Genomic DNA, 42,429 nt, shown 5'->3' on the forward strand with positions numbered 1-42,429 from the left:
GCCGCCGCCTCGGCGTGGCCGGCGTGCTGGCGGGGGCTCACGGGTTCGGTCTGCACCGCCTCGATCCGGATCGTGTCGATGCCGAAGCCCGCGTCGATCGCGTCGAGCTTCATCGCCAGCAGCGGGCGGATCCGCTCGGGCTCGGCCGAGGGGCGGGCAAGGCCGATCTCGACCGCCTGGAGCGTGCCGTCGGCGCGAAAGCACTGCATCCGCACCACCCGCGCGCCGCGCCCCTTCTTGGCCAGCTTCGCGCCGAGGGCCGGCAGCAGCCGGTCCAGCGCGGCCAGCAGATCGCTTTCCAGCCCGATCGGGTCGGGCAGGGACAGGCGCACGGCGAAGCGGTCGACCGGCGCGGCGGGTGACACCGGCTCGGGCTCGACCCCCAGCGCCTGGTCGAGGCGGCGCACCAGCATCCGCCCGAACCGCCGGGCCAGCGCGGCGCGGGGCTGGTTCGCCAGGTCCTCGATCCGGCGCAGTCCGAGGCGCGTCAGCTCGGCCACCGCGTCCTCCTCCAGCCTGAGCGCCGCGACGGGCAGGGGGGCGAGCGCCTGCCGCGTCTGCCCCGGCGGCGCGATGGGATGGACGCGGGGCAGCCCCGCGGGCACCAGCGGCGCCGCGCCGCCCCGTTCCCAGTGGCGCCGTTTCGCGGCGCGCGAGCGGGTGGCGTGGGCCTCCTGGTCGATGGCGTCGCCGCTGCGGGCCAGCGGGGCCGACTGCCCGGAGTAGCGCGCCAGCGCCCAGGCCCCGCCCACGGTGTCGGCGATGGCGGCGCGCAGGGTCAGCCCCAGATCGGCGCAATCCTCCTGCAGCTGGTCCATGAGCGCCGCCTCGCCGCCGAACAGATGCGCGCAGCCCGTGAGGTCGGCGACCAGCGCGTTGGTCCCCTGTTCGCCCACCCAGGGCGAGAACTTGCCGGCCCAGCGGCGCAGCACGGCCAGGAACGCCGCCTCGGCCTGCGGCACCTGCACCCGCGTGACCAGATCGGGACAGATCGCCATGGCGTCGCGCAGGGGCTGGCCCTGCCGCAGCCCCGCCGCCTCGGCCGCTTCCGAGAGGCTGGACAGCACCTGCGCCCCGCCCCGATCCGCGACCACGGCGAAGGGCGTGCCGAGAACGGCCGCAAGACCGCCCCGGTCGCGGCGCAGCAGACGTTCGGCCCCCATCCGGGGAAACCAGAGGGACAAGATACGGCGGTTGATCATCGGGTGGCAGCCTGATGAGTTCCTGATTTGTTCTCATACCAGTCTGCCCCCGCGGGAGTCGAGAACCGATCGGCGGTCCCTGTCACGCAAATTTGGCTGGATTTGCGCAGGCGGCCCTATACGGTCGCAGCTACACATTTCTGAGAGGATCTGCCTTCCATGAAGACGTTCACCCTGATCGCCCTGTCCGCCACGCTCGCCCTCGGCGCCGTGCTGGCCAACGCCGCCGCCCACGAGGACCCGGTGGAGGCCCGCCAGAAGCTGATGAAGTCCATCGGCGACCAGGTGAAGATCCTCGGCACCCAGGCCAAGGCCGGCGACGCCTACGATGCCGAGGCCGCCCATGCCGCCGCGATGACCCTGTCCGAGGCCTCGACGCAGATTCCCGCCGCTTTCGAGACCAACGTGATCGAGGGCGATTCGGAGGCGCTGCCGAAGATCTGGGAGAACTACGACGACTTCACCAAGAAGGCCGACGCCCTGCACACCGCCGCGATGACCGCGACCGAGGCGGGGGATGCCACCGCCATGGCCGCCGCGATGAAGGACATCGGCGGCGCCTGCAAGGCCTGCCACTCGGAATACCGTCAGGACAAGTGATCCGCTGGCGCCGCCCTTCCGCCGGGGACGGGCGGCGCCGACCGGCTCAGCCGCAGTAGACGCGCTGGATCACCCCGGCGTCGTCGATCTCGATGTTCAGCCGCGTTTCGCGGAAGTCCATCGTCACCGCGTCCCCCGGCCGGATCAGCCGCATGTCCCGGCCCCGGTCGGGCAGCGTGACGGCCGCGATGTTCGTCCCGACGAGCGACTCGTAACCCGAGGCACCGCAGCTTCCGCCTTCCGCGGCGGGCGGCTGGCCCGTCGGCGGCGGTGTCGTGCCGTTCTGCGCAACGCAGCCGCCCAGCAGGACAAGCCCCGCGGCCACGATGGATATCCCGTGCGTCGTTTGCATGCGGCCCTCCCGTTTGCAGCTCTGCCCGGCACAGCTATGCCTTGCGCCGCCGGATGCAACAAGGCAGCCCGTGGCGCGACGGCTTCCAATGCCGCCCGTTTCTGCTATGGCAGCGGACATGAAACAGAATGACCGCCCGCTTTACGCCGTCCTGATCGACGCCGACAACATCCCGGCCCGCTTCGCCGGGCCGATCCTGAAGGAGATCACCAGCTTCGGCGAACCGGCCCTGCGCCGGGTCTACGGCGACTGGTCCTCGGGGCAGCTCAGGAACTGGTCCGAGACGGTGCGCGCCCTCGGCCTTGTCGCCCACCAGGAGACGGCGAACACGAAGGGCAAGAACGCCTCCGACATCGGCCTTGTCATCGACGCCATGGACATCCTGCACACGGGCCGCTTCGACGGCTTCGTTCTGGTGTCGTCGGACAGCGACTTCACCGCGCTCGCCAACCGGATCCGCGAGCAGGGGCTGGACGTCATCGGCATCGGCGAGGCGAAGGCGCCGGAATCGCTCCGGAACGTCTGCAACCGCTTCATCCTGATCGAGAACATCGTCGACGAGATGCCCGCCGAGCCGAAGAAGGGCGAGTCGAACGAGCCCGCGCCGGTGGTTCAGGGCAAGCAGCCCCCGGTCAACGCCGTGCCGCTGATCCTGCGCGCCATGGACAAGATCGCCCAGGACGACGACTGGTATGCCCTCGGGCCCCTCGGCCAGTACATCGTCGCCGACAACCCGGACTTCGACGTGCGCACCTATGGCATGAAGAAGCTGACCGATCTGGTGATGGAGTTGAAGCGGTTCGAGACCCGCAAGATCGGCAACCAGTACTACGTCCGCCGGGTCGACTGAGCGGCGTCAGGTGCCGTAGCGCGCCATGAACATCTCGACCGCGCCGGTGATCACCGCCTCGACCTCGGCGTCGGTGAAGCGGTCCTGGATGCCGAAGATCAGCCGCGGGAACAGGTGCGCCTTGCAGAGCTCGGCGAACTGGTGCGCCGCCAGCACCTTGTCGTCGATCGCAAGCTCGCCCCGCGCGATGGCGAGGTCGAAATACTGGCCAAGCGCCCGTTCCACCGTGCCCGGCCCGCTGACGTAGAATTGCCGCCCAAGCTCGGGGAAACGGTCCGACTCGGCGACGCAGATGCGGAACACCTTCTGCCCGAGGTCGGACAGGAAGAAGCGGATCAGGTGCGAGCCGACATGGTGCAGCACCGCCGCCGGGGGCTTCGACATGTCCATCATCGCCATGGCGGCATCGGCCTGGCGGCAGCACTCGGACTTCGCCACCTCCATGAACAGCAGCCGCTTGTCGGGGAAATAGCTGTAGAGCGTCGCCTTCGACACCCCCGCCTCCTTCGCGATGGTGTCGACGCTGGCGCCCTCGAAGCCGTCCTTCAGGAACACGCCGCGCGCGCCTTCGAGAACCTGCTCGAACTTCCGCCCCTTCTTGATGCCGTCCGCCAGGTCGTTCATCCCGTATTCCTTTTTCACGATACTAGACCCCGCGGTTCAGTCAGGGCAAGGACCGGCTGTCATACAACCGAACGGCCCGGCGGAGCGTTCCGCCGGGCCGGTGCAATGATGTGGCCGGTCCTGGTAATGTGGCCGCCGCAGGCTTGCGGCAGGGGGCAGGATCAGCGGCCGGGCTGTGCCGTGCCTCGGGTCGGCAACTCGGGCCGGGGGTCGGGGTACTGGATGTTCGGCGGCAGGATGTCGAAGGCGCTGGCGGCGGTGCCGGTCAGCAGAAGGGCAGAGAGGGCGGCGGCGGCGAGGCGGGTCATCGGAGGAACTCCATTCTGAACTGTTGTGTTCATAAATCTAAACCGAATGGTTCAAAACGCAAGAGCGAACTGAACCGATCGTTTCATTTTTTGCGGTGAGGAGGCGCTTGCGGCGCCGCGGCATCCCGCTACATTGGAATCATTCTAAACTGTCGAGGTGCCCATGATCCCCGGAGTCTCCAGCCGCCGCCGCTTCTCGGACCTCAGCCAGCAGGAGGTCCTGGCGCTCGCCATCTCCTCGGAAGAGGACGACGCCCGCATCTACCGCACCTACGCCGAACGGCTGCGCGCGGAATATCCCGGCTCGGCCAAGGTCTTCGATGGCATGGCAGCGGAAGAGGACACCCACCGCCGCCGCCTGATCGACCTGCACGTGAAGCGTTTCGGCGAGGTGATTCCGCTGATCCGGCGCGAGCACGTCTCGGGCTTCTACGCCCGCCGTCCCGTCTGGCTGGTCGAGAACCTGGGGATCGAGCGGATCCGCGACGAGGCCGAGATGATGGAGAAGGACGCGCACGATTTCTACGTCCGCGCCGCGTCGAAGGCCACGGATGCCGAGACGCGCAAGCTGCTCGGCGATCTCGCCGCGGCCGAGGCGGGCCATTCCGAACTGGCCGACAGCCTGGCGGCCACGCACCTCGGCGACGGAGAAAGGGATGCCGAGGCGCGCACCGCCCACCGCCAGTTCGTGCTGACCTGGGTGCAGCCGGGCCTCGCGGGCCTGATGGACGGGTCCGTCTCGACCCTGGCGCCGATCTTCGCCGCCGCCTTCGCCACTGGCGACACTTGGCAGACCTTCCTCGTCGGCCTTGCCGCGTCCATCGGCGCGGGCATCTCCATGGGCTTCACCGAGGCGGCCAGCGACGACGGCGCCATCTCGGGCCGCGGCAGCCCGCTGAAGCGCGGTGTGGCGGCGGGTGTGATGACGGCGGTGGGCGGCCTTGGCCACGCGCTGCCCTACCTGATCCCCGACTTCTGGACCGCGACCACCATCGCCGGCATCGTCGTCTTCTGCGAACTCTGGGCCATCGCCTGGATCCAGAACCGCTACATGGAAACGCCGTTCTTCCGCGCCGCCTTCCAGGTCGTCCTCGGCGGCGCGCTGGTGCTGGCGGCCGGCATCCTGATCGGCTCGGGCTAGGGGCGGGCCGCCTCGGGCGGAAACTGTCCCTCCAGCGCGGCGAGGGTGACGGCAAGGCCCTGGCGCATGTGGTCGCTCAGGTGCGCCAGCATCGCCGGAAGATCGTCGCCCGAGGCGAGCGTCACGTACAGGTCGTGGGACTGGCGCTGCGGTCCCTTGCGGTCATGGGCGCGCTGGTGCAGCGAGAAGTAGAAGTGGACGTTGGGCTTCATCCCCTCCCAGGTCCTGGCCAGCAGGCCGTGGCCGCTGACCTCGTAGATCCAGCCGTGCAGGTGCAGCTCGTGCGCGATGGCGGCCTGCCCGTCGTCGCCCCGGTCGATGCAGCGCCGCAGCGTCTCGGCCCGCCGGGCGAGATCCTCCAGCGCCGCGGGGGTGCGCCGGTCCCAGCCCCGCTCGAACGCGAACCGCTCGAGCGCGGTGCGCAGGGAATAGAGCTCTTCCAGGTCGCGCCGCGTCATCGACCGGACATAGAGCCCCTTGTAGGGCACGCTGGTCAGAAGCCCGGTGTCCACCAGATCGCGGATCGCCTCGCGCAGCGGCCCCCGGCTGACCCCGAGCGAAGCGGCAAGCTGCTGCTCGGTCAGGCGCTGGCCGGGGGAGAGGCGGCCGCCGACGATGTGCTCGGTCAACCGCTGGGCGATGCGGCTGCGGACGGTCGTCTCGCCCAGGGGTTCGGGGGCGAACGGCGGAGTCTCGGGGTCGGGAAGAAGGGTCACGGGCGGCACCTCGGACATGGGGCGGCGCTGCGGGACGCGCCGAGGTCCAGTCTGCGCGGTTTCGGTCGGTCATGCAACGATCTCGTCGGATTGTTGACAATCATACAGGATGCCGTAACCTGCCCCCAAATCGCCGCCCCGCGGCCATCCAGCAGGAGAAGCGCCATGTCCCATTTCCGTCGCCTGAGCCTTGCCGCCGCCATCGGCCTCGCCGGTCTCACCGCAGCGCAGGCCGAGGAGTTCATCACCATCGGCACCGCGGGCCAGACCGGCGTCTACTACGTCGTCGGCCAGTCGGTCTGCCAGCTGGTGAACCGCAACACCGATCGTCACGGCCTGCGCTGCACCGCACCGGCCACCGGCGGGTCGATCGCCAACCTCAACGGGTTGCGTGCGGGGGACCTAAGCTTCGGCGTGGTGCAGTCCGACTGGCAGTACCACGCCCTGAACGGCACCAGCACCTTCGCCGATGCCGGACCCGACCCCAAGCTGCGCTCGGTGCTGTCGGCCCACGCCGATGTCGTCACCGTGCTGGCCCGCGCCGATGCCGGGATCGAGACGCTGCAGGACCTGAAGGGCAAGAAGGTGAACATCGGCAACCCCGGCTCGGGCTCGCGCGCCACGGCCGAGGTGCTGCTCGACACCATCGGGATCGAGGTTTCGGACCTCGCGCTGGCCTCCGAGCTGAAGTCGGCCGAACAGTCCGCCGCCCTCTGCGACGACAAGGTGGACGCGATCATGTTCTCGGCCGGTCATCCGGTTGGCAACATCACCGAGGCGACCGTCTCCTGCGATACCAGGTTCCTCCAGGTGAACGGCCCCGAGGTGCAGGCCCTGGTGGCCGAGACGCCCTATTACTCCCCCGCCGTGATCCCCGCGGGCACCTACCGCGGACAGCCCGAAGAGATCGAAAGCTTCGGCCCGCTGGCCACCCTCGTCACCTCGGCGGATACCGATGAAGAGGCTGTCTACGAAGTGGTGAAGGCGATCTTCGACAACTTCGACCGCTTCTGCGGCCTGCACCCCGCCTTCGCCAACCTGAAGCCCGAGGACATGATCTCGAACGGGATCATCGCGCCGCTGCACCCGGGCGCCGAGCGCTATTACCGCGAACAGGGCTGGATGTGATCCGGCCCAGATGCAGGAGCGCGCGATGACCGACCACGGCCACACGACCCACACCGCCGAAGACGACCTCCGCAACCGCGACATCAGGATCTACGTCAACGGCGAGATCGTGCACCGCGACGCGGCGAAGGTCTCGGTCTACGACGCGGGGTTCATGCTCGGCGACGGGATGTGGGAGGGGATGCGCCTCTACAACGGCACCTGGGCCTTCTTCGACGAGCACATGGACCGCTTCTTCGCTTCCTGCAAGGCGGTGTCGCTGGATGTGGGCAAGACCCGCCAAGAGCTGCTGGAGGCGCTGAACGCGACGGCGAGGGCGAACGGCATGACGACCGACGTGCATTGCCGCCTGATGCTGACCCGCGGGATCAAGGACAAGCCGTTCCAGCATCCGAAGCTCAGCACCACCGGGCCGACGCTGGTGATCATCCTCGAACATTCGAAGCCGGTGGAAAGCCTGTCGTCCAGGGGCATCCGCCTGGCGACGGTGCCCCAGGTCCGCGGCCTGCCCCATGCGCAGGATCCCAAGCTGAACAGCCATTCGAAGCTCAACTGCATCATCGCCTGTCTCCAGGCGGAAGCGGCGGACGCGGACGAGGCGCTGATGCTGGACCCCCACGGCTTCGTCAACACGACCAACGCCTGCAACTTCTTCATCGTCCGCAAGGGCGAGGTGTGGACCAGCACGGGCGACTACTGCATGAACGGCGTCACCCGCCAGAAGGTCATCGACCTCTGCCGCGCGAACGGAATCCCGGTGTTCGAGAAGAACTACTCGCTTTACGAGACCTACGGCGCCGACGAGGCCTTCCTCACCGGCACCTTCGGCGCCCAGACCCCGGTCGCCAGCATCGACGGCAAGCCCATCGGCACCGGCGAGCGCCCCGTGACCGCCCGCATCCGCGCGCTCTACAAGGAGCTGATCCGGCAGCACACGGGCGGCTGAGGCGCGTCCGGGGCGGGCGCGACACCCACCCCGCCGCCCGCGATCCGGCTTCAGTGCTCCATGCTCTCGGCCAGGCGCATCAGCTTCACCGCCTCGTGGCGATAGCCATAGGGGTCTTCGCCGGTCGCGCCCTGCGCCAGCGCGACGGCGTCGCCGAATCCCCAGTTGCCCAGGTAGGCGCTGCCGCGCAGCAGCTGGCCGAAGCCCGCGATGGCGGCGGCAAAGCGGGCGTCGTCGTCGGGGGCGGTCACCGTGTCGGGGATGGCGGTTTCGCTCAGGCGGCTCTCCGCGGTGCCGGGCGCCTTCCAGCGCAGCCGCAGGAAGGCGAGGTCGGTGCTGTCCGACGTCGCCGGGGCGGTGCCGAAATGCAGCGGATCGGTCAGGCGGGCGGGCGAGCCCTTGGGCGTCACCTCGTAAAGCGCCGTCACCTGGTGGCCCGCCCCGATCTCGCCCGCATCGACGCGGTCGTTGTTGAAGTCCTCGCGCAGCAGCGCCCGGGTCTCGTAGCCTATCAGGCGGTATTCGGCGACGGTGGCGGGGTTGAACTCCACCTGCACCTTCACGTCGTCGGCGATCGGGAACAGCGCGCCGGTCAGCTGGTCCACCAGCACCTTCTGCGCCTCGGACAGCGTGTCGATATAGGCGGCGGTGCCGTTGCCGTTCTGCGCCAGCGCCTGCATCGTGGCATCGTCGAGGTTGCCGCGCCCGAAGCCGAGCACCGAGAGATAGGTGCCGGACTCGCGCTTCCCGGCGACGTAATCCTTCAGCGCCTCGGGGTCCGACGGGCCGACGTTGAAGTCGCCATCGGTCGCCAGCAGGATCCGCGACACCTCGCCGTCCTTCGCCATCTCTTCCGCGGTGGCGTAGGCCTGCCTGAGCCCGTCCTGCCCGGCGGTGGAGCCGCCCGCCGTCAGCCCGTCCAGCGCGGCGAGGATCCTGCCGCGCTCGCCCGCCAGGGTCGGCGGCAGGACGAGGCCCGCGGAGCCTGCATAGGTGACGATGGCGACCTCGTCCTCGGGGCGCAGCTGCGACAGCATCAGGCGGAACGACTGAACCAGCAGGCCCAGCCGGTCGGGCCCCTGCATCGAGCCGGAGGTGTCGATCAGGAACACGAGGTTCAGCGGCGGCCGGTCGGCGACGGCGGGCAGGGCGCCCTGTAGGCCGATCCTCAGCAGCCGGGTCCCGGGGTTCCACGGTGTTTCGCTCAGGCTGACCACGGGCCGGAAGGCGGCGTCGGCCTCGGGTGCGGGGTAGGCATAGGGGAAGTAGTTCACCATCTCCTCGATCCTGACCGCGTCTTTCGGCGGCAGCGCCCCCGCCATGATGGACTGCCGGATGACGGCCCAGGAGGCGGTGTCGGTATCGATGGAGAAGGTCGAGACGGGATCCTCGGCCGCCACCTTGACCGGGTTCGGGTCGGCGTTGGCGAAGGCTTCGGTGTCCGCTTCCGGCAGCATCACGGGCGGTTCGGCGAGAAGGGCGGGCGGCTCGGCCATGACGACGCCGGGCATCGCCTTCGGTGCGGCAGCGCCGGGCGGCAGGGCAAGTCCGCGGGACATCCGCTCGGCCGACGGCGCGAGGCTCTGGGGCGCGGGTGCGGGCGGCGGTGCGGCGTCGACCATCGGGGCGGCTGCGTCATCGGCGGACGCGGGCATCGCCTCGGTCCCGTCCGGTACGCGCGGCGGGACCGGACCCGAGGTCGGGCCAAGGTTCAGCGACGGCAGCGCGACCAGCAGGACGCAGGCCGCAAGGGCGGTGGTGGCGGCAAGGGCGCCGCGGGAGGAGAGGGTGTTCAGCATCATTCCGGCTCCGTTCCTGATATCCGCCCATCTGCCGGGGCGGACAGGATTGGGACGCGGCCCGGGGCGCGACTCTTGGAGGCGGTCGAAACTTTCCTGCGCGCGGGCCAGCGTCTCGGCCCGGCGTGCGGAATCGGGGGCGGGGGTGGCGCGCCGCATGGCGTCGCGCAGGTCGTCCAGCGGATCGGTCATGGTGTCCCCTCCTTCGGGGCGAGCGCGCGCAGCAGGCGGCGCGCTTCGGACAGCCGCCAGCTGACGGTGCCGGGGGCGATTCCCAGAACCTCGGCGGCCTCGGCATGGGTCAGCTCCTCGCCCAGCGTCAGGGCGAGCGTGTCGCGCAACTCGTCTGGCAGGGCGGCCATGGTGGCGGCCAGCCAGTCGGCCTGCACCTTCGCCTCGGCCATCTCGGCCTGCCGCGCGATCTCCCAGTCGCCCCAGCCCGCGGCCGCCTTCGCATGGGTGGCGCGGCGGCGGCGCCGGTCGTGGGCGGCGTTCACCGCGACGCGGTAGAGCCAGGTGGTGAACCGCGCCCGCGATTCGTAGCGGGCGAGCTTGGCGGGCAGGGCAAGGCAGATGTCCTGGGTCAGATCCTCGGCCTCGGCCCGTGCGCCGGTCAGGCGGAAGCACAGGGCGAAGAGCGCGTCGTAACGCCTCTCGAGCAGGGCCGCGAAGGCCGCCCTGTCCCCCGATGCGGCCGCGGCCGCAAGATCCTCGTCCGATGTGTTCATGCGCATGACAGTGGGTGGGACGCGCGCGGGCGGTCAATCCTTGGGAGCGCGCGCGAACTTTTCCGTCCGCCGCGGTGCCTCGGGCCCGCCCGCACCCGTTGACCCTGCCGCGCCCGCCGCCATACTGGCGCCCAAAGGGAGTGCTGCCGATGGAATGCGTCTTCGTCCAGGTCCGCTGCGTGCCGGGGGAAACCTATCGCGTCGCCGAGGAGATCGTGCGCCGCGAACTCCATTCCGAGCTCTACTCCACCAGCGGCGACTTCGACCTGCTGGTGAAGATGTATATCCCGAAGGAAGAGGACATCGGCCTCTACATCAACGACAACCTGCGCACCATCAAGGGCGTGGAGCGCACGTTGACCACCCTGACCTTCAACGCCTTCTGAGCCGTCGCGCCCCCAGATAAGGCGGCGCATCACGGCAGGGCGCCCGAAGCCGGGCGTTGGGGGCGCGTCGCGGACCGCAATCGGGACGCGCGTTCCGTTTTCACCCCGCCTTCCGGACGTCCGTTCTCCGGCATCGGTTTGACTTTGCGGCAGCGCGAACGGATATGCCTCTTCGAATGTGAGCGAGGGGGTTTGCCATGCTTTTCGAGATGTTCGACGCTCTGCCCGACCCGCGGCTGGCGCAGCTGCTGTTCGGCCTGGCCATCGGCGCGCTGTTCGGCGTCGCCGCACAGGTCTCGCGCTTCTGCCTGCGCCGCGCCGTCGCGGGGGACGAGGCCGAGCGGGGTAGCGCCGGCGCGGTCTGGCTGACCGCGCTTGCGGTGGCGGTTGCGGCCTTCGCCGGGGCGGCAGCCTTCGGCTGGGTGGACCTGGCCGGACACCGCTATGTCACCGCCGACGTGCCGGTGCTGGCCATCGTGCTGGGCGGTCTGGCCTTCGGCGTCGGCATGGTGCTGACCCGCGGCTGCGTCTCGCGTCTGAGCGTGCTCGGCGCCACCGGCAACCTGCGCGCGCTGACCGTGGTGCTGCTGTTCGCCGTGGTGGCCCATGCGACGCTGAAGGGCGTCCTCAGCCCCCTGCGCACCGCGCTCGGCGCCCACACGGTGGAGATGCCCTTCGGCACCTTCGCCGCGCTGCCCGGCGCCGTGCCGGTGGCCGTCGTGGCGCTGCTGGCCGTGGCCGCCTTCCTGGTCCGCCGCTTCCGTCCCGCGCCGCTGCACGTCGTCATGGGCGCGCTGATCGGGCTCGTGCCGGTGCTGGGCTGGGCCGCGACCAGCGTGCTGCTCCAGGACGGGTTCGAGCCGCTGGAGGTGCAGTCCGCCGCCTTCACCCTGCCCTGGACCGACACGCTGTTCTGGATCATCGCCTCGACCGCCATTCCCGCGGGCTTCGGCACCGGCTTCATCGGCGGCGTGCTGGGCGGGGCCTTCCTCAGCGCCGCGCTGCGTGGGGAACTCGCCTGGCAGAGCTTCGAGAGCCCCGGCCAGACCCTGCGCTATGGCGCTGGCGCGGTCCTGATGGGCGTCGGCGGCGTGCTGGCGGGCGGCTGCACCGTGGGTGCGGGCCTTTCGGGCGTCTCGACGCTGGGCGTGTCGGCCGTCCTCGCGCTGGTCAGCATCGTCTCGGGCGGGATCGCCGCGGGGCAGGTCCTGGGCTGGCGCGCGCGCGGGCATTACGCCTGAGGCATCGAAACGGACATGAAAAAACCGGCGCGGGGCTGTCCCGCGCCGGTTTGCGTTTGTGGGCTGCGATGCCGGGTCAGACCGACATGCAGATGTACTTCACCTCGAGGTAGTCCTCGATACCGTACTTCGAGCCCTCGCGGCCCAGACCCGACTGCTTCACGCCGCCGAACGGCGCCACTTCGGTCGAGATGATGCCGGTGTTCACGCCGACGATGCCGTATTCCAGCGCCTCCGACACCTTGTAGACCCGGCTCAGATCCTTGGCGTAGAAATACGCGGCGAGGCCGAAGATGGTGTCGTTCGCCATCCCGATCACCTCGTCGACGGTGTCGAACCTGAACAGCGGGGCGAGGGGGCCGAAGGTCTCTTCCGTCGCCACGGCCATGTCCTGGGTCACGCCGGTGACGATGGTCGGCTGGAAGAAGGTGCCGCCCAGCTCGTGCTCGGACCCGCCGGTGACGATCTTGCCGCCCTTGTCCAGCGCGTCCTGGATGTGCGACTTCACCTTCTTCACCGCGTCGCTGTCGATCAGCGGCCCGAAATCGGTCCCGCTCTCCAGACCGTCGCCGACCTTCTTCTTGCCCAGGGCCGCCGCCAGCTTCTCGGCGAAGGCGTCATAGACGCCGGACTGGACGTAGATCCGGTTCGCGCAGACGCAGGTCTGGCCGTTGTTGCGGAACTTGCACATCATCGCGCCTTCCACCGCCGCGTCGAGGTCGGCGTCGTCGAAGACGATGAAGGGCGCGTTGCCGCCAAGCTCCATGGAACACTTCATCACCTGGTCCGCCGCCTGACCAAGCAGGATGCGCCCGACCTCGGTCGAGCCGGTGAAGGTCAGCTTGCGCACGACCGGGTTCTCGCAGAACTCCTTGCCGATGGCCGAGGAGGACGAGGACGGGATGATCGACAGGATCCCCTTCGGCAGCCCCGCCCGGTCTGCCAGCACGCCGAGCGCCAGCGCCGAAAGCGGCGTCAGCGAGGGCGGGCGCACCACCATGGAACAGCCCGCGGCCAGCGCCGGGCCGACCTTGCGGGTGATCATGGCGTTCGGGAAGTTCCAGGGGGTGATCGCCGCGCAGACGCCGATCGGCTGCTTGATGACGGTGATCCGCTTGTCGGGCTGGTGGCCCGGGATCACGTCGCCGTAGACGCGCTTGGCCTCTTCGGCGAACCACTCGATGAAGGACGCCCCGTAGAGGATCTCGCCCTTCGCCTCGGCCACCGGCTTGCCCTGCTCGGCGGTCAGGATCGTCGCGAGGTCGTCGGCGTTCTCGACCATCAGGTCGTACCACTTGCGCAGGATGTTGGCCCGCTCCTTGGCGGTCTTCGCGGCCCAGGCCTTCTGCGCGGTCTCGGCCTTGGCGATGGCGTCGGCACACATCGCGCGGTCGAGGTCGGCGACCTTGGCGATCACGTCGCCGCGGGCCGGGTTCGTCACGTCGAAGGTACGCCCGTCGGGACCGTCGACCCATTCGCCGGCGAGGTAGGCCTGGGCGACCAGAAGGCCCGGATCCTTCAGCAGGTCGGCAAGATTCGTTGTGCTGTCGAGCATGGTGGTTCTCCCGTGTGAGGCGGAGTGGAGGCGGATTTGCCCGTTCGGGGCAGACAAACCATGGGCCATCGGCCCTTGTCCAGCTATAACCGGCGCGTCCAAGAGGGGTTCCGACGTGTCCAACGATACCGCCTATGCCAATGCCGCCTTCATTCCCGGGGCCGAGTCCTATCCTCCCCGCTGGCTGGCCGCCGCCGAAGCCTTCCGCGCCGGGCGGGCCGCCGCGGGACTGGCGCGGCTCGACCTGCCCTATGGCGGGCGCGCGCGGCAGCGGTTCGACCTGTTCCTGCCCGACCCGGGCGTGGCAGCCGAAGGCGCCGGCGTCGTCGTCTTCGTGCACGGCGGCTACTGGCGGGCTTTCGACAACAGGACCTGGTCCCACCTCGCCGCCGGGGCGCTGGCGCGGGGCTGGGCGGTGGCGATGCCGGGCTACACGCTGGCCCCCGAAGCGACGATCCCCGAGATCACGCAGGAGATCGCGGCGGCCCTGTCGGCCATCTGCGCCGAGACGACCGGCCCGCTGGTGCTGACCGGCCATTCGGCGGGCGGACACCTCGTGGCGCGGATGCTCTGCCCCGACGTCGGCCTGCCGGGCGGGGTGGCGGCGCGGATCGCCCGCTGCGTGCCGATCTCGCCCCTCTCGGACCTGCGCCCGCTGATCGACACGGCGATGAACGCCGACCTGCGGCTCGACCCCGGCACCGCGCTGCGGGAGAGCCCCGCGATCTACCCGCCGCTCGGCGGCATCGGCATCGCGGTCTGGGTGGGGGCGGAGGAGCGGCCCGCCTTCCTCGAGCAGGCGCGCGGACTTGCGGCGGCCTGGGCGCCGGGCGCGCTTCATGTCGAGGCGGGGCGGCACCATTTCGACGTGATCGACGGGCTGGCGGAGGCGGACAGCCCGCTGATGCGCGCCGTCCTGCCGTAGGTCCGGCTTCGCGGACGGGACCGGGGGCCAGCCCCCGGACCCCCGGGATATTTGGAAAGCAAAGATGGGAGGGGGTGCGGGGAGGGGCGGACCCTTCCGCCGCGGCGGTCTTCAGGCGCCGAAGCCTTCGAGGGCCTTGAAGTCCATGGTCTCGAGGTGGGAGATCATGTCCGCCGTCTCGCCGCCCTGGGCCTGGACGAGGATCCGGTTGCCGATCATCCCGGTGAGGTCGCCGTCCTGGTTCATGAACTTCTCGCGGCCCACGCGCTCGATCTTGCCCATGGAGGCCATCAGCGCGGCGTTGCCGAAGACGCTGCCGAAGCTCGCCACCATCGGGCTGTCGGCGAGGATCTGGATGGTGAAGCTCTGGCCGTCCTTCTCGTAGCGGGCCACCGCGGCGGTGCCGCCCATGGCACCGAGGCCGCGCGCCTCGTCCTCGTCGATCTCGCGGCTCCAGCCGTCCTGCGCCGCGGGCAGCAGCTGGGCCAGGTCGCCGGCCTTCATCGACTTGATCAGCTGCGTCGCGAAGGCAAGCTCTTCGAGCGCGTACTGGATGTCGCCAGCATTGTAGGCGTCGAGCGCGCTTTGCAGCGTGTCGGTGACGTCGTCCGCCGCGGCGGCGAGGGGGGCGAGGGCGAGAAGGGCGGCGAAACCGGCGGTACGGAACATGGAAACCTCGTTGACGTTGGGGCAATGCAGCGGGACGGTAGCGGCGCCGGGGCGCTGCGCCAAGTGGGGATTTCGCGCCCTTGACCGGGGCGCGATTTTTCCGTTTGCTGCGGAGGCGCGCCGCGGTAATCTCGGGCTGTCCAGCGGGAGCGATGGCGTCGCTCCGCCCCACGCTTCTGATGTCCTGTACGCCGGGACGCCTTTCAGGAGTGCATGGCCATGGCCACCCCTCGTCCTGCCCATTTCAGCTTTCACAACGGCGCCAAGGCGTCCCTTCCCTTCGCGCCGGAAGAGTACGAGGCGCGCCTTGCCGGACTGCGCGCGCTCATGGCCGAGCGCGGCGTCGCGGCGGCGCTCTTCACCTCGATGCACAACATCGCCTACTACTCCGGTTTTCTCTACTGCAGCTTCGGGCGGCCCTACGGGCTGGTCGTGACGGCCGCCACGAGCGTGGTGATCGGCGCCGGGATCGACGCGGGCCAGCCCTGGCGGCGCTGCCATGGCGAGGCGCTGACCTATACCGACTGGGCGCGCGACAACTTCTGGCGCGCGGTGGTCTCGGTCACCGGGACCGGGGCGGCGGTGGGATACGAGGCGGATCACCTGACGCTGCAGCAGGCGGAGAAGCTGAAGGCGTTCCTCGCGCCGGCGTCGCTGACCGACCTCTCGGGGCCCTGCATGGCGCAGCGGATGGTGAAGTCCGCGGCGGAGATCGCGCTGATCCGCGCCGGAGCGGCGGTGGCGGACGCCGGCGGCTACGCGATCCGCGACGCGGTGCGCGAGGGGGTCAGGGAGATCGACGTCGCCATGGCCGGGCGGGACGCGATGGAGCGCGAGATCGCCGCGCGCTTCCCCGAGGCCGAGTACCGCGACACCTGGGTCTGGTTCCAGTCGGGGCTCAACACGGACGGGGCGCACAACCCGGTGACGGGGCGGCCGTTGCGTCGGGCGGACATCCTGTCGCTGAACTGCTTCCCGATGATCTCGGGCTATTACACCGCGCTGGAGCGGACGATGTTCCTGGGCGAGGTGGACGACGCCTCGCTGGCGATCTGGGAGGCGAACGTGGCGGCGCACGAGCTTGGCCTTTCGCTGATCCGGCCGGGAGCGAGCTGTTCCGGCATCACGGCGGAGATCAACGCCTTTTTCGAGGCGCGCGACCTGTTGCGGTACCGCTCCTTCGGCTACGGGCATTCCTTCGGGATCCTGTCGCATTACTACGGGCGCGAGGCGGGGCTGGAATTGCGCGAGGACATCGACACGGTGCTGGTGCCCGGCATGGTGGTGAGCATGGAGCCGATGCTGACCCTGCCCGAGGGGATTCCGGGGGCCGGGGGATACCGGGAGCACGACATCCTCGTGGTCGGGGAGGACGGCGCCGAGAACATCACCGGCTATCCCTACGGCCCGGGGTTCAACGTGGTGTGAGGGGGGCCGCGGGGGGAACCGGGGGTTCCCCCCGCACCCCTCTCCCTGCGCGCCGCCGCGGGTGTCGGCGGCGGACGGAGGGGACGGGAACGAGGGGCGCCGCCCCTCGCGCTCCCCGGGATATTTGGGAAGCAAAGATGGGGGCGGTGCCGGCCGGACGCTGCGCGGCGTTGTCTGCGGCGCGGGGTCTGCTATGAGCCTTGGCGGAAGCGGGCAGCGGAGCGGACATGGATCACTTTCTTTACCGGGACGGACGGCTGATGGCCGAGGACGTGGCGCTGGACGAGATCGCCGCCGCGGTCGGCACGCCCTTCTACTGCTATTCCGCCGCGACGCTGACGCGGCATTTCCGGCTGCTTGACGAGGCGCTGGCGGGGACCGAGCACCTGGTCTGCTTCGCGATGAAGGCGAATTCGAACCTGGCCGTGGTGAAGCTGCTGGGGGATCTCGGGGCCGGGGTCGACGTGGTGTCGGGCGGCGAGTACCGGCGGGCGCGGGCGGCGGGGATCCCCGGCGCGCGGATCGTGTTCTCCGGCGTCGGCAAGACGAAGGCCGAGATGCGGCTGGCGCTGGAGGGCGGCATCCGGCAGTTCAACGTCGAGAGCGAGCCGGAGATGCTGGCGCTGGACGCCGTGGCGCGGGAGATGGGGGTGCGGGCGCCGGTCGCGGTCCGGGTGAACCCGGATGTCGATGCGAAGACCCACGAGAAGATTTCCACGGGCCGCAAGGAGGACAAGTTCGGCATCCCGATCTCCCGCGCACGGGAGGTGTACCGGGAGGCCGCGGGGCTGGCCGGGCTGGAGGTGGTCGGGATCGACGTGCACATCGGCAGCCAGTTGACCGACCTCGCGCCCTTCGAGCAGGCCTATCGCAAGGTGGCGGAGCTGACGGCCATGCTGCGCGCCGATGGCCACGACATCCGGCGGCTGGACCTCGGCGGCGGGCTGGGGATCCCCTACCAGAAGAGCAACGCGGCGCCGCCCCTGCCGTCGGATTTCGGCGAGATGGTGCGGCGGGTGCTGGGCGACCTCGGCTGCGAGATCGAGATCGAGCCGGGGCGGCTGATCGCGGGCAACGCCGGGGTGCTGGTCTCGGAGGTCATCTACGTGAAGCATGGGGAGGAGCGGCAGTTCCTGATCGTCGACGCGGCGATGAACGACCTGATCCGTCCCGCCATGTATGGCGCGCACCATGACGTGGTGCCGCTGGTCGAGGCCGTGCCGGGGGTCGAGGCCGAGGTCTACGACATCGTCGGCCCGGTCTGCGAGAGCGGCGACACCTTCGCGAAGCAGCGCGCGCTTGCGCCTCTGGCCGCCGGCGACCGGATCGCCTTCCGCAGCGCGGGGGCCTATGGCGCGGTCATGGCGTCGGAATACAACTCGCGCCCGCTGGTGCCCGAGGTGCTGGTGAGCGGCGATCAATTCGCTGTCATACGCGCCCGGCCGGACTTTGACGAAATGCTGAAGCGGGATACCATCCCGGAATGGCTCTGACGCGGACCCCTCCGTATTGGGCAGGCTGACCGGAGTCCCATGACCGATCGCACCCCCGTCGACGACGTCCATCCCGCCCTCGCGGCCCTGCGCCGTCCGCTGGCGCTGACCCTCTGGGGGATGCGCGCCGAGAGGCTGGTGCGCTGTTTCTGGCCGGTCTGGACGATCCTGCTGCTGGTGCTCGGCGCGCTGATGCTGGGGCTTCAGGATTCGGCGCCGCTGGAGGTGGTCTGGGGCTTCGGCGCGGCCGCGCTGCTGGGGCTGGTCGTCGCGCTGTGGCGCGGCCTTCGCGCCTATCGCCCGCCGAGCGAGGTTGATGCGCTGGCCCGGCTCGACGCGACGCTGAAGGGGCGGCCGATCCAGACATTGCAGGATACCCAGGCCATCGGCGCGGGCGATGCCTGGTCCGAAGCCGTGTGGCGGGCCCATGTCGCGCGGATGGCCGAGCGGGTGCTGGCCGCCCGCGCGGTGAAGCCCGACCTGCGCGTCGCCTCGCGCGATCCCTTCGCGCTGCGCTATGCGGCGCTGCTGCTGTTCGCGGTGGCGCTGCTGTTCGGCTCGGTCTGGCGGGTGGCGACGGTGGCCGAGATGGGGCCGGGCGGCGGGCAGGCCATGGCGGCGGGGCCGTCCTGGGAGGGCTGGATCGAACCGCCCGCCTATACCGGCAAGCCGAGCCTCTATCTCGCCGACATTCCCGAGGGTGAGGTGCGGGTGCCCCAGGGCAGCCGGATGACCGTGCGCCTCTATGGGCAGATGGGCCGGCTGGGGCTGGAGGAGTCGGTGTCGGGGCAGCCGCTGCCGGACAACACCCCCGAAGCGGAGGCCACCAGCCAGACGGCGCGGTCCTTCGAGGTGGCGCAATCCGGGCGGCTGGCGATCACCGGCCCGGGCGGGCGCGCCTGGGACGTGGTGATGGAGCCCGACGCGGCGCCCATGGTCTCGGTCTCCGTTTCTGCCGAGCGCAAGGCGGACGGCGAGTTCCGCCAGCCCTTCGGCGCGCAGGACGATTACGGCGTGCAGGGCGGCCGGGCGGTGATCACGCTGGACCTGGAGGCCATGGACCGCACCTGGGGGCTGGCGACCGAGCCCGATCCGCGCGAGCCCATCGTCGTCGACCTGCCGATGCCGATCAGCGGCAACCGCACCGATTTCGAACAGGTGATGGTCGACAACTTCTCGAAGCATCCCTGGGCCAACATGCCCGTGAAGATCCGCTTCGAGGTGACAGACGCCCTGGATCAGTCCGGCGAAAGCGCCCCGGTGGCGGAGAACCTGGGCGGTCTGCGCTTCTTCGATCCGCTCGCCAAGGCGATCATCGAGCAGCGGCGCGACCTTCTCTGGGCCAAGGAGAACGCGCCGCGGGTCGCGCAGGTGCTGCGCGCCGTCAGCTGGGAGCCCGAAGAGGTGTTCCGCTCGCAGACCTCGGCCGTGAAGCTGCGCATCGCGATCGAGCGGCTCGAGCACAATTTCCGCCTGGCGAACCTCTCGGACGAGGTGCGGGACGAGGTGGCCGAGACGCTCTGGGCGCTGGCCGAGCAGATCGAGTACGGCGACCTTGCCGATGCGCTGGAGCGGCTGCGCCGGGCGCAGGACCGCCTGGAAGAGGCGATGAAGAACGGCGCCAGCAACGAGGAGATCGCGAAGCTGATGCAGGAGCTGCGCGAGGCGATGCAGGACTACATGCAGCAGCTGGCCGAGCAGCAGCAGCAACAGGGCGAGCAGCCGCAGCAGGGCGAGGGTCAGGAGATCACCCAGGACCAGCTGCAGCAGCTTCTCGACCGCATCCAGGAGTTGATGGAGCAGGGCCGCATGGCCGAGGCGCAGGAGCTGCTGCAGCAGCTTCAGCAGATGATGGAGAACATGCAGGTCACGCAGGGCCAGGGCGGCCAGGGCCAGCAGGGCCAGGGCGACCAGGCGATGCAGGACCTGCAGGAGACGCTGCGCGACCAGCAGGGCCTGTCGGACGAGGCGTTCCGCGATCTCCAGGAACAGTTCAACCAGCCCGGCCAGCAGGGGCAGCAGGGCCAAGAGGGTCAGCAAGGCCAGCAGGGACAGGGGCAGCAGCCCGGGCAGCAGCAAGGCCAGGGCCAGGGGCAGCAGCAGGGCCAGGGCGGCCAGCAGGGGCAGGGCAACCAGCCCGGCACCAGCCCGCAGGGGCTGGCCGAACGGCAGCGCGCGCTCCGGAACGAACTGAACCGCCAGCAGGGCAACCTGCCCGGCGCCGGCACGCCCGAGGGCGATGCGGCGCGCGAATCGCTCGGCCGCGCGGGCGAGGCGATGGACGGCGCCGAGCGGGCGCTGCGCGACGGCGACTATGCCGAGGCGCTGGACCGCCAGTCCGACGCCATGGAGGCTCTGCGCGAGGGCATCCGCAACCTCGGCGAAGCCATGGCGCAGGAGCAGCGGCAGCAGAACGGCCAGGGCCAGGCCAATGCCCGCGGCGACCAGCAGGGCCAGCAGCGCGATCCGCTGGGCCGCGAGGCCGGGGCGAACGGTCAGCTTGGCACCGACGAGCAACTGCTGCAGGGCGAGGACGTGTATCGCCGGGCCGAGGAACTGCTGGGTGAGATCCGCCGCCGTTCGGGCGACCAGAGCCGTTCGGAGCAGGAACTCGACTATCTCAAGCGCCTGCTGGACCGGTTCTGAGCCGACCTCCGGGCGCTACGGACAGATACGGCATTGCTTCGCGCGGCCAAAGCGGGGTCGGTTGCGGTACGGAAGTCCCGGCGCGATGAGGCTGCGGTCGCGAGCCCCGCGACCACCGCGACGCAGCTCCTCCGGTCAGGATTGTCCGTCGCTGCCGTTCAGGAGGGCGTTGAGGCTGTCGATGGTGCCGTTCAACCCGCTGTCCACCGAGTCGAGAACACCGCTCGCCCAGAGCAGGTAGCCGTTGATCGTCGGCGCCGCCGCGGGCACCGCCTGGGCGAGGCGCGGGCCGAAGACGTAGAGCAGCGTCAGCACCACGAACACCCCGAGCACCGCGAAGAACCCGATCCGAAAGCCCGAGCGGCGCTCGAGATCCTCGGTCTCGGAGTCGTCATGCTCCGGGCCCGCCTGCTGGCGGTCGGAGGTGGCGGTGAGGGTCGAATTGATCTCCTCGATGTCCGGCAGAAGCTCGCGCCGGGACGAGGCCGTCTGTTCGGCGGGGGTGGCGGGCGCAGCCTCTGGGTCTTCCGTCGGCTCGGTGGTCTCGTCCTCGACGGCACGGGCCGGGCGGCTGCGGACGCCGCCGCCGGAGAGGCCGAGGTCGGGCTGGGTTTCCACGGTGACGCTGCTTTCGCGGCGGCGCGCTTCGGCTTCGCGAAGCGCCTCCTCGCGCAGCACGGCGCGCGCGGCTTCGTCCAGGGGCCGCGGTCGGGGCGCCGCGTCATCCCCGGCCGTGTCGGCGGCCTCGCCGCGATGGGACGCGGCGCCGGGGGGCTGCTGGGGCATCGGACGCGTCGCCTCGGCGGCGGCTGTCGCCGGTGCTAGGGGCTCGTCCTCCTCGTAATCGTCGAAGTCGTCCGGTGACGCAGCGGGCGTTTCAGCCACGGAGTCCTTCGCCGCCTCGGCAGCCTGGAACCAGGTATGGCCGCAGGCCGAGCACTGGACATCGCGCCCCTCGGCGGGGATCATCGAGGCATCCACCTCGTACTGCGCCGCGCAATTGGGGCAGGTTAGCCGCATTGAAATCCCCAAGACACTCATTTCACTGTTTTATGTACTTTGACAGTTAACGAACAATCGGCAATACCGCCTCGTATTTTTTGTCGGCCCGTGTGTCACCCGATTGAAACACCTGCCGGCCTTTGGCAAAAGGGCGCAGCGGGAGGGCGGCCCTCCGGGGGAACACCGTGATCGAGTTGCAGGACGTCAGCTACAGTTATGACGGGGCCGATCTGCTGTCCGACATCTCGCTGACCCTGGCGCCGGGATCGTTCCACTTCCTGACCGGCCCCTCGGGCGCGGGCAAGACGACCCTGCTCAAGCTCTGCTACATGGAACTGATGGCGACGAAGGGGCAGGTCACGCTGTTCGGCCGTCCCGCGGACCAGATCGGCCGCGACGGAGTGGCCCATGTGCGCCGCCGGGTCGGCATCGTCCACCAGGACTGCGCCTTCCTCGACCACCTCCCGCTGGTCGAGAACGTGGCCCTGCCCCTGACGGTGTCGGGCCAGAGCACCGAGGCCAACATGCAGGAGCTGCGCGAACTGCTGGGCTGGGTGGGCCTCGCCTCGAAGATGGCGTCGCTCCCGGCCGAGCTTTCGGGGGGCGAACGTCAGCGGGCCGCGCTGGCCCGCGCGGTCATCATGTCGCCCGACGTGATCCTGGCCGACGAGCCCACCGGAAATCTCGACTGGGAGATGTCGCTGCGCCTGCTGACCCTGCTGGTGGAGCTGAACCGCATGGGCAAGGCGATCCTCGTCGCCACCCATGACCTGAACCTGATCCGCCAGGCCAAGTCCCAGGTCTCGGCCCGCGTACTCAGGATCAAGGACCGTCGCCTGCAGCTGGCCGGGGCCGACCTTTGATCCGTCTCGCCGAAGTCATCAGCATCGTCCAGGGCGATCCCAGAGCCGACCGGGCGGTGCCGCCCACGGGCTTCACCGCGCAGCTGACGCTGTTCACCGGGGCCGCCATGGCCTTGCTCGCCGTCTTCGCGCTGGCGCTGTCGCTGGCCACCGCGCGGCTGGCGGACCGCTGGTCGCGGGAGCTGGCGCAAAGCTCCACGGTCCGCATCTCGGCCCCCGAGTCGCAGGTCGCCGTCCAGACCGAGGCCGCGCTGCGTGTCCTGCGTTCCACGTCGGGTGTGGAGTCGGCCCGCGCGCTCGCCCCGGCCGAGCAGCAGGCGCTGCTGTCCCCCTGGTTCGGCCCCGACCTGCCGGTGGATGTCCTGCCGATCCCGCAACTGATCGAGGTCGTCGAGACCTCCGGCGGCTACGACGCCGAGGGCCTGCGCCTGCGCCTGAAGGCCGAGGCGCCGGGCGCGGTGCTGGACGACCACACCCGCTGGCGCCGTCCGCTGATCGAGGCGGCGGGGCGTCTCAACCTGCTCGCGCTGGCGTCGATCCTGCTGATCGCGCTGACCATGGTGGCGATGATCACGCTGGCCGCCAATGCCGCCCTGTCGGCCAACGCCCAGGTGATCCGGGTGCTGCGGCTGGTCGGGGCGCGCGACAGCTACATCGCCCGCGCCTTCGTGCGCCGTTACACCCTGCGCGCGCTCGCCGGGGCGGCGGCGGGCACGCTGTTCGGCATGGCCGCCATCGCGCTCCTGCCCGACGCCGACCCGGCCGGCGGATTCCTCACCGGCCTCGGCTTCTCGGGCTTCGGCTGGCTCGCGCCGCTGCCGGTTCCGCTGCTGGCCGCGGTCATCGCGTTCTGGTCCACCCGTGTCGCGGCGATGCGGGCGCTGAGGGGGATCACCTGATGGGATATGCACTCCAGTGGCTGCGCTCGCTCGCCTTCAACATCGCCATGTACGCGGTGATGCCGGTGATCGGCCTCATCCACCTGCCCTGGGCGATCGCGAGCCCGAAAGGCGCCCGCGCCGCCTGCCTGTCCTACTGCCACACCGTGCGCTGGCTGGCCTCCTGGATGATCGGCCTGAAGACCGAGGTGCGCGGCACCCCGCCCGACTTTCCCTGCCTGATCGCGGCCAAGCACCAGTCCTTCCTCGACATCCTGATGATCTTCAGCTCGGTCCCCCGCGGCCGTTTCATCATGAAGGACGAACTGCGCTACGCGCCGATCCTCGGCTGGTTCGCGCTTCGCATCGGCTGCATCCCGGTGAAGCGGGGCGAGCGGGGAAAGGCGGTGGCGAAGATGAAGCGCGACGTCGAGAAGGGCCGGGACGAGCCCGGCCAGCTGATCATCTACTCGCAGGGCACCCGCACCGCCCCGGGCTCGAAACTGCCCTACAAGGCCGGGACCGCCGCGCTCTACCAGCAGCTCGGGCAGCCCTGCGTGCCCGCCGCCTGCAACGTCGGCGTGTTCTGGGGCCGTCGCGGGGTCTATCGTAAGCCCGGCACCGCCGTGGTCGAGTTCCTGCCGCCGATCCCGCCGGGCCAGAGCCGGGAGACCTTCATGGCCCGGCTCCAGACCGAGGTGGAACAGGCCTCGGACGCGCTGATGGCCGAAGCCGGCTTCTTCCTGGAGAAACCATGATGGAGCCGATCCGCAGCCTGGACGAACTGGAATCGCATTACGGCGCGCCCGGCGCGGCAGCCCTGCGCAAGGTTGCCCCGCGCCTGACGCCGGAGTACCGGGCTTGGATCGAGCGGTCGCGCTTCTGCATCCTCTCGACCGTGGGCCCGGAAGGCACCGACGCCTCGCCCCGTGGCGACGAGGGGCAGGTGGTGCGGGTGCTGGACGAAACCGCTCTGGCGCTGCCCGACTGGCACGGCAACAACCGGATCGACACGTTGAGGAACATCGTCCGCGACCCGCGGGTGTCGCTGCTCTTCCTCGTGCCCGGCTCGGACAACGTGGTGCGGGTGAACGGCCGCGGGCTCGTCACCGCGGACCCGGACCTGCGCCAGAGCTTTGCCAGGGGCGGACGGCTGCCGCGCACGGTGACGGTGGTCACGCCGGGCGAGGTCTATTTCCAGTGCGCCCGGGCGATCCTGCGCTCGGGCCTCTGGGCGGGGCGGGACGACAGCGCGGGTCTGCCGACGGCGGGCGATTTCCTCGCGGCGATGACGGAGGGGGCGGAAGGCGGCGCCGGCTACGATGCCGGCTGGGCGCGGCGGGCGGCCGGAACGCTCTGGTAGGAGAGCGCCGCAGGATGGGTCATATGACCCATCCTACGCCAGACGGCGTGCAGGCGGCATTCAGGCGGCGAGCCCCTTCGCCCCCATCTTCAGGAACTTCTTCCGCCGCTCCTGCACGACGGCGGTGCGGTCCATGCCCTGCATCTCGCCCAGCATCGCGCCGATGGCCTTGCCGACGTTGGCGATCGCCGCAGCGCGGTCGCGCTGCGCGCCGCCGCGAGGTTCGGGGATGATCCGGTCGATCACGCCCAGCTTCTTCAGGTCCTGCGCCGTCAGCTTGAGCGCCTCGGCCGCCTCGCGCATCTTCTCGGCGTCGCGCCAGAGGATCGACGCGCAGCCCTCGGGCGAGATCACCGAGTAGATCGAGTGTTCCAGCATGGCGAGCCGCGAGGCCGTGGCGAAGGCCACGGCGCCGCCCGATCCGCCCTCGCCGATGATGACCGAGACCAGCGGCACGCCGAGTTGCAGGCAGCGCTGGGTCGAGCGGGCGATCGCCTCGGACTGGCCCCGCTCCTCGGCGCCCTTGCCGGGATAGGCGCCCGGCGTGTCGACGAGCGAGATCACCGGCATGTTGAACCGGTCGGCGAGGTCCATCAGCCGGATCGCCTTGCGATAGCCCTCGGGGCGGGCCATGCCGAAATTGTGCTCGATCCGCGTCGTGGTGTCGTGGCCCTTCTCGTGGCCGATGACGACGACGGGCCGGTCCTCGAACCGCGCAAGGCCGCCCACCACGGCGAGGTCGTCGGCGAAGTTGCGGTCGCCCGCGAGCGGCGTGAACTCGGTGAACAGCGCCTCGACGTAGTCGCGGCAATGCGGCCGCTCCGGGTGGCGCGCCACCTGGCACTTCGCCCAGGGCGAGAGGTTCTTGTAGAGATCGTTGAGGATGTCCGCCGCCTTCCTGTCGAGCGCTGCGGCCTCCTTCTCGACATCCATCTCGCCGTTCGCCCGCGCCATGGCGCGCAACTCCTCGGCCTTGCCCTCGATGGCGGAGAGCGGCTTTTCGAAATCGAGATAGGTGGTCATCCGGGTCTCCGGGCTCGGTTATCGGCTCGCGGTTATATGCCCCCGCCACCGCGCCAATGCAACTCGCCCCCCCGCGACGGCCCTCGACGGCCCGCGCGGTGCCGCGACGGCGTCGCCGGCCCGAGCGCGCCGTCTGCCCAGCGGGCGGTCGCCGCCGCGGCGCGCGGACCCTAGCCGCCGATCATCCCGGCCTGCTTCACGATCACCTGGGCCTGGCGGATCGACGCCAGATCGACCAGCCGCCCCTTGTAGACGGCCGCCCCCTGGCCCTCGCGTTCCGCCTGCTCCATCGCGGCGAGGATCTCCCGCGCCTCGGCCACCGCGGCCTCGGTCGGGGTGAAGACCTCGTTCGCCAGCGCCACCTGCTTGGGGTGGATCGCCCATTTCCCGACCATCCCCAGCGTGGCCGAACGCAACGCCTGGGCGCGGAAGCCGTCCTCGTCCGAGAAATCGCCGAACGGCCCGTCCACCGGCAGCACGCCATGGGTGCGGCAGGCCGCGACGATCTTCGCCTGCGCCCAGTGCCAGGGATCCGCCCAGTACCGCTGCCCCTCGCGGTGCATGTAGTAACCCTCCTGCGTGCCGCCGATCCCCGTCGTCTGCATCCCCATCGACGCCGCGAAATCCGCCGCCCCGAGGCTCATCGCCTGGAGCCGGGGCGAGGCCGCCGCGATCTCCTCGGCGTGGGCGATGCCCGCGGCCGTCTCGATGATGACCTCCAGCCCGATCCGCTTCGTCCGCCCCGCCGCCGCCTCGACCGCGCTCACCAGCGCGTCCACGGCATAGACGTCCGCCCCGCAGCCGACCTTCGGGATCATCAGCAGGTCCAGCCGCTCTCCCGCCCGCTCCAGCAGCTCCACGACGTCGCGGTACCAGTAGGGGGTGTCGAGTCCGTTGATCCGGACGCTCAGGGTCTTGTTCCCCCAGTCCACGTCATTGATCGCGGCGATGATGTTCGCCCGCGCCTCCGCCTTGTCGCCGGGCGCCACGGAATCCTCGAGGTCGAGGTTGATCACGTCCGCCGCGCTGGCCGCCATCTTCTCGAAGATCGCGGGGCGGGAACCGGGGCCGAACAGCTGGCAGCGGTTCGGGCGGGCAGGGGGCGCGGGCTGGACGCGGAAGGACATGGGATACCTCGGCAATGATATTTCGTTCAGGGCTTCGTCTTGGGTAGGATGTTGCGTGCGGGGCCGCAACCCGTCTTGTGCAGTTGCAGCGAAACCGTCGCGGGCCCCGAACTGCCGCGCATTGCGCATCCCGTCGCGATGCTTACGCTCCGGCCACACACATCTGCGGAGTTCCATATGCGCCAGCTCAAGGTCTACACCTCCCTTTGGGCCATGCAGCCCCACGACCAGAGCGGCGTGAAGCTGCCCCATGCCGAGGTCTGCGCCATGGTGGCCGAGGCGGGCTATGCGGGCCTTGCCATCGACCTCGGCGCGGCGGATGTGGCCGTGGCCCACGCCGTGCGCCCGCATATCGAGGCAAACGGCCTGACCCCGCTGATCGTCGCCTTCCCGAAGACGGTCGAGGGCTTCGGGGACACGCTGGCGCTGGCGAAGGACTTCGGTTCCCCGTTCGTCGACGTGATCGGGCAGGTGATGCCGATCACGCTGCCGGAGATGGAAAAGGTCGTCCGCACCTGGATCGGCATGGCCGACCGCGCCGGTATGCCGATCCAGTTCGAAACCCACCGCAACTGCATCACCAACGACCTCTACACCACGCTGCAACTGATCGACGCCATTCCCGAAATGCGCCTCTGCGCCGACCTCTCGCACTATGTCGTCGACCGCGAGTTCTGGCACCCCCTGTCCGAGCGCGACCTCGCGCTGGTCTCGCGCATCCTGAAGCGTTCGGACAGTTTCCAGGGCCGGGTGGCGAGCCGCCAGCAGATCCAGCTGCAGCTCGACTTCCCGCAGCACCGGAAATGGGTGGATCTCTTCAAGGGCTGGTGGCGCGAGGGGCTGGCCGACTGGCGCGCCCGCAACGACAGCGGCGACTGCATCTTCCTCTGCGAACTCGGTCCCCCCGAATATGCCATGACCGGCCCCGATGGCCGCGAGATGAGCAACCGGTGGGAAGAGGCCCTGCAGATCAAGAGCTGGGTCGAGGAGATCTGGACCGACCTGGAGGTCGCCGAGGCCGACACCCCCTGACGCCCTCCATCGCTGTCCTGCCCGGGTATGCTTCCTCCGGAGGCATCGAGCGGTCCTGTCCCGCCGCCCGCGGCAAAAACCGCCGCCGCCACCTTTCCGCTGCGCCGAAACCCGCTAGGCTGCGACCGAACAGAGCGGAGCCTGCCCCATGATCCAGACACCCTACCTTCTCTTCCTCGGCGATGCGCCCGATCCTCTGGCGGCCAAGGTCGCGCAGGGCATCCGCGACTGGAACCCGGAGGTCGCGAAGGGCCAGTTCCGCCTGCCGGGCTGCGCGGCGGACATGGGCCTGCCGGACATGACCCTGGAAGAGGCGGCGCAGGCGGGGGTGAAGACCGTGGTCGTCGGCGTGGCCAACCGCGGCGGGGTGATCTCGCCCGCCTGGAAGGCGGTGCTGGCCGAGGCCCTGGCCATGGGGTTCGACGTCGCCGCCGGGCTGCACAACCTGCTGAGGAACGAGCCCGACCTGAAGGCCGCGGCGCGGGAGAACGGCCGGACGCTGCACGACGTGCGCATCCCCACCGTCGCCTACCCGATCGCCAACGGCGAGAAGCGGACCGGCAAGCGCTGCCTCGCCATCGGCACCGACTGCTCGATCGGCAAGATGTACACCGCGCTCGCCATGGACCGCGAGATGAACCGGCGCGGGATGAAGTCGACCTTCCGCGCGACGGGTCAGACCGGGATCCTGATCACCGGGGCGGGCGTGCCGCTCGACGCCGTGATCGCCGACTTCATGGCCGGCGCGATCGAGTATCTCACTCCCGCCAACGATCCCGACCACTGGGACCAGATCGAGGGGCAGGGCAGCCTGTTCCACCCCTCCTATTCCGGCGTGACGCTGGCGCTGATCCATGGCGGGCAGCCCGACGCCCTGGTGATGTGCCACGAACCGACCCGCACCCACATGCGCGGCCTGCCGCACTATGGCCTGCCGACGCTGGAACAGCTGCGCGACACCGCCCTGCCGCTGGCCCGGGTCGTGAACCCGACGGTGAAGATCGTCGGGGTCTCGGTCAACACCAAGGCCCTGGGCGAGGACGAGGCGATGCGATGCCTCGAGGAGATCGAGGCGCGGCTCGGCCTGCCCACGGTCGATCCCTACCGCATCGGCGCCGGCCGGCTGGTCGACGCGCTTGCCGGGATCTGATCCCCTGCCGGAACAGGACACTTGCGAAAAGAAGGCCCCATGAAACTGACCGTCACCCCCGACACCTTCCGCCTCGCCGAGGTCTTCACCATTTCCCGCGGCTCGCGGACCGAGGCGAAGGTGCTGACCGTGCGCGCCATGGAGGACGGCGTCACCGGCCTCGGCGAATGCGTCCCCTACGCTCGCTACGGCGAATCGCTCGACTCGGTGACCGGGCAGATCGAGGGCCTGCCCGGGGACGTGACGCGCGACGCCCTTCAGGACCTGCTGCCGCCCGGCGCCGCGCGCAACGCGGTGGACTGCGCGCTCTGGGACCTGGAGTGCAAGCGGACCGGCCGGCGGATCTGGTCCCTCCTCGGCCTGCCGGAACCGAAGCCCGCGATCACCGCCTTCACACTGTCCCTCGACAGCCCGGAGAACATGCGCCGGGCCGCGGAAAGGAACGCCTTCCGCCCGCTCCTGAAGATCAAGCTCGGCACGCCCGACGACATGCCCCGGCTCGAGGCGGTGCGCGCCGGGGCGCCGGACGCGGCGATCATCGTGGACGCCAACGAGGGCTGGGATGCGGATGTCTACGCCGACCTCGCGCCGCACCTGATCCGCCTCGGGGTAAAGCTGGTGGAACAGCCGTTGCCCGCCGGGGAGGACGACATGCTTGCCCAGATCGAGCGCCCGCTGCCGGTCTGCGCCGACGAATCCTGCCACGACACCGCGACGCTGGAAGCACTTAGGGGCAAGTACGACCTGGTGAACATCAAGCTCGACAAGACCGGCGGCCTGACCGAGGCGCTGCGCCTGCGCGACGCCGCCCGCGCCCAGGGCTACGGCATCATGGTCGGCTGCATGGTGGGCTCCTCCCTCGCCATGGCGCCCGCCACCCTCCTCGCCCAGGGTGTCGCCTTCGTCGATCTCGACGGCCCGCTCCTGCTGGCCGAGGACCGCGACGCCCCGCTCGCCTTCGACAGCGCCGGGATCCACCCGCCCGCCGCCGCGCTCTGGGGCTGAGCGTTCACGGGAATGTCGGGTGCCGCGGCGCGCCCCCGCCCCATCCTTCCAGCCACCGCCGCAACCCGGAGCCTGTCATGCGCCCTGCCGCCGCCCTCCTGCCGATCCTGCTGAGCCTCCTGCCGCTCCCGGCCCTTGCCTGCGGACCCGACACGGATTGCCCCGTGGGCGAGCGCAGCTATCGCCTCTACCTCCCCGAAGGACTGGAAGGGAAGGAGATCGGCGCCCTCGTCTTCGCCCACGGCTATCGCGGGACGGCGGCGGGGGTGATGAAGAACATGGCCTTCCGCGCCCTCGCCGACGACCTCGGGGTCGCGCTGATCGCGCTCCAGGCGGCGGGCGAGGACTGGCAGCTCGCCCATACCCCCCGCGCGCCGGACCGCGAAGAGGCGCTGGAATACGACTACGTCCGCGCCGTCCTTGAGGATGCGGGACAGCGCCTGCACCTCGACCCCGCCAGGACCGTCGCCACCGGCTTCTCCGCCGGCGGCATGATGACCTGGACGCTCGCCTGCGGCATGTCCGAAAGCTTCGCGGGCTTCGTGCCGATGTCGGGCACCTTCTGGGCCCCGGTCCCCGGGACCTGCACGACGCCCCCGGCCAGCGTGGTGCACATCCACGGCACCGAGGACACGACCGTGCCGCTGGGCGGCCGCCCCATCGGCCCGGCAAGGCAGGGCGACGTGCCCGAGACGCTGGCGATGTACTCCGCCTACGGAGATTTCACGCCGACCGGACAGCACGACGGCCCCGACGGTATGAGCTGCAGGCGGTCGACCAACCCCGCGGGCAGGATGCTGGAGTTCTGCACCTTCCCCGGCGGTCACAGCTTCTCGACCCTGCGCCTCGGCTACGCTTACCGCCGCATCCTGGGAGAGTGAGGCGGCTTGACAGCGCGAGGGGCTTGACCCACTCCAGAGCCACCGCGCCGAAGGAGAGCCAGCCATGACCCGCACCGTCTATGTCAACGGAGACTACCTGCCCGAGGATGAGGCCAAGGTCTCGGTCTTCGACCGCGGCTTCCTGTTCGCCGACGCGGTCTACGAGGTCACCTCGGTGCTCGGCGGCAAGCTGATCGACTTCGACGGCCACGCCACCCGCCTCGCCCGCTCGCTCTCGGAACTCGACATGCCGAACCCGATCGCGAAGGAGGACCTGCTGGAGGTCCACCGCGAACTGGTCCGTGCCAACGGGATCGAGGACGGGCTGATCTACCTCCAGATCACCCGCGGCGCCGCCGACCGCGACTTCGCCTTCCCCGAGGATCCGAAGCCGACCATCGTGCTGTTCACCCAGTCCAAGCCCGGCCTCGCCGACAACCCGATGGCGAGCACGGGGATGAAGGTCATAAGCATCGAGGACCAGCGTTGGGGCCGCCGCGACATCAAGACGGTGCAGCTGCTCTATCCGTCGATGGGCAAGATGATGGCGAAGGCCGCGGGCGCCCACGACGCCTGGATGGTCGAGGATGGCGAGGTGACCGAGGGCACGTCGAACAACGCCTATATCGTGAAGAACGGCAGGATCATCACCCGCCATCTCGGCCACGAGATCCTGCACGGCATCACCCGCAAGGCGGTCCTGCGCTTCGCCCGCGAGGCGCAGATGGAGGTCGAGGAGCGCCCCTTCACGATCGAGGAGGCCCAGGAGGCCGACGAGGCCTTCATCACCTCGGCGTCGAGCTTCGTGATGCCGGTGGTCGAGATCGACGGCAAGGCGATCGGCACCGGCAAGCCGGGCCGCACCGTCGCGCGCCTGCGCGAGATCTACCTCGACGAAAGCCGCAAGACGGCGGTCTGACGGGAACCCATTGCCGACAGGTCGCCCCGGGGAGCGCCCCGGCCCCTCCCGGGCTGCGCCCCTGCTTCTTCTTTGCGGAAATACTCCCGCCGGAGGCTTCCCCCCTCGCCGTCCGCCGCCCGGCCGATCCTCGGAGTGCCCATTTTCCTGAAGGAAAATGGTCCGGTTTCCTCAAGGAAACCGGCCGCCCGGCGGAACGGGCGGCCCTTCACTCTTCCCAACGGGAACCCCCTCGGCGCGGCACCATTTTCCTGAAGGAAAATGGACCGGTTTCCTTCAGGAAACCGGCGCCCCGCACGAAGGCCGCGGCCGGGGTCAGCCGTGGGTGGCCTTGAAGGCTGCCGCCTGCTCCGGGCTTGCCTCGCGCTGGTGCCGCGCGCGCCAGTCGTCGTAGGGCATGCCGTAGAAGATCTCGCGCCCCTCGTCCTTGGTCATCGCGATGCCGCGGTCGTTCGCCGCTTCCTGGTACCAGCGGCTCAGGCAGTTGCGGCAGAATCCGGCGAGGTTCATCAGGTCGATGTTCTGGACGTCGGTGCGCTCGGCCAGGTGGTCGCGCAACCGGCGGAAGGCGGCGGCTTCGAGTTCGAGTCGGGTCTGGTCGTCCATGGTGCGTCTCCCTTGTCTGCCGCGAAACTGGGAGCCGGGGCAGGGGGCGTCAAGACCGCTGCACCCCTGTCTGCACAGGTTTCGGGCAGAGGGTCGCCTTTCGTTCATACATCTGCACTATTCCCTCGCGCAAAGCGAGGCGGTCAGGGTTCAGTTGCTCCTGCGGGGCAAATCCTCCATAACCGCGCTCAACCGGCCTGAGACCGGACCAGGACAGAAGGAACGATGCCCATGCGACGCCTGCGGAACGTGAAGATCGTGGCAACGCTCGGTCCCGCCTCGGACGATTACGAGACGATCCGCGCCCTCTACGAAGCGGGGGCCGACGTGTTCCGCCTGAACATGAGCCACGGCGACCACGGCGAGATCGCACGCCGTCACGGCATCATCCGCCAGATCGAGAAGGACCTGGGCCGCCCGATCGCGATCCTGGCCGACCTCCAGGGTCCGAAGCTGCGCGTCGGCACCTTCGCCAACGGCGAGGAGGAGCTGAGCGAGGGGCAGGACTTCCGCCTCGACCTCGACGAGGCCGAGGGCGACAACACCCGCGTCCGCCTGCCCCACCGCGAGATCTTCGAGGCGCTCGAGCCGGGGTCGAGCCTCCTGGTGAACGACGGCAAGATCCGCCTGAAGGTGAAGGACTGCGGCAAGGATTTCGCCAACTGCACCGTGACCGTCGGCGGCACGATCTCGAACCGCAAGGGGGTGAACGTCCCCGACGTGGTGCTGCCCCTGGCCGCCCTGTCGGAGAAGGACCGCCGCGACCTCGACTTCGTCTGCGACCTCGGGGTCGACTGGCTGGCCCTGTCCTTCGTGCAGCGGCCCGAGGACGTGATCGAGGCGCGGGGGCTGGCGCGGGACCGGGCGGCGGTGCTCTCGAAGATCGAGAAGCCCGCGGCGGTGAAGAACTTCGACGCGATCCTCGACGTGTCCGACGGGATCATGGTGGCGCGCGGCGACCTCGGGGTCGAGCTTCCGGTGCAGAACGTGCCGCCGATCCAGAAGCGGCTGGTGCGCAAGTGCCGCGCGGCGGCGAAGCCGGTGATCGTCGCGACGCAGATGCTGGAGTCGATGATCGAATCGCCGATGCCGACCCGGGCCGAGGTCTCGGACGTGGCCGCGGCGATCTACGAGGGCGCGGATGCCGTGATGCTCTCGGCGGAATCGGCCGCGGGCTCCTACCCGATCGAGGCGGTGACGACGATGAACAACGTCGCCCGCGAGGTGGAGAGCGATCCGACCTACCGCGAGGTCATCAACGCCAGCCGCGGCGGGCACAAGGAAACCGTCGCCGACGCCATCGTGTCGGCCGCCCGCGAGATCGCCGAGACGACGAACATCAAGGCGATCTGCTGCTTCTCGCAGTCCGGCACCACGGCGCTGCTGGTCGGACGCGAGCGTCCGCACGTGCCGATCCTGGCGCTGACGCCGCTGGTCGGCACGGCCCGGCGTCTCTGCCTCAGCTGGGGGATGCACTGCGTCATCACCGGCGAGGTCGACCGCTTCAAGCAGGCGGTGATCAGCGCCGTGCGCGCCGCAAGGGACGAGGGCTTCGCGCTCAGCACCGACCAGATCGTGGTGACGGCGGGCGTGCCGTTCAACACCACGGGGACGACGAACATCCTGCGGGTCGCGCCTTGCGAAGAGAGATTGATTTATAGCGCCGATCCGGAGTAGACTTCGCGCGTGGGGCATCTGGAGCAGTACATGGATACTGATATCGCCCTCGTTCTCGGCGTCGTCTTCGCCGCTCTCGCCTTCCCCGCCCTGCTGTCCGCCTTCTCCGAAAGCCGCGCGCCGCGCGCCGCGGCGCTGATGGGCGTCCTGTCGGCCGGGCTTGTCTATTTCGCCGTGGACACGCGCCCCGGCGGATACCAGATGGACGACATCCCCGGCGCCTTCGCCCGTGTCATCGGGCGCATCGCCCATTGATCCGGCCGACCGAAGGCTGCGCAATCCCCCTTGCCAGCCTGCCCGGTCGCCTCTATGAAGCGCGCTCTGCCGCGCGTCCGGCCAGTGGCATGCCGAGTCGCGCGTAAACCGTATCGAATTCCGAGGAGACGGAAATGCCCAAGATGAAGACGAAGTCGAGCGCGAAGAAGCGTTTCAAGGTGACGGCGACCGGCAAGGTCGTGGGCGGCATGGCCGGCAAGCGTCACGGCATGATCAAGCGGACCAACAAGTTCATCCGCGATGCGCGCGGGACCCGTGTCCTGTCGGAGCCGGATCAGAAGCTTGCCCTGTCCTATATGCCCTACGCCCGCTGAGGAGGCCTGAGAGATGTCCCGAGTCAAAGGTGGAACCGTCACCCACGCCCGTCACAAGAAGGTCCTGAAGGCCGCGAAAGGCTATTACGGCCGCCGCAGCACCGCGTTCAAGACCGCGACCCAGGCGGTCGACAAGGCCAACCAGTACGCGACCCGCGACCGCAAGGTCCGGAAGCGGAACTTCCGCGCCCTGTGGATCCAGCGGATCAACGCCGCGGTCCGGTCGCACGACGAGGCGCTGACCTATTCCCGCTTCATCAACGGCCTGTCGCTGGCCGGGATCGAGGTGGACCGCAAGGTTCTGGCCGATCTCGCCGTGAACGAGCCCGAGGCGTTCGGCACCATCGTCGAGAAGGCACAGGCCGCGCTGGCCGCCTGATCGCGATTTCCAGTCGACGACACGGAAGGCCGCCCCCGGGCGGCCTTTCTGCTGTCCGGCCTCTGGGCGAGCCGTCCCGGGCTGCCCCGGCGCGCGACCGCCGGTCGGCGACGGCGGCGGGGAACCGGCGGGCGGGAACCCTCCCGCGCTGGAGGGGCGTTTTCCCTGCAATGACGGGAAAGGAGAACGCCATGGCACTGGACGACACATCCACCGGCAAGAAGGCCCGCATCTTTCGCATGGTCATGCCGGATCATGTCTGCCCCTACGGTCTGAAATCCGTGCACCTGCTGAAGAGCAAGGGGTTCGAGGTGGACGACAACTGGCTGGAGACGCGCGAGGAGACCGACGCGTTCAAGGCCCGGCACGGGGTCAAGACCACGCCGCAGACCTTCATCGGAGGCGAGCGAATCGGCGGCTACGACGCCCTGCGCGAACACTTCGGGCAGCACGTCCCGGGCCCGGACGAGACGAGCTACAGGCCGGTGATCGCCATCTTCACCACGGCGCTGGCCCTGGCGGTCGCGGCAGGCTGGGTGGCCTTCGGGGCGCTGACCTTCCGGACCTTCGAGTGGTTCATCTCGATCTCGATGGTGCTGCTGGCGCTGCAGAAGCTGCAGGACGTCGAGAGCTTCTCGACCATGTTCCTGAACTACGACCTGCTGGCGCGGAGGTGGGTGCCCTACGGCTATGTATATCCCTATGCCGAGGCGGGGGCGGGCATCCTCATGGTCGCGGGCGTGCTGCTCTGGATCGCGGCGCCGGTGGCGCTGTTCATCGGGACGGTGGGCGCGGTGTCGGTGGTCAAGGCGGTCTATGTAGACAAGCGGGAGTTGAAATGCGCCTGCGTGGGCGGCAGTTCGAACGTGCCGCTGGGGTTCGTGTCGCTGACCGAGAACGTGATGATGGCACTCATGGGCGTCTGGATGCTGGTGCGCCTGATCGCGGGATGAGGCGCAAACTTGCAAGGTTCGCCGCAACCGGATAGCTGACGGCCCGAAGAGCGAGTTCGGGGGCCGTCATGGACGATGTGAAAGAGAAGTACCTGGCGCAGATCGCCGCGGCCGGGACCGAGTCCGCGCTGGAAGAGGTGCGGCTGGCCGCCGTCGGCAAGAAGGGCGAGGTGTCGCTGAAGATGCGCGAGCTGGGGAAGATGTCCCCGGAAGAGCGTCAGACGGCCGGCCCGGCGCTGAATGCGCTGAAGGACGCGATCAACGAGGCGCTGGCGGCGCGCAAGGCGGCCTTGGCCGATGCGGCGCTCGAGGCGCGGCTGGCGGGCGAGTGGCTGGACGTCACGTTGCCGGGCCGGTCGCGGGGCGCGGCGCTTGGCACCATCCATCCGATCAGCCAGGTGTGGGAGGAGGTCACGGCGATCTTCGCCGACATGGGCTTCACCGTCGCGGAAGGACCCCAGATCGAGACCGACTGGTACAACTTCGATGCCCTGAACATCCCCGACCATCACCCGGCGCGGGGCGAGATGGACACGTTCTATATGCACCGGGCCGAGGGCGACGACCGCCCGCCCCATGTGCTGCGGACGCATACCTCGCCGGTGCAGATTCGCTCGATGCAGGACAAGGGTGCGCCGATCCGGATCATCTGCCCCGGTCGGGTGTACCGGGCGGATTACGACCAGACCCACACGCCGATGTTCCATCAGGTCGAGGGGCTGGTGATCGACCGCGACACGTCGATGGCGAACCTGAAGTGGGTGCTGGAGGAGTTCTTCTCGGCCTTCTTCGGGCGCAGCGTGAAGACCCGCTTCCGCGCCTCGCACTTCCCCTTCACCGAACCCTCGGCGGAGGTCGACATCCAGTGTTCCTTCGAGGGCGGCACCGTGAAGGTGGGCGAGGGCGACGGCTGGCTGGAGGTCCTGGGCTCGGGCATGGTCCACCCTCACGTCCTGCGCTCGGGCGGGGTGGATCCGGACGAATGGCAGGGCTTCGCCTTCGGCATGGGGATCGACCGCATCGCGATGCTGAAATACGGCATCCCGGACCTGCGGGCCTTCTTCGATTCCGATCTTCGGTGGCTCAGGCACTACGGCTTCTCGCCGCTTCAGGTGCCGACGCTGTACGGGGGTGTCTAAAAGACCTCGCTGGAATTAACCGAGTGTTAACTCCTGCGCGGCTACAACCCCGACGTATCCCGGGTTTCGGGCATGAAGACCTAGGTCACTAGGCAGGCCGTTCGCCCCGGGCGATGACAAGCTCTGATCGGCCTTATAATACTCCGATGTCCCCTGACCCCGCTTCGGCGGGGTCTTGCGTTTCCGGGGCTTCCCCGATGTGGTGCGGCGCAGGCGGACGGACCCCTTTTCGGCACACGCTCTGCCTGCTATGCCCGCGGCGACCTGAAAGGATGACCGACAGGGGGATGCCATGAAGCTGTTTCACTACGACCACCGCGACCGCTCGCCCGAAAGCCGCCGGATCTATGCGGCGTTCGAGGTGGCCTACACGGCCGTCGACTTCGGTGCGGCGCTCTGCTTCATCGTGGGTTCGGTGATGTTCTTCTACGAGGCATGGCAGGTGCCGGGGACGTGGCTGTTCCTGGTCGGCTCGATCCTGTTCGCCGCCAAGCCGACGCTGCGGCTGGTCCGGGAAATCAAACTCTACCGCATGGGCGATTACGGCGATCTTGCCCAGGGCGGCCAGTAGACGAGAGACACAGACATGAAATTCACGCTGTCCTGGCTGAAGGAACACCTCGAGACGGAGGCCACCGCCGACGAGATCGCGGAGGCGCTGACCGATCTCGGGCTCGAGGTCGAGGGGGTCGAGGATCCCGCGGCGAAGCTTCGGGAGTTCACGCTGGGCTTCGTGAACTCGGCCGAGAAGCATCCCGATGCCGACCGGCTGAACGTCTGCCAGGTGGCGACGGGCGACGGCGAGGTGCAGATCATCTGCGGCGCGCCGAACGCGCGGGCGGGGATCACCGTGGTGGTGGCGAAGCCGGGAACCTACGTGCCGGGGATCGACACGACGATCCAGGTCGGCAAGATCCGCGGCGTCGAGAGCCACGGCATGATGTGCTCGGAACGCGAGATGGAGCTGTCGGAGGCGCACGAGGGGATCATCGAACTGCCCTCGGGCGAAGTCGGGCAGAGCTTCGCGGACTGGCTGGCCGAGCATGACCCCGAGAAGGTGGACCCGGTGATCGAAATCTCGATCACGCCGAACCGGCCCGACGCGCTTGGCATCCGCGGCATCGCGCGGGATCTCGCGGCGCGGGGCCCGGGGAAGCTGATCGAGCGTGAGGTGGAGCCGGTGGCGGGCACCTTCCCCTGTCCGGTTCCGGTGACGATCGCCGAGGACACGCGGGACGGCTGCCCGGTCTTCGCCGGGCGGGTGATCCGCGGCGTAAGGAACGGCCCCTCGCCCGCGTGGCTGCAGGCGCGGCTGAAGGCGATCGGCCTCAGGCCGATTTCGGCGCTGGTCGACGTGACCAACTTCTTCACCTACGACCGCAACCGCCCGCTGCACGTCTTCGACGCAGGCATCGTGAAGGGCGGGCTGACCGTGCACCGCGCGAAGGGCGGCGAGAGGCTGATGGCGCTCGACGAGAAGGAGTATGTGCTGGAGCCGGGGATGATGGTGATCTCGGACGACACGGGCCCCGAGAGCATCGCCGGCATCATGGGCGGCGAGCACAGCGGCTGCACCGAGGCGACGGTGGACGTCTTCCTCGAATCCGCCTGGTGGGATCCGGTGACGATCGCCAGGACGGGGCGGGCGCTGAAGATCAACTCCGACGCGCGCTATCGCTTCGAGCGGGGGGTCGACCCGGCCTTCACGCTGCCGGGGCTGGAACTGGCGACGCGGATGATCCTCGACCTCTGCGGTGGCGAGGCGTCCGAGGTGGTCGTCGCGGGTGCGGTGCCCGACCATTCCCGCGCCTACCGGCTGGACACAGACCGGGTGCAGAGCCTCGTCGGCATGGCGATTCCGGCCGATGTGCAGGTGGCGGGGCTGGAGGCGCTCGGCTTCCGGATGGAGGGCGACATGGCCCTTGTCCCGTCCTGGCGGCCCGACGTGCAGGGCGAGGCGGACCTGGTGGAGGAGGTGGCGCGGCTGGCGTCGCTCTCCGGTCTCAAGGGCCAGCCCCTGCGCCGCACCCAGGCGGGCGTGCCGAAGCCGGTGCTGACGCCGGTGCAGAAGCGCGAGCAGGCGGCGCGGCGGACCGCGGGGGCGCTCGGCTACAACGAATGCGTGACCTACAGCTTCATCGACCAGGCCTCGGCGGCGCTGTTCGGCGGCGGCGGCGACGCGACGCGGCTGGAGAACCCGATCTCGGCGGACCTGTCGCACATGCGCCCGGCGCTGCTGCCGGGGCTGTTGCAGGCGGCGAAGCGGAACCAGGCGCGGGGCGTTGCCGACATGGCGCTGTTCGAACTGGGCGCGGCCTTCCACGGCGGCGAACCCGGCGAGCAGCGGCAGGAGCTGACCGGGCTTCTGATCGGGCGCACCGGGCCGAAGGACGTGCACGGCGCCTCGCGCCCCGTGGACGTCTTCGACGTGAAGGCCGACGCCGAGGCGCTGCTGGCCGCCATCGGCGCCCCCGCTAAGGTCCAGATCCTGCGCACTGGACAGGACTGGTGGCACCCGGGGCGGCACGGCACCATCTGCCTTGGCCCGAAGAAGGTGCTCGGCGTCTTCGGCGAGGTACACCCGAAGGTCCTGCGCGCGATGGACGTGAAGGGCCCGGCGGTGGCCTTCACGCTTTATCCCGCCGAGGTGCCGCAGCCGCGCAACGACAGTGCCGCGCGGCCTGCGCTGGTGCTGAACGACCTCCAGCCGGTCGAGCGCGATTTCGCCTTCGTCGTGGATGCCCGCGTCGAGGCGCAGACGCTGGTGAATGCCGCCTACGGGGCCGACAAGGTGCTGATCTCGGACGTGCGGGTGTTCGACGAGTTCGTGGGCGGATCGCTCGGAGAGGGGCGTAAGTCGCTCGCCATCGCGGTCAGGCTGCAACCGAAGGAGGCGACGCTGACCGAGGCCGAGATCGAGGCGGCGTCGTCGAAGATCGTCGCCAAGGTCACCGGCGCCACGGGCGGCAGCCTGCGCGGCTGAACCGTCCTGCGAGACGGAAGGGAAGGGCGGTCCGGAAACTCCGGGCCGCCCTTTTTCGTGTCTCCTTCCGAAGGACTGTTACACCCCGCGAACAGGATCGTGAGGGGCCCGCCTTTTGTCTTCGGCGGCGCCGCGCTTAGGTTACAGTCCAACCGAACCCAGCCGAGGAGGACGACATGGCCGGACGATACAGAAGCGACCTGAAGTGGTCGGACGTGACCCCGAAGTCCGCTTTCCTGAACCGCCGCCAGCTGATGGCCGGGGCAGGGGCGCTTGGCCTCGGCGCCATCGGCGGCCCCGCCTTCGCCAAGCTGAACGCCGCGCCCTCGCCCTATTCGACCGATGCCGAGCCGAACACATTCGACGAGATCACCCATTACAACAACTACTACGAGTTCGGCACCGGCAAGGAGGATCCGGCGCGCTATGCCGATGCGCTGACCGTCGATCCCTGGACGGTGAAGGTGGACGGGCTGGTGGACAAGCCCGGCGACTACAGCTTCGACGACATCATGAAGGGCACGTCGCTCGAGGAACGGATCTATCGCTTCCGCTGTGTCGAGGCCTGGTCGATGGTAGTCCCCTGGGTCGGTTTCGAGCTGGCCGATCTGTTGAACCGCGTCGGCGTGCAATCCTCGGCCAAGTACATCGCCTTCGAGACGGCGGTGCGCCCGGACGAGATGCCCGGGATCTCGCGCGGCTATCTCGACTGGCCTTACCGCGAGGGGCTCAGGATGGACGAGGCGATGCATCCGCTGACGATCATCGCCACGGGCCTTTATGACGAGCCGATGCCGAAGCAGAACGGCGCGCCGCTGCGGCTGATCGTGCCGTGGAAGTACGGCTTCAAGTCGATCAAGTCGATCGTCCGGATCAGCGCCGTGGAGCAGCAGCCGCCGACCAGCTGGAACATGGCGAACGCGCGGGAATACGGCTTCTACAGCAACGTGAACCCCGAGGTGGATCACCCCCGCTGGTCCCAGGCGACCGAGCGTCGCGTCGGCGGCGGCTTCTTCGCCAAGCGGATCGAGACGCAGATGTTCAACGGCTACGGCGACGAGGTCGCGGCGCTGTACGACGGCATGGACCTGAAGGCGAACTACTGATGACGGCGGCGCAGCGGATCAACACGACGCTGCGGCGGCTGCCGACCTGGCCGATCTACGTGGTGCTGGGGCTTGTGCCCTTCTGGTGGCTCTACCTCGGCTTCACCGGCGGCCTCGGCGTGGAGCCGATCCGCGAGCTGGAGCATCGGCTGGGCGAGCTCGGGCTGCAGGTGCTGATCGCCTCGCTGCTGGTGACACCGCTGCGGCGGTTCACGGGGGTGACGCTGATCCGGTTCCGCCGGGCGCTCGGGCTTATGGTCTTCTACCTGATCTCGCTGCACCTCCTGGTCTGGGCCGTGCTCGACGTGCAGATCCCAAGCCAGATGTGGGCGGACATCGTGAAGCGGCCCTACATCACCATCGGCATGGTGGGTTTCTTGCTGCTGATCCCGCTGGCGCTGACCTCCAACACCTTCTCGATCCGGCGGATGGGGCCGAAGGCGTGGCAGCGGTTGCACAGGCTTGTCTATCTCTCCGTGATCCTGGGGGCGGTACACTGGGTGATGGTCGTGAAGGGCTGGCAGCGTGAACCGCTGGTCTATCTGGGAATCGTCATGGCGGTCCTGGCCCTGCGGCTGCCCGCGCCGAAGCGATTCCAGCTGGCGAGTCGCGGCGCCTGAGCGGATCCGGGCCCTTTCGAAAGGTGAATCGGGGCTCCGAGTCGGGTGAATCGGGCCGGGCTGCCGCGACATGGGGCCAGTCGTGCGCCGATACGGCAGATCCGGTTCCGCCGAATTTTACCGAACGGACAAAAATTGCCCGAAGCCCCTGCCAGTGGTGGCGAAGATTGCGCTCGATGCCACATTTTGAGGATGAAAAATTCCCGACATGAAAAGTTCACAAAGGCCCAAAAAACCGCTTGCGGGGTTCGGGGTGTTTGCTTAGAAGACCCCTCACCGGCGGCGCTGAGGCGCACGGCGGGGCGCCAGACGGGGTTGGGACGGTAGGTTCTGACAGACGAGGCGGCGACAACCAGGGCAGACGAGGCGGGGCGCGCCGGCAAGATAGGGCGCATC

Annotated in this window: 43 protein-coding genes; 30 read left to right on the plus strand and 13 right to left on the minus strand. The window is 69.4% G+C overall.

From position 1 onward, the window contains the following. Nucleotides 1–1,202, minus strand: a 1,202-nt coding sequence (locus tag A7B20_RS17900; RefSeq protein ID WP_102109955.1) for a Y-family DNA polymerase, incomplete at its 3' end; no start/stop codon positions are given. Nucleotides 1,203–1,361: 159 nt separating this feature from the next. Between A7B20_RS17900 and A7B20_RS17905 the strand changes: the two genes are divergently transcribed. Then, nucleotides 1,362–1,802, plus strand: a complete 441-nt coding sequence (locus A7B20_RS17905) for a c-type cytochrome (RefSeq protein ID WP_102109956.1) — start codon at nucleotides 1,362–1,364, stop codon at nucleotides 1,800–1,802. A 46-nt stretch (nucleotides 1,803–1,848) separates the two neighbouring features. Here the strand turns inward: A7B20_RS17905 and A7B20_RS17910 are convergent, their stop codons facing one another. After that, nucleotides 1,849–2,154 carry an I78 family peptidase inhibitor gene (locus A7B20_RS17910; RefSeq protein WP_157937723.1) on the minus strand — a complete coding sequence of 102 codons (306 nt, stop codon included), beginning with the start codon at nucleotides 2,152–2,154 and terminating at the stop codon, nucleotides 1,849–1,851. A gap of 118 nt (nucleotides 2,155–2,272) precedes the next feature. Here A7B20_RS17910 and A7B20_RS17915 point away from each other — a divergent pair, with 118 nt between their 5' ends. Next, nucleotides 2,273–3,004 carry an NYN domain-containing protein gene (locus A7B20_RS17915; protein WP_102109958.1) on the plus strand — a complete coding sequence of 244 codons (732 nt, stop codon included), beginning with the start codon at nucleotides 2,273–2,275 and terminating at the stop codon, nucleotides 3,002–3,004. A gap of 6 nt (nucleotides 3,005–3,010) precedes the next feature. Here A7B20_RS17915 and A7B20_RS17920 read toward each other — a convergent pair whose 3' ends face one another. After that, a complete protein-coding gene (locus tag A7B20_RS17920; RefSeq protein WP_172961054.1) occupies nucleotides 3,011–3,628 on the minus strand; it encodes a TetR/AcrR family transcriptional regulator in 618 nt (205 codons plus the stop codon). Nucleotides 3,629–3,789: 161 nt separating this feature from the next. After that, nucleotides 3,790–3,936 (minus strand): hypothetical protein, encoded by a 147-nt coding sequence (locus A7B20_RS21350; protein ID WP_157937724.1) that lies wholly within the window; start codon nucleotides 3,934–3,936, stop codon nucleotides 3,790–3,792. A 163-nt stretch (nucleotides 3,937–4,099) separates the two neighbouring features. Here A7B20_RS21350 and mbfA point away from each other — a divergent pair, with 163 nt between their 5' ends. Next, the gene (gene mbfA, locus A7B20_RS17925; protein WP_102109959.1) at nucleotides 4,100–5,077 is read left to right on the plus strand and encodes an iron exporter MbfA; all 978 of its coding nucleotides are present in this window, start codon (nucleotides 4,100–4,102) and stop codon (nucleotides 5,075–5,077) included. Here mbfA and A7B20_RS17930 read toward each other — a convergent pair. Further along, nucleotides 5,074–5,793, minus strand: a complete 720-nt coding sequence (locus A7B20_RS17930) for a GntR family transcriptional regulator (RefSeq protein WP_172961055.1) — start codon at nucleotides 5,791–5,793, stop codon at nucleotides 5,074–5,076. The genes mbfA and A7B20_RS17930 overlap by 4 nt on opposite strands. 165 nt (nucleotides 5,794–5,958) lie before the next feature. Here A7B20_RS17930 and A7B20_RS17935 point away from each other — a divergent pair, with 165 nt between their 5' ends. Together A7B20_RS17935 and A7B20_RS17940 are read left to right on the plus strand one after the other, a co-directional pair. After that, nucleotides 5,959–6,921 (plus strand): TAXI family TRAP transporter solute-binding subunit, encoded by a 963-nt coding sequence (locus tag A7B20_RS17935; RefSeq protein WP_102109961.1) that lies wholly within the window; start codon nucleotides 5,959–5,961, stop codon nucleotides 6,919–6,921. 25 nt (nucleotides 6,922–6,946) lie between these two features. Further along, nucleotides 6,947–7,867 (plus strand): aminotransferase class IV, encoded by a 921-nt coding sequence (locus A7B20_RS17940; RefSeq protein ID WP_102109962.1) that lies wholly within the window; start codon nucleotides 6,947–6,949, stop codon nucleotides 7,865–7,867. A gap of 50 nt (nucleotides 7,868–7,917) precedes the next feature. Here A7B20_RS17940 and A7B20_RS17945 read toward each other — a convergent pair whose 3' ends face one another. Both A7B20_RS17945 and A7B20_RS17950 read right to left on the minus strand, forming a co-directional pair. Next, nucleotides 7,918–9,858: a vWA domain-containing protein gene (locus tag A7B20_RS17945; protein ID WP_102109963.1), complete on the minus strand. Its 1,941-nt coding sequence runs from the start codon at nucleotides 9,856–9,858 to the stop codon at nucleotides 7,918–7,920. Next, a complete protein-coding gene (locus A7B20_RS17950) occupies nucleotides 9,855–10,394 on the minus strand; it encodes an RNA polymerase sigma factor (RefSeq protein ID WP_102109996.1) in 540 nt (179 codons plus the stop codon). The genes A7B20_RS17945 and A7B20_RS17950 overlap by 4 nt, the downstream gene beginning before the upstream one ends. Before the next feature lie 149 nt (nucleotides 10,395–10,543). On the opposite strand from A7B20_RS17950, the gene A7B20_RS17955 reads away from it, so the two are divergent. Then, on the plus strand, nucleotides 10,544–10,780 hold the full coding sequence (locus A7B20_RS17955) for an Lrp/AsnC ligand binding domain-containing protein (protein ID WP_102109964.1): 237 nt from the start codon (nucleotides 10,544–10,546) through the stop codon (nucleotides 10,778–10,780). 197 nt (nucleotides 10,781–10,977) lie between these two features. Continuing rightward, nucleotides 10,978–12,021 carry a YeeE/YedE family protein gene (locus A7B20_RS17960; RefSeq protein WP_102109965.1) on the plus strand — a complete coding sequence of 348 codons (1,044 nt, stop codon included), beginning with the start codon at nucleotides 10,978–10,980 and terminating at the stop codon, nucleotides 12,019–12,021. A 76-nt stretch (nucleotides 12,022–12,097) separates the two neighbouring features. On the opposite strand, the gene A7B20_RS17965 is transcribed toward A7B20_RS17960, so the two are convergent. Next, the gene (locus tag A7B20_RS17965; protein WP_102109966.1) at nucleotides 12,098–13,576 is read right to left on the minus strand and encodes an NAD-dependent succinate-semialdehyde dehydrogenase; all 1,479 of its coding nucleotides are present in this window, start codon (nucleotides 13,574–13,576) and stop codon (nucleotides 12,098–12,100) included. 115 nt (nucleotides 13,577–13,691) lie between these two features. Between A7B20_RS17965 and A7B20_RS17970 the strand changes: the two genes are divergently transcribed. Then, complete coding sequence (locus A7B20_RS17970; protein WP_245867088.1) at nucleotides 13,692–14,501, plus strand: alpha/beta hydrolase; 810 nt, start codon at nucleotides 13,692–13,694, stop codon at nucleotides 14,499–14,501. A gap of 111 nt (nucleotides 14,502–14,612) precedes the next feature. On the opposite strand, the gene A7B20_RS17975 is transcribed toward A7B20_RS17970, so the two are convergent. Beyond that, complete coding sequence (locus A7B20_RS17975; RefSeq protein WP_102109968.1) at nucleotides 14,613–15,170, minus strand: hypothetical protein; 558 nt, start codon at nucleotides 15,168–15,170, stop codon at nucleotides 14,613–14,615. 219 nt (nucleotides 15,171–15,389) lie between these two features. Between A7B20_RS17975 and A7B20_RS17980 the strand changes: the two genes are divergently transcribed. The 3 genes from A7B20_RS17980 (at nucleotide 15,390) to A7B20_RS17990 (ending at nucleotide 20,737) form a co-directional block, all read left to right on the plus strand. Beyond that, nucleotides 15,390–16,598 (plus strand): aminopeptidase P family protein, encoded by a 1,209-nt coding sequence (locus tag A7B20_RS17980; protein WP_102109969.1) that lies wholly within the window; start codon nucleotides 15,390–15,392, stop codon nucleotides 16,596–16,598. 227 nt (nucleotides 16,599–16,825) lie between these two features. Next, entirely contained in the window at nucleotides 16,826–18,091 is a 1,266-nt protein-coding gene (gene lysA / locus A7B20_RS17985; protein ID WP_102109970.1) for a diaminopimelate decarboxylase, read from the plus strand. A 39-nt stretch (nucleotides 18,092–18,130) separates the two neighbouring features. Beyond that, nucleotides 18,131–20,737, plus strand: a complete 2,607-nt coding sequence (locus A7B20_RS17990) for a TIGR02302 family protein (protein ID WP_102109971.1) — start codon at nucleotides 18,131–18,133, stop codon at nucleotides 20,735–20,737. Nucleotides 20,738–20,872: 135 nt separating this feature from the next. Here A7B20_RS17990 and A7B20_RS17995 read toward each other — a convergent pair whose 3' ends face one another. Continuing rightward, the gene (locus tag A7B20_RS17995) at nucleotides 20,873–21,757 is read right to left on the minus strand and encodes a zinc-ribbon domain-containing protein (protein WP_157937725.1); all 885 of its coding nucleotides are present in this window, start codon (nucleotides 21,755–21,757) and stop codon (nucleotides 20,873–20,875) included. Between the two features lie 167 nt (nucleotides 21,758–21,924). On the opposite strand from A7B20_RS17995, the gene A7B20_RS18000 reads away from it, so the two are divergent. Genes A7B20_RS18000 through A7B20_RS18015 form a run of 4 tightly spaced genes read left to right on the plus strand, consistent with a single transcriptional unit; the run spans nucleotide 21,925 to nucleotide 24,843 of the window. Further along, nucleotides 21,925–22,602 carry a cell division ATP-binding protein FtsE gene (locus A7B20_RS18000; RefSeq protein ID WP_102109973.1) on the plus strand — a complete coding sequence of 226 codons (678 nt, stop codon included), beginning with the start codon at nucleotides 21,925–21,927 and terminating at the stop codon, nucleotides 22,600–22,602. After that, nucleotides 22,599–23,501 carry a cell division protein FtsX gene (locus tag A7B20_RS18005; protein ID WP_102109974.1) on the plus strand — a complete coding sequence of 301 codons (903 nt, stop codon included), beginning with the start codon at nucleotides 22,599–22,601 and terminating at the stop codon, nucleotides 23,499–23,501. Before A7B20_RS18000 ends, A7B20_RS18005 begins: the two co-directional genes overlap by 4 nt. Beyond that, nucleotides 23,501–24,238, plus strand: a complete 738-nt coding sequence (locus tag A7B20_RS18010) for a lysophospholipid acyltransferase family protein (RefSeq protein WP_102109975.1) — start codon at nucleotides 23,501–23,503, stop codon at nucleotides 24,236–24,238. Before A7B20_RS18005 ends, A7B20_RS18010 begins: the two co-directional genes overlap by 1 nt. Continuing rightward, nucleotides 24,238–24,843 (plus strand): pyridoxamine 5'-phosphate oxidase family protein, encoded by a 606-nt coding sequence (locus tag A7B20_RS18015; protein WP_102109976.1) that lies wholly within the window; start codon nucleotides 24,238–24,240, stop codon nucleotides 24,841–24,843. The genes A7B20_RS18010 and A7B20_RS18015 overlap by 1 nt, the downstream gene beginning before the upstream one ends. 60 nt (nucleotides 24,844–24,903) lie before the next feature. Here A7B20_RS18015 and A7B20_RS18020 read toward each other — a convergent pair whose 3' ends face one another. Both A7B20_RS18020 and A7B20_RS18025 read right to left on the minus strand, forming a co-directional pair. Then, nucleotides 24,904–25,866, minus strand: coding sequence for an acetyl-CoA carboxylase carboxyltransferase subunit alpha (locus A7B20_RS18020; RefSeq protein WP_102109977.1), 963 nt, complete (start codon nucleotides 25,864–25,866; stop codon nucleotides 24,904–24,906). Nucleotides 25,867–26,036: 170 nt separating this feature from the next. Continuing rightward, complete coding sequence (locus A7B20_RS18025) at nucleotides 26,037–26,993, minus strand: L-malyl-CoA/beta-methylmalyl-CoA lyase (protein WP_102109978.1); 957 nt, start codon at nucleotides 26,991–26,993, stop codon at nucleotides 26,037–26,039. A 177-nt stretch (nucleotides 26,994–27,170) separates the two neighbouring features. Here A7B20_RS18025 and A7B20_RS18030 point away from each other — a divergent pair, with 177 nt between their 5' ends. The 5 genes from A7B20_RS18030 (at nucleotide 27,171) to A7B20_RS18050 (ending at nucleotide 31,980) form a co-directional block, all read left to right on the plus strand. Further along, nucleotides 27,171–28,025, plus strand: a complete 855-nt coding sequence (locus tag A7B20_RS18030; protein WP_102109979.1) for a sugar phosphate isomerase/epimerase family protein — start codon at nucleotides 27,171–27,173, stop codon at nucleotides 28,023–28,025. A 148-nt stretch (nucleotides 28,026–28,173) separates the two neighbouring features. Beyond that, complete coding sequence (dgcN, locus tag A7B20_RS18035) at nucleotides 28,174–29,175, plus strand: N-acetyltransferase DgcN (protein WP_102109980.1); 1,002 nt, start codon at nucleotides 28,174–28,176, stop codon at nucleotides 29,173–29,175. Between the two features lie 39 nt (nucleotides 29,176–29,214). Continuing rightward, a complete protein-coding gene (dgcA, locus tag A7B20_RS18040; protein ID WP_102109981.1) occupies nucleotides 29,215–30,180 on the plus strand; it encodes an N-acetyl-D-Glu racemase DgcA in 966 nt (321 codons plus the stop codon). A 77-nt stretch (nucleotides 30,181–30,257) separates the two neighbouring features. Further along, nucleotides 30,258–31,061, plus strand: coding sequence for a CE1 family esterase (locus tag A7B20_RS18045; protein WP_102109982.1), 804 nt, complete (start codon nucleotides 30,258–30,260; stop codon nucleotides 31,059–31,061). A gap of 64 nt (nucleotides 31,062–31,125) precedes the next feature. After that, nucleotides 31,126–31,980 carry a D-amino-acid transaminase gene (locus A7B20_RS18050; protein WP_102109983.1) on the plus strand — a complete coding sequence of 285 codons (855 nt, stop codon included), beginning with the start codon at nucleotides 31,126–31,128 and terminating at the stop codon, nucleotides 31,978–31,980. A gap of 315 nt (nucleotides 31,981–32,295) precedes the next feature. On the opposite strand, the gene A7B20_RS18055 is transcribed toward A7B20_RS18050, so the two are convergent. After that, nucleotides 32,296–32,586 (minus strand): DUF1244 domain-containing protein, encoded by a 291-nt coding sequence (locus tag A7B20_RS18055; protein WP_102109984.1) that lies wholly within the window; start codon nucleotides 32,584–32,586, stop codon nucleotides 32,296–32,298. A 231-nt stretch (nucleotides 32,587–32,817) separates the two neighbouring features. Here A7B20_RS18055 and pyk point away from each other — a divergent pair, with 231 nt between their 5' ends. From pyk to msrQ, 10 genes are all read left to right on the plus strand, one after another. Continuing rightward, the gene (pyk, locus tag A7B20_RS18060; protein WP_102109985.1) at nucleotides 32,818–34,263 is read left to right on the plus strand and encodes a pyruvate kinase; all 1,446 of its coding nucleotides are present in this window, start codon (nucleotides 32,818–32,820) and stop codon (nucleotides 34,261–34,263) included. Between the two features lie 30 nt (nucleotides 34,264–34,293). Beyond that, the gene (locus A7B20_RS18065; protein ID WP_102109986.1) at nucleotides 34,294–34,518 is read left to right on the plus strand and encodes a hypothetical protein; all 225 of its coding nucleotides are present in this window, start codon (nucleotides 34,294–34,296) and stop codon (nucleotides 34,516–34,518) included. 134 nt (nucleotides 34,519–34,652) lie between these two features. Next, nucleotides 34,653–34,853, plus strand: coding sequence for a 50S ribosomal protein L35 (rpmI, locus tag A7B20_RS18070; RefSeq protein WP_102109987.1), 201 nt, complete (start codon nucleotides 34,653–34,655; stop codon nucleotides 34,851–34,853). Between the two features lie 13 nt (nucleotides 34,854–34,866). Continuing rightward, on the plus strand, nucleotides 34,867–35,232 hold the full coding sequence (gene rplT / locus A7B20_RS18075) for a 50S ribosomal protein L20 (protein WP_102109988.1): 366 nt from the start codon (nucleotides 34,867–34,869) through the stop codon (nucleotides 35,230–35,232). A 191-nt stretch (nucleotides 35,233–35,423) separates the two neighbouring features. Continuing rightward, nucleotides 35,424–36,185, plus strand: coding sequence for a MauE/DoxX family redox-associated membrane protein (locus A7B20_RS18080; protein WP_102109989.1), 762 nt, complete (start codon nucleotides 35,424–35,426; stop codon nucleotides 36,183–36,185). A gap of 68 nt (nucleotides 36,186–36,253) precedes the next feature. Continuing rightward, nucleotides 36,254–37,324 (plus strand): phenylalanine--tRNA ligase subunit alpha, encoded by a 1,071-nt coding sequence (pheS, locus tag A7B20_RS18085; protein ID WP_102109990.1) that lies wholly within the window; start codon nucleotides 36,254–36,256, stop codon nucleotides 37,322–37,324. A 292-nt stretch (nucleotides 37,325–37,616) separates the two neighbouring features. After that, complete coding sequence (locus A7B20_RS18090; protein ID WP_102109991.1) at nucleotides 37,617–37,895, plus strand: YrhK family protein; 279 nt, start codon at nucleotides 37,617–37,619, stop codon at nucleotides 37,893–37,895. Nucleotides 37,896–37,910: 15 nt separating this feature from the next. Next, nucleotides 37,911–40,307 carry a phenylalanine--tRNA ligase subunit beta gene (gene pheT, locus A7B20_RS18095; protein WP_102109992.1) on the plus strand — a complete coding sequence of 799 codons (2,397 nt, stop codon included), beginning with the start codon at nucleotides 37,911–37,913 and terminating at the stop codon, nucleotides 40,305–40,307. A 176-nt stretch (nucleotides 40,308–40,483) separates the two neighbouring features. After that, entirely contained in the window at nucleotides 40,484–41,413 is a 930-nt protein-coding gene (gene msrP, locus A7B20_RS18100; protein ID WP_102109993.1) for a protein-methionine-sulfoxide reductase catalytic subunit MsrP, read from the plus strand. After that, the gene (gene msrQ, locus A7B20_RS18105) at nucleotides 41,413–42,033 is read left to right on the plus strand and encodes a protein-methionine-sulfoxide reductase heme-binding subunit MsrQ (protein WP_102109994.1); all 621 of its coding nucleotides are present in this window, start codon (nucleotides 41,413–41,415) and stop codon (nucleotides 42,031–42,033) included. The genes msrP and msrQ overlap by 1 nt, the downstream gene beginning before the upstream one ends. Nucleotides 42,034–42,429 lie beyond the last annotated feature (396 nt).

The organism is Oceaniglobus roseus (assembly GCF_002869745.1).
GTDB lineage: Bacteria > Pseudomonadota > Alphaproteobacteria > Rhodobacterales > Rhodobacteraceae > Oceaniglobus > Oceaniglobus roseus.

Coding starts and splice junctions, on each gene's coding strand:
- A7B20_RS17940 (WP_102109962.1), top strand. CDS start 6,947: ATGACCGACCACGGCCACACGACCCACACCGCCGAAGACGACCTCCGC.
- dgcA (WP_102109981.1), top strand. CDS start 29,215: ATGAAACTGACCGTCACCCCCGACACCTTCCGCCTCGCCGAGGTCTTC.
- A7B20_RS18025 (WP_102109978.1), bottom strand. CDS start 26,993: ATGTCCTTCCGCGTCCAGCCCGCGCCCCCTGCCCGCCCGAACCGCTGC.
- A7B20_RS18020 (WP_102109977.1), bottom strand. CDS start 25,866: ATGACCACCTATCTCGATTTCGAAAAGCCGCTCTCCGCCATCGAGGGC.
- A7B20_RS17990 (WP_102109971.1), top strand. CDS start 18,131: ATGACCGATCGCACCCCCGTCGACGACGTCCATCCCGCCCTCGCGGCC.
- pheT (WP_102109992.1), top strand. CDS start 37,911: ATGAAATTCACGCTGTCCTGGCTGAAGGAACACCTCGAGACGGAGGCC.
- A7B20_RS18065 (WP_102109986.1), top strand. CDS start 34,294: ATGGATACTGATATCGCCCTCGTTCTCGGCGTCGTCTTCGCCGCTCTC.
- A7B20_RS18045 (WP_102109982.1), top strand. CDS start 30,258: ATGCGCCCTGCCGCCGCCCTCCTGCCGATCCTGCTGAGCCTCCTGCCG.
- A7B20_RS17905 (WP_102109956.1), top strand. CDS start 1,362: ATGAAGACGTTCACCCTGATCGCCCTGTCCGCCACGCTCGCCCTCGGC.
- A7B20_RS17965 (WP_102109966.1), bottom strand. CDS start 13,576: ATGCTCGACAGCACAACGAATCTTGCCGACCTGCTGAAGGATCCGGGC.
- msrQ (WP_102109994.1), top strand. CDS start 41,413: ATGACGGCGGCGCAGCGGATCAACACGACGCTGCGGCGGCTGCCGACC.
- A7B20_RS17975 (WP_102109968.1), bottom strand. CDS start 15,170: ATGTTCCGTACCGCCGGTTTCGCCGCCCTTCTCGCCCTCGCCCCCCTC.
- A7B20_RS17960 (WP_102109965.1), top strand. CDS start 10,978: ATGCTTTTCGAGATGTTCGACGCTCTGCCCGACCCGCGGCTGGCGCAG.
- A7B20_RS17955 (WP_102109964.1), top strand. CDS start 10,544: ATGGAATGCGTCTTCGTCCAGGTCCGCTGCGTGCCGGGGGAAACCTAT.
- A7B20_RS18090 (WP_102109991.1), top strand. CDS start 37,617: ATGAAGCTGTTTCACTACGACCACCGCGACCGCTCGCCCGAAAGCCGC.
- A7B20_RS17995 (WP_157937725.1), bottom strand. CDS start 21,757: ATGCGGCTAACCTGCCCCAATTGCGCGGCGCAGTACGAGGTGGATGCC.
- msrP (WP_102109993.1), top strand. CDS start 40,484: ATGGCCGGACGATACAGAAGCGACCTGAAGTGGTCGGACGTGACCCCG.
- A7B20_RS18080 (WP_102109989.1), top strand. CDS start 35,424: ATGGCACTGGACGACACATCCACCGGCAAGAAGGCCCGCATCTTTCGC.
- A7B20_RS18055 (WP_102109984.1), bottom strand. CDS start 32,586: ATGGACGACCAGACCCGACTCGAACTCGAAGCCGCCGCCTTCCGCCGG.
- A7B20_RS18010 (WP_102109975.1), top strand. CDS start 23,501: ATGGGATATGCACTCCAGTGGCTGCGCTCGCTCGCCTTCAACATCGCC.
- A7B20_RS17950 (WP_102109996.1), bottom strand. CDS start 10,394: ATGAACACATCGGACGAGGATCTTGCGGCCGCGGCCGCATCGGGGGAC.
- A7B20_RS18050 (WP_102109983.1), top strand. CDS start 31,126: ATGACCCGCACCGTCTATGTCAACGGAGACTACCTGCCCGAGGATGAG.
- A7B20_RS18030 (WP_102109979.1), top strand. CDS start 27,171: ATGCGCCAGCTCAAGGTCTACACCTCCCTTTGGGCCATGCAGCCCCAC.
- lysA (WP_102109970.1), top strand. CDS start 16,826: ATGGATCACTTTCTTTACCGGGACGGACGGCTGATGGCCGAGGACGTG.
- A7B20_RS17980 (WP_102109969.1), top strand. CDS start 15,390: ATGGCCACCCCTCGTCCTGCCCATTTCAGCTTTCACAACGGCGCCAAG.
- A7B20_RS18015 (WP_102109976.1), top strand. CDS start 24,238: ATGGAGCCGATCCGCAGCCTGGACGAACTGGAATCGCATTACGGCGCG.
- A7B20_RS17915 (WP_102109958.1), top strand. CDS start 2,273: ATGAAACAGAATGACCGCCCGCTTTACGCCGTCCTGATCGACGCCGAC.
- pheS (WP_102109990.1), top strand. CDS start 36,254: ATGGACGATGTGAAAGAGAAGTACCTGGCGCAGATCGCCGCGGCCGGG.
- rplT (WP_102109988.1), top strand. CDS start 34,867: ATGTCCCGAGTCAAAGGTGGAACCGTCACCCACGCCCGTCACAAGAAG.
- A7B20_RS17945 (WP_102109963.1), bottom strand. CDS start 9,858: ATGACCGATCCGCTGGACGACCTGCGCGACGCCATGCGGCGCGCCACC.
- A7B20_RS17935 (WP_102109961.1), top strand. CDS start 5,959: ATGTCCCATTTCCGTCGCCTGAGCCTTGCCGCCGCCATCGGCCTCGCC.
- rpmI (WP_102109987.1), top strand. CDS start 34,653: ATGCCCAAGATGAAGACGAAGTCGAGCGCGAAGAAGCGTTTCAAGGTG.
- A7B20_RS21350 (WP_157937724.1), bottom strand. CDS start 3,936: ATGACCCGCCTCGCCGCCGCCGCCCTCTCTGCCCTTCTGCTGACCGGC.
- A7B20_RS17920 (WP_172961054.1), bottom strand. CDS start 3,628: ATGAACGACCTGGCGGACGGCATCAAGAAGGGGCGGAAGTTCGAGCAG.
- pyk (WP_102109985.1), top strand. CDS start 32,818: ATGCGACGCCTGCGGAACGTGAAGATCGTGGCAACGCTCGGTCCCGCC.
- A7B20_RS17910 (WP_157937723.1), bottom strand. CDS start 2,154: ATGCAAACGACGCACGGGATATCCATCGTGGCCGCGGGGCTTGTCCTG.
- mbfA (WP_102109959.1), top strand. CDS start 4,100: ATGATCCCCGGAGTCTCCAGCCGCCGCCGCTTCTCGGACCTCAGCCAG.
- dgcN (WP_102109980.1), top strand. CDS start 28,174: ATGATCCAGACACCCTACCTTCTCTTCCTCGGCGATGCGCCCGATCCT.